Genomic DNA, 56,342 nt, shown 5'->3' with positions numbered 1-56,342 from the left:
GCGATCACACGCTCCCGTGGCACGCCGAGCGCGTCGATCGCGCCCGCAAAACGCTGCGCGTCCTCGACGAACACGAGATGCGGCTTGACGAGCGAAACAGCATCCGTAAGCCGCTTATAGCTGCCGCCCATCAGCGAATACGCGGGCGACACGGGCGCGACGGGCACGCCTGCGTATAGCGCGCCCCACGTCAGCAGCGCCTGGGCCGACGAGTTCTCCGACAGGATCACGAGCGGCGCGCTCTGGCTCGCGCCGTGCGACAGCAGCGCGGTCGCGAGCGCACGCACCGCGTTCCATACCTCGCCGACGCTCCACGACTCCCACGCGCCCTCGCGGTTGCGCTGCACGAGCATCGGAGCAGCGGGACGCACGGCGGCCCAGTGTTCGAGCCAGTCGGTCGTGCATGAGCGCGTCGGCGGCAGCGGCGGGCCGGACCTCATGATCAGCGTCCCGTCGCCGCGTCGTTCGATTTCGACTGACGGCTCGCGAAATCCGGCTTCGCGAAACGGCCGGTCGATTGTCTCCATAACGTTCGATGTCATTGTTCCCTCTGATACGTTTCGCTGCGCAAGTGAATGATCGATCGGATTGCGCCGCCGCGCATCAGATCGCTTCGAGCACGGTCGCAATTCCCTGGCCGCCGCCGATGCACTGCGTCGCGAGCGCGTAGCGTCCGCCCGTGCGCTTGAGCAGCGCAGCCGCCTTGCCGACCAGCCGCGCACCCGTTGCGCCGAGCGGATGGCCGATCGCGAGGCCGCCGCCGTCGAGGTTCACGCGCGCCTCATCCAGCCCGAGTTCGCGGATGCACACGAGCGCCTGGCTCGCGAACGCCTCGTTGATTTCGATCACGTCGAGCGCGCCGGCCTTGATGCCCGCGCGGGACAGCGCCTTGAGCGACGCAGGGATCGGCCCAATGCCCATGAGCTCGGGCGCAACAGGCGCGACAGCCGCCGACCTGATTTTCGCGAGCGGCACGAGCCCCTGCTCGCGCGCGAACGCGGCACTGCAGATGAGCGTCGCGCAAGCGCCGTCCGTGAGCGGCGACGACGTGCCCGCCGTCACACTGCCGTCCTCGCGAAACGAAGGCTTCAGCGCCGCGAGCGCCTGCGCGTTGGTGCCGGGACGGATGCAGCCGTCTTCCGTGACAAGGCCCGCGCTTGTCCGGATCGGCACGATTTCGTCCTTCAGCCGGCCTTCTTCGCGCGCGGCCGCCGCCTTCGCATGCGACACGACGGCAAGCTGCTCCTGCGCCGCGCGGCTGACTTCATAGCGTTGCGCGACGTTTTCGGCGGTGATGCCCATCGGCGTGTAGACCTCTGCATGGCCTTCGAGCAGCGTCGGATTCGGCGACCTGTTGAAGCCGCCCTGCGGCACGCGCGTCATCGATTCGACGCCGCCGCAGATGAATGCATCGCCCATGCCGAGCGCGATCTGCCCGGCCGCGTAATGGATGGCCGACATCGACGAGCCGCAGAAGCGGTTGATCGTCACGCCCGGCACGTGCTCGCCGATGCCCGCGCGAAAGCTCACGATGCGCGCGATGTTGGAGCCCTGCTCCGCCTCCGGATATGAGCAGCCGAGCACGATATCCTCGATCAGTTTCGGATTCACTTTTGTTCGCTCGAGCAGTCCCATCACGACTTGCGCGGCGAGATCGTCGGGACGTGTGTCGATCAGTGCGCCCTTGCGCGACGGATGAAACGGCGAGCGTGCAAAGCCGGCCACTACGACTTCATTCATGCTTCTCTCCTGTGTCGCGACATGCCAACTGCCGTCGCGATGATTGATGCGGGGAAATTCACGGCGTGCCGTCTGCTGGACGGCGCGGAATACTGGTCAGCCCGTAAAGCCGCATCACGACTTCGCCGCGCTGATTGATCAGATCGATGCGCGCTTTCGCGACGCCGCGCCTGGGCTTGTCCGGGATCGTTTGAATCTCGACGAGCTCGCGCTTCACGCGGACCGTATCGCCGGGCCTGACGGGCTGCAGCCAGCGCAGCTCATCCGCGCCGACGCCGACGATGGGCGTCTCGCCGAACAGGCGCGCCTTCACGCACAGCCGCATCGCAAGCGAAGCCAGATGCCAGCCACTCGCGATGAGCCCGCCAAACGGGCTTGCGCGCGCCGCGTCGGGGTCCGTGTGAAACGGCTGTGGATCGAACTTGCGCCCGAAGTCGATCACATCGTCGGCTTCGATGGTCACCGCGTCGCTCGTCCATGTTTCTCCGACGCGCAAATCTTCCAGATAACGCCTTGTCATACGGGCTCCTCGCTGTGATGCTTCCGGGCTGTGCGGCTCATGTGCGCCGTGTCATTCGAAGCTCGCGCCCTGATCGGCCAGCTTCACGAGCAATCGGCTCGGCTGCCACTGCCCGCCCTGATAGCCCTGCTGATACTTGCGGATACGCGCGAGGACTTCGGGGAGGCCGAGCGTGTTCGCGTAGTGCATCGGGCCGCCCTTCGTGACGGGGAAGCCATAGCCCGTCGCATAGACGACGTCGATGTCCGACGCGCGCTGCGCGATCGCTTCATCGAGAATCTGTGCGCCCTCGTTGGCGAGCGCGAGCATCAGCCGGTCGACGATCTCGTCGTCGCCGACCACGCGCTGCGCAACCCCCGTTTCCGCGCGATACGCTGTCAAGATTGCGTCGACCTCCGGGTCGGCCAGGCGCTTGCGATTGCCCGGCTCGTAGCGGTACCAGCCTTTGCCCGTCTTCTGGCCGAGGCGTCCCGCTTCACAGATGCGGTCCGCGATACGCGAATAGATCATCTCCGGCCGCTCGACGTAGCGGCGCTTGCGAATCGACCAGCCGATGTCGAGCCCGCTCAGATCGCCGACGGCAAACGGCCCCATCGCCATGCCGAACTTCTCCATCGCCCCATCGATCTGCGCGATGCTGCAGCCTTCATCGAGCAGGAAGAGCGCCTGCTGCAAATAACGCTGCAGCATCCGGTTGCCGATAAAGCCGTCGCATACGCGCGAGAGCACCGCCGTCTTTTGCAGCTTGCGCGCAAGCTGCATCACCGTGACGAGCACTTCGTCGGAAGTCTTCGCGCAACGCACTACTTCGAGCAGGCGCATCACATGCGCGGGCGAGAAGAAGTGCATGCCGATCACGTCGGCCTCGCGCTGTGTCACGGCGGAAATCTCGTCGATGTCGAGCATCGATGTGTTCGTCGCGAGAATCGCGCCCTTCGGTGCGAGCCGGTCCAGATCGCGGAAAATCTGCTGTTTCAGGTCGAGACGCTCGAATACCGCTTCGACGACGACATCGACGTCGGCGACGGCGACCGCCAGATCGAGCATCGGCGTGATGCGTTGCAAAGCTTCGTCGCGTGCGTGCTGAGTGAGGCGTCCCTTGTCGAGTTGCGCGTCGTAGACGCCGCGAATCGTCGCCATGCCGCGTTCGAGCCCTTCGCTCTGCGCATCGACAAGCGCAACGGGAATGCCCGCATTCGCGAAGCAGATCGCGATGCCCGCGCCCATCGTGCCCGCGCCGATCACGGCCGCCTTGCGAATCTCGCGCGGCCGCGCATCGGGCGATACGTCCGTGATCTTCCCGGCCTGCCGCTCCGCAAAGAAGTTGTAGCGCAGCGCCTTCGATTCCGGCGTCGCCAGCAATTCGAGGAAGCGGACGCGCTCGAATTCACGCCCCGCCTCGAATGGCATCGTGATCGCCGCTTCGCAGCAGTCGACGATATACAACTTGCCCTTGTGTCCCGGCGTGCGCTTGTTGATGTCCGCGCGCAGCGTCGCGAACAACTCCGATGGCGCGCTCGCCATGCGCGCCGGCAGCGCGCTCGTGCGGCGCACGGGCATTCTTGCGGCGATCAGCTTGCGTGCATATGCGAGTGCGTCTTCCAGCAGGTCGCCGTGCGAAAGCTCATCGACGAGCCCGTAATCGAAAGCCTGCTGCGCGCCGAGCGGCGCGCCGCTCAGCATAAGCGCAGCCGCATGCTCCATCGGGACCAGCCGCGGCAGCCGTTGCGTGCCGCCCGCGCCCGGCAAAAAGCCGAACTTGACCTCGGGTAAACCTACTTGTGCATATGCACTCGAAACACGATAATGCATAGCCATTGCAAGTTCGAGACCCGCGCCGAATGCGAAACCGCCGATAGCGGCAATCAGCAGTTTGTCGACCTTGTCCAGCCCTTCAATCAGTTCGGGCATCGTCGGCGATGCCTTCTGCGCCGGCGTATTGAATTCGCGAATCTCGGCGCCGCCGCAAAACGGCCCTGCCCCGCCTGTGACGACGATCGCCCGCACGTCGTCTCGCGCCGCCGCATGCAGAATCTGCTCGCGCAGTTTCTTGCGCTGCACAGCGGACAGGCTGTTGACGGGCGGATTATCGAAACTCACGACGGCAACACCGTCTTTGACCTCGTATGAGGACTCCATGACCATCGCGTCTCCTGATTGCTGATTCGGTTGCGTGCCGCGCCACTCGGCGCTTGCTTATGCCCATGCAGCGATGTGCGGTCCGTCGGTGGGCGTCACACATCGTATGCATCATTCCGGTTAGGTTGAAATTGATTGTGACAGCGTCAAGTTTGAGTGTCAACAAGACATCGCATGCGAATGCGGCGATGCATGCACGTGTCGATCCGCGTCGCGGTTCGCAAGCAGGGAGACGGAAAGAAGAGAAGCGCAATGGCGCGACGTGTCGCGCCATGAACGGGCGGCGCGGCGTGCGTAGAACACGCGCACGAACCGCGCCGCGCTGAGGGATGTTACTTCTTGCGCGAACCGCCGCGCGTAGCGGGCGTTTCTGCCTCGACGTGCGGCAACTTCAGGCCACCCAGCAGCAGATTGGTCACGCCCGTACACACGTCGTCGATCATCTCGTCGGGCACCTGGCACAGGCCGCTTTCGCGATCAGCCAGCAGCGTAGCGAGACCGTGCATGCCCGACCACACGGCGATCGCCGAGAAGCGCGGCGGACGGCCGCTTTCCGAATGATCGGCCATGAATTCGGAAATAGTGTTGCTCAGGAACTGGAACGAACCTGCACTCGCTTCCATCAGTTCCGGATACTTGCGCTTGTCGGCGATGCGCGGGCCGAACATCAGATGGAACAGTTCGGGGCGCTTGAGCGCGAACTCGACGTACACGCGCATGATGACACGCAGCCGCCGCTCTTTCGTCATGCCGTCCTTGAGCGCCGACATCCGGTCGGTCATCAGCGCATGAAAGCCTTCCGTGGCGAGCGCTGCGAGCAAGCCTTCCTTGTCGCCGAAGTGATGGGTCGGCGCTGTTTGCGACACGCCCGCCAGCCGCGCGACTTCGCGCAGCGACAGATCGGAGGCGCCGCGCACCTCCAGCAGCGTGAGGCCGCGCTGCAGCATTTCCTCGCGCAGATTGCCGTGGTGCCACGATACTTTCTTGGTCGGCTCGATGTCAGCCAATTCCGTAGTGGACATGATCTTTTCAGTGAAAAATTTCGCAGTGAACCTGACACTGCATGCGCCGCTGACAGTGTTTGATGCCCAGCCGCATGCGTCCTTCACTCCATTCTACTCCGACGTCTCCCGTGATCGAAAGTACTGCCTTTAGTGATAGGAAAAATGCGCGAGGCTGTCCTGGTGCGGCTGTGCGGCGACCAAGGGAAATCCCCGACTCGAAACCAATTGCCAGTCAGCATGCCGACTTCTATCATTTGACCAACTTGACACTGTAACAATGCAAGTTGCCTTTCGATCGGGACAGCCCTCCAGGATGACGGTGAGGCTGTACATGGTTCAGCGGTAAGTCAGTTGTTCAGGAAGTCAAAATGACAGAGACGCATGCGGGAACCGTCCGTGCGCCGATGCAGGCGCTCAGGCTGGAAGGAGTGAAAAAAAGACATTCGGCGCCACGGAGGTCATACGGGGCGTGGACTGGTCGATCCACCAGGGCGAATGCCATGTGTTGATCGGCCCTAATGGCGCGGGCAAATCGACGCTGTTCCACCTGATCAGCGGCCGCTATCTGGTATCGAGCGGCACGATTCATCTGAACGACATGGACGTCACCCGTTTCGGCGCCAACCGCATCAGCCGCAGCGGGCTCGGCAGGAGTTTCCAGACGGCCAACCTGTTCGGCCGCATGACCGTGTTCGAGAACGCGCGAATCGGCGCGCTGCGCGCAGCAGGCTATGGCCCGTCTTTTCTGCGTAGCTTGGGCCGCGGCGGTCCCGCCGACCTCCGCGCGCTCGAAATCCTCGACGAGGTCGGTTTGCTCGACAAGCGCAATGAGCCCGCCGCGCTGCTTTCGTATGCGGACCAGCGCGCGCTCGAAATCGCGCTCGCTCTCGCAGGCGGCCAGAAAGTGCTGCTCTTCGACGAGCCGACGGCGGGCATGAACAAGCACGAAACGCGCAACGTGATCGAGTTGCTGCAACGGCTTCGCGCGGCCGACAGCTCACGCACGATGGTCATCATCGAGCACGACATGGACGTGGTGTTCGAACTCGCCGACCGGATCTCGGTGCTCGTGTACGGCGAAATCATCGCGTGCGATACGCCCGCGCAAGTGCGTTCGAATCTCGCGGTGCAGGAAGCGTATCTGGGCACGCCAGCGGGGACGAGCCAAGGCGCCGCGCATTCACAGAGGCATTGAATCGATGAACACTCAATCGAGCCCCGCATCGTGCGCGCGATGCGGGCCGTTTTTCAGCGCTTCCGGCATCGTCGCCGGCTATGGCCAAAGCCAGGTGTTGCAGGGCGCGAGCCTGCGCATCGAGGCGGGCGAAACCGTTGGGCTGCTAGGACGCAACGGCTCGGGACGCTCGACGTTCCTCAAGGCCGTGATGAAGCTGCTGCCGTCGCAGGGCGCGATCAGCCTCAATGGCATGCCGCTCGAACGCGCGAAAACGCATGAGGTTTCGCGCGCCGGTATCGGCTATGTGCCCGAAGACCGGGCGATCTTTCCCGATCTGACTGTGCGCGAAAACCTGTCCGTCGGTCTGCCGCAGTCCGGCCGCACGAAAGCGTCAGCACCACTGCGCTCCCAGCCGTGGACAGAAGAGGAATTCTTCGAGCTGTTCCCGAACCTGAAGCGGCGCGCGAACGTCGCGGGCGGCGCATTGTCGGGCGGTGAACAGCAGATGCTGACGATCTGCCGCGCGCTGATGGGCCAGCCCTCGCTTCTGCTCGTCGACGAACCAACGGAAGGTTTGAGCCTCTCGATGGTCGATCAGGTCGCAGAGCTGCTGAAGGAAGTTGCGAGGCGTGGCGTGGCCGTGCTGCTCGTCGAGCAGAAGCTGACCATCGCGCTCGGGCTGTGCGACCGGATCAACGTGATGGGACACGGCAGGATCGTGTTCGACGGCAGCGTGGAAGAGTTCGGCGATAGCCCGGGCGTACGGGCGGAGTGGCTCGAAGTCTGAGCGGGCCGGCAGCCCGGATGAAGACCAAGACAAAGACAACGCATATCAGCAAGTGAGGAACAGAAGATGATGAAGCACACGACGGCGACCGTGACGCACACGCTGCGCGCCAGCCTGTTCGCTGCGGGCGTCGCGCTGCTGGGCGCAGCGCATGCAGCGCCGCCCATCAAGATCATGGTGATCGAGCCGATGTCGGGCCCGCAATCGTCGACCATGGAATCGTCGGCGAAGAATCTGCAGTTCATCGTGAAGCGCGATAACGAAGCGGGTGGCATCCTCGGCTCTAAAGTCGATCTAGAGTTTTGCGATGACAAGTTCAGCCCGAAAGACGGCAAGAACTGTCTCGACCGCGCGATCGGCAACGACGTGCATTTCGTGATGCAGGGCATCGGTGCAAACGTGACGATCACGTTGCTCGATTCCATTGAAAAGTACAACGCGCGCAACCCCGGCAAGGAAATCGTCCTGATCAACTGGGCGGGCCTCGACGAATCGATGACGGGCAAGTACTGCTCGTTCTGGCAGTTCCGCACCGACGGCCACATCGGCATGAAGATGAAGGCTGCCGTGCTGTCGCTCGACCCGAAGGTCAAGCGCGTGTACCTGATCAACATGGATTACTCGATGGGCCAGAGCGCGGACGCTGCGATTCGGCGTCTGCTCAAGCAGTACCGCCCCGATGTACAGATCGTCGGCAGTGAACTGCATCCACCCAACAGGGTGCAGGACTTCACGCCATACGTCGCCAAGATCAAGGCAGCGAATCCAGACGCGATCTTTACAGCGAACATCGGAACCGATCTGAGCCGCCTGATCCGCGCTGGCAACGACGTCGGCCTGAATGTGCCCTGGTACACGGTCTATGCGTCGCAGCACGGCCAGGTGACCAGCATCGGCGAGAAAGGCGTCGGCAAGGTGTATCAGGCGTCGGATTCGATCATGAGCATGAACATCCCCGCTATTGATCAACTGATGGATCAGTCGCGCGCGGGCGGCTATGGCGACTTCGAAAGCATGCGCATCTATCGCGGCTATCTGTTCCTCACCGACGCCATTCGCGACGCAAAGACCACGCAGCCACTCGCGGTGGCCAAGGCGATGGAGAAAACCACCGTGTCGATCGGCGACTACAAGGCGACGATGCGCCCCGCCGATCATCAGGCGCAGTTGCCGTTGAACCTGTCAGTGCTGACGACCGACGCAAAGTACAAGCAGGACGGCACGCCCTGGGGATTCAAGCTGATCAAGACGTTCCCCGCGACGCAGGTCAGCGAGCCCGTTGACGGCTGCAACATGAAACGGCCGCCGGGCGCGTAAGCGCGCGGCAGTTTTGATGAAAGGACTTAAGAGGACGGCAGGCGATGCAATCTCTGGCCTTGGGTTTATTCAACGGCGTCAGCTACGGAATGCTGCTGTTTCTGATGGCGGCGGGACTGACGCTCGTCTTTAGCATGCTCGGTATCCTGAACTTCGCGCACCCCGCGTTTTACATGTTCGGCGCTTATTTTGCGTACACCTTCGCGCAGTTGCTCGGGCTCGGCTACTGGTGGGGACTCGTCGCCGCGCCGCTGTGTTGCGCGTTGCTCGGTGCAATCGTCGAACGATGGCTCGTGCGTCGTGTGATCCGCTTCGGTCTGCTTGGACCACTGTTGCTGACCTTCGGTCTCGAGATCGTGTTCGTCGAGGCCGTCTCGTTGCTGTGGGGCAAGCAGCCAGTGGCGTACGCAGTGCCGAAATCGCTCGATTTTCCGCTGTTTTCGCTGTACGGCATCGACTACTCCGCCTACCGCGCGTTCACGCTCGCGATGACGCTCGCCGTGCTCGCAGGACTCTTTCTGCTTCTCAAGCGCACGCGCATCGGCACGACCGTTCGGGCGTCGCTGTCGCATCCCGAGATCGTCAACGCGCTCGGACACAACCTGCCACAGCTGCGCACCAATGTGTTCGCGCTCGGCGCTGCGCTCGCCGGGCTCGCGGGCGCGCTGTCTGGCAACCTGATCGGCACCGATCCCGGCATGGCCAATCAGCTGGGCACCATCCTGATGATCGTCATCGTGGTGGGCGGCCTCGGTTCGCTGGCGGGCGCCTTTGTGTCGTCGTTGCTGATCGGCGTGCTGCAGACGCTCGTCGTCTCCACACAGATTTCCTGGGCCGACCTGCTCGCCCCGTTGGGTTCGGTGCTGCACGGCATGGCGGGCAGCGATTCGCTCTCGCAGCCGCTGAGCCGTTTTGCACCGCTCGTTCCCTTTGCCATCGTGATCGTCGTGCTGGCCATCCGTCCGCGCGGCCTGATGGGTCAACGTCATTAACGGATTCAGAATGGACTTCCACATGCCGACGATCAGGGGCGCACATCGCCTGAATTCCGTGCCGCGCGAGGCCTCGCCCGCCGGACGGTCATGGGACGCGTACTTGCCGCCACGCCCGAACCGCGCACGCCGCACATTCAATTGGGGCGCCGTGCTCGTCGTAGCCGTCGCGCTGCCGTTTCTGTTCACGGGCCCGTTCGCGATTTCGGTGCTCACGCAGATCTGCATCGCGATCACGTTTGCGCTCGCGTACAACATGCTGCTCGGCGGCACCGGCTTGCTGTCGTTCGGCCACGCGCTGTACTTCGGCATCGGCGCCTATGCGACCGCGCACTTTCTGAACGCATACGGTGCAGCCGTGCCCGTCGTACTCGTGCCCGTTGTCGGCGGTGTAGCCGCGCTCGTCGTCGGTGCGGGCGTCGCGCTTTTCACCGTGCGCAGCGGCAAGGTGATCTTCGCGATGATCTCGCTCGCCGTCGGCCAGCTTGCGTTTTCGGCGGCGACCATCATGACGGGCTTCTCCGGCGGCGACGAAGGCATCCGGATCGACCCGACGCGCGCCGCCGGCTGGGGCATCGATTTCGGATCGCCTTTGAACGTCTATCTGCTCGTTGCCGTGTGGACGTGGTGCGCGGCCCTCGCGATGTACGCTTTGACCTTCACGCCGCTCGGCCGGCTGATGAACGCCACACGCGACAACCCGGAACGGATGGACTTTGTCGGCTTCAATCCCGTCTTCATTCGAGGGCTCGCGTTGACACTGTCGGCCGGCTTTGCAGGCATTGCCGGTTCGCTCTATGCATTGGGCTTTCAGGTCGTCACACTCGATACGCTGAGCCTGACGCAGAGCACGGTCGGGTTGGTGCATGCTTACGTCGGCGGCTATACGTCCTTCTTCGGCCCCGTACTCGGTGCGCTTCTGTTCACGCTCGCCACCGCATACCTGTCCCCGTTGACGGATGCCTGGCCGTTGTACCTCGGCGTGTTCTTCGTCACGGTGACGATCTCGTGGCGCTATGGGCTGACGGGCGGCTTCATGGACCTGATGCGGATCGCTCCCAACGCATGGCGGCAACGCGGCGCCGCTTATGTCGTGCGATGCACGGTTCCCGTCGTGCTGGGCGCATTGGCGACGTGTGCCGGCTTCATCCTGTTGATCGAGATGATCCAGTCGCTCAACGCGAACATGGGCACGCCCCTGCGTCTCGCGTTCCTGCCGGGCTCTTACAGCGCCGATCCGCGCACTGCCATGCCGTGGCTCGTTTCGATCGCGCTGCTCGCAGCGGGGTTCGCCCTGCTCTATCTGAGGCGGCGCGCCGCACGCCAATAGAACGTCGCCGTCGCTCTTTATCGTGGACGGGCACGTGCTCGTTGTCCGTCCACGCCGGTGATTCATGCGCGCAGCCATGATGCACTGATCCTTCGCTGCAAGGCTGGAAGTACTGGTATCCGCTGCTAGAGCACATTCATGGCTACCTTCATTGATACGGATACCTTATCGATTTGTTGCTTGCATTTCGTCGTCAGGTCGTACGAGAGCATTCGCTCCGCTGCTTCGCTTGCCGGCCGCATCCGTCTGCGAAGTCAAACCAAAAATTACAGCATGTGATGGAGACTCTTCAATGAAAAGGTTTTGCTTCGCCGCGTTCGTTCTGGCAGGTGCGATTGCTCCCGCCGCGCGCGCGCAAAGTTCGGTGACGCTCTATGGAATCGTTGACGCGGGCGTTCTGTACAAGACGCATGCCGCGACAGGTGGAGGTTCGGCATGGTCCGTCGCAAGCGGCATCGATTCGACGAGCCGCTGGGGTCTCACGGGACGCGAGGACCTCGGCGGCGGGCTGCAGGCGCTGTTCGAACTCGAAAGCGCGTTCCGCGTCAATACGGGGCAAAACATCAACGGTGGCCAACCGGCGAGCGCGGGCACTGTGCTGTTCGACCGCGGCGCAACGGTCGGTATCGGCAGCAAGACCTATGGCAATGTGCTGCTCGGCAAGAACCGTTCGCCGATACTGCGTATCCAGAGCCGTCTCGACATCGAAGGCTATTCGAACTTCGGCTCGCTGAACAATCTGCTCTATCAGAACCTCTCGGGTTATACGGGCTACCAGTACTCATGGGTCGACAATTCGGTCGAATACATCAGCCCCGAGTTTGCCGGCTTTCAGGGCATGGCGATGTATTCGTTCGGCGGCACGGCGGGGAACTTCAGCAACAAGAGCGTCGTCTCGCTCGGCGCAAGCTACAAGATCGGCGGATTCCTGGCAGGCGCGTCGTACTTCAACGGACGCGACATCACGGGGGCGACTGATTCGACGACAGCACGCGCCTACACGGTCGGGGCGAACTACGGCTGGGACGCGTTCAAGGTCATGCTCGACTTCGCTAACTTCAAGAATCCGGCACGCGGCACCAGCGATAACTTTTATACGGCTGAGTTCTCGTACACGCCTACGCCGTTCTGGACATTATCGGCCACATACATCCGTCAGGACGACCGCGTGACCAACGACCGCGACGCCAGCCTGTATAAGCTAGGCGCGGTCTACTCGCTGTCACGCGCGACCTCGGTCTACTCGTTCATCGGCTATGTGAAGAACAACCGGCTCGCTACCCTCGGCCTGCAGAATTCGACGCCTGCGGGCGTTCCCGGTGGAAATCAGTTCGGCGCCGCGATTGGCATACGTCACTTGTTCTGAGTTCGGGTAGTGTGCAATTCTTTTTGCCCGAAAGGCGGGGTTGCAGCGAGGCCATATTCGGGCAGAGTGAGTTCAAATGGCGAATGAGCGGCAATGCTAACCGCTTTGCGACTCCCTTGTTGATGAAAGCAGGACGACGAGCAACAACACCATGCACTTCTTGAGGAATCTCCCGCAACGACCTCCGGTGCCCGCAGTGGTGGCCGGATTCTGCTCGAGACCTCGAAATACGCGTGAAAAAGGCTGATCGCTTGCGCGTTGCTTGAGCATCGACGATCCGGACGCCCCTTGCGGGCGTTTTTTCATTTCAGGCCTGTTTTTCCGCTGAATTCGAAACGTCGCGCCGCAGCGCCTCGGCGACTTCCTCGTGCAGGCGAGGTCGCGCTTTGCGCAAACCGGCGCCAAGCGGGCATGGAGATCAGGCGTCGACGGGCCAGCTTTTCAACACGGCGGCCACCAGTTGGCGAAGCTGACGACGCGTCGCGCCTCCTCTTGCCTGCACGGCCAGGCCCTGAATGAAGGTGGATATGAAGGCTGCCGCATCGTGAGGGGTCATGCCCTCCGGCAGCCGTCCAGCCCCCTTTACCGATTCGAAGCGCTCGCGCAGGCGCCGCTCGAATTCATTGCGGCTTGCCGACAGTTCCTCGCTGAGCGGGCGCGCATCAGCGCTGCACGCAAGCGCTGACAGTGTCACGAGACAGCCGGACGGCGTGTGTTTTCCCGTATGAAGATCGACGATCCCGTCGAGCAGGGATTCAGCGATCAGCCTCGGCGTCGGCTGCGCCAGGGCGCGCACGCGGAATGCCAGATGATCGCGGTTGTATCGATCGAGAACCCTGCGAAAGAGCCCTTCTTTGCTTTCAAATGCTTTATACAAGCTGGACTTCGTGAGTCCCGTTGCTTCCTGAAGATCCGCTAGCGACGCCGCGTCGTAGCCCTTTTCCCAGAACACGTGTAACGCCTGCTGCAAAACCTCATCTTCGTCGAACTCTCTTGGACGTGCCATTTCCGTTTCCTCGATCAGCCATTATTGTAGACCAAACGGTTTCCAAACGACCTTCAAACCACAGTCAGTCTGGTACGAGGCGGGCGACACCTCGTTCGACGATATCGAACGTCTCCATACGTTCCCTTCGAACGACATTCAAAACCGCTTGGTCCATAATGCCGTCAATCGTCACCGGCTGTGACGTCAACATTGGAGCAGATCATGTCGAAAGGTTTTGAAGGAACCCGTGTCGCCGTCGTCTATCACAGTGGCTATGGGCACACGCGAAAAGTCGCGGATGCCGTAGCCCGAGGTGCGGCAAGCGTCGAAGGCACGGAGAGCCTTCTGATCGGCGTCGAGGATATCGACGGATATTGGGGCATCCTCGAACAGGTGGACGCAATCATTTTCGGTGCGCCCACTTACATGGGAAGCGCATCGGCTGAGTTCAAGAAGTTCATGGATGCGACGTCCCGCCATGTGTTCGCAAAGGGAAGCAAGTGGGCCGACAAGGTCGCAGCCGGATTCACGAATGCGGCTTCACGCTCAGGCGACAAACTGGCCACGCTTCAGCAGATCGCGATCTTCGCTGCGCAGCATCGGATGCACTGGGTCAACCTCGGACTTCCGCCGGGACACAATCATTCGAAGTCGACTGAGGACACGCTGAACCGGCACGGCTTTTTCCTGGGCGCTGCTGCGCAATCGAACGCGGACGAAAGCGCCGACGTCACACCTCCCGATGCCGATCTGCGCACCGCGGAATTTCTCGGCGCCCGCGTCGCGGAAGTGGCCTCGCAACTTGCCGCTGGCCGCACGCTGCTCAACGCTGCCGAGACGACGGTTTAACACTCAAATTCAGGAGCCTGACCATGACTCAAAACATTTCATTCATCGTCCATTTGCCTGGCAAGCCCGAAGCGCGTGAAGAGCTTTATTCGAGCCTCGTGAAGGTGCTCGACGAAATGTCGAACGAACCGGATTTCGTCAACACCTACCTGCACCGCTCCACGGACGACCCCGACACGCTCGTTCTGTATGAGACCTGGGCTTGCAGCGCGCAATACTTCCAGGACTATCACCTGAAGAAAGCCTACCGCGTCGATTACGAAGGCAAACTGAAGAATCTTTTGAAAGCGGAGCGGAGATTCGAATGGCTCGAACCTGTTCGTGGTTACGAGCGCAAAGCCAAGTAAATCGTTATTAAAGGAGCTTCATGATGGAAACACGTCTTTCGCAGAAGGTTGCGTTCGTCACGGGCGGCGCGCGTGGTATCGGGGCCGCGATCGTCCGTCGTCTTGCCAATGAAGGTGCGGCTGTCGCCTTCACCTATCAGAGCTCGGCCGCGGGCGCGACCCAGCTTGTCGCGGAGATTGAAAAAAACGGTGGTCGCGCAATCGCATTTAAGGCGGACGTCGCCGATTCGTCCGCACTCACTGCCGCTATCGACGAAGCGGCACGCGTTCTGGGCAAGATCGATATTCTCGTCAACAACGCCGGCGTACTGCTGATGGGCACGATCGACAGCTACTCGCTTGAGGACTTCGACAAGACTGTTGCCGTGAACGTGCGAGCCGTGTTCGTTGGTGCAAAGGCAGTCTTGCCTCATATGGGTCAGGGCGGACGGATCATCAACATCGGCAGCTGCAACGCAGAGCGTATTCCGTTCCCGGGCGCCAGCGCATACGCGATGAGCAAGTCCGCTCTGCTAGGCCTCGTGCAAGGCCTCGCGCGTGACCTCGGACCGAAGGGCATCACGGTCAACAACGTTCAGCCCGGCCCCGTCAATACCGACATGAACCCGGAGTCGGGCGAGTTCGCAACGGCTCTCCACGGCATCATGGCCATTGGGCGTCATGCGACAGCCGAAGAGATAGCAGGCATGGTCGCCTATGTGGCCAGCCCGGAAGCGGGCTTCGTGACAGGCGCGAGCCTGACCATCGACGGCGGCTTCAACGCGTAACCGTCTAATCCGTTCCCATGTCCGATTGCGGTGGCGACTCACGGCGCAAACGCGCGCCGTTCCTTTTGCGAATGCGTGTCGCCACCGTATGTCGACCTCTTTCCTCCTCATCGATCATTCAGGACCGTGAGGACATTTCCGTAGCCGCATACGCCTAACCCTTCGACAGTGAGTCCGTTTGAGCAGCGGCAGCCACGACTGCCGTCAATCACCAACGCCGAGTCTTCTTTCGGCACTTCTACTCGACAGGAGCGATCATGGAAAAAGTGACAAGCAAGCGGGCCAAGGTAAACGGCGTTACCCTCCACTACATTACGGCCGGAAATCCTTCTGGTCCTGTTGTCATCGCTCTGCACGGCTGGCCCCAGAATCACAGGGAGTTTCTTCCGATCATCGACGGCGCCGGCGACAAATACCGCTTCATCGTCCCCGACCTCCGTGGGTACGCGGACAGCGACAAGCCGTTCTCCGGCTACGAACCCAAAACGATCGCCCAAGACATACTCGAACTGCTGGAAGTAGAAGACGTCGATCGCTTTCACATTCTCAGCCACGATCTCGGCGGCCCGCCGTCGGTAGCGCTGGCGTACATGGCCGGCAACCGCGCGCTGTCCCTGTCCACGATCGAGACACCGTTCTTCGGTCTGGACTTCCCGGGATACGTCGATCCCCGCGTGCAGTATTGGCATCTTGGCATGCATATGAATATGGACATCACGCGCTTTCTTGTCGAAGGGCGAGAAGAGGCCTATTTACGTCACTTCTTTCGCGACTTTGCTTATAACCCCGATGCGATTCCAGAGGATGAAGTACAGCGCTATGTCACGCAGATGAAGCAGCCCGGAAACCTGCGCGCAAGCCTGAACCACTATGGCTACATCCCTCAGATGGCCGAGCAGACGGCAGAGTTGGCCAAAGAAAAGCTGAAAGTACCCATGCTCGCATGGGGCGGAAGCCATTCGTTCGGGTCGCATTGCTTCGATAGCGCGAAAGCGATCTCAGCCGATGCAAGCGGCGGCGTAATCGAAGCATGTGGCCATTGGGTTTTCGAAGAAAAAACGGAATTCATCGTGCAAGAACTGCTGACATTCTGGAAGCGCACTGGCAAGGAGCAAGCATGACTTCGGCAACAGGCGCAGACGGTGTCCGTCCGTTCAGGATAATGCACGTCGATCACACTGGAATAACCGTTTCGTCGCTGGCGGATTCGCTCGATTTCTGGGTCGGCACGCTGGGCTTCCGGCATCTCTACACGTGGGATTTCGAAAACGATGGGTTCATCGAAAATCTCGTCGGAGTTGAAGGTGCATCATTGAGCCTTGCAATGGTCGAAGGCTACGGGCACAAGATCGAGCTGTTGCAATATCACTCGCCAGCGGACCGATCGACCGTCAACGCACGCGCCTCCGACGCAGGCTTCATCCATATTGCGCTGTACGTGGACGACCTCGACGCGCTGCTCGAACGAATCAAGAAAGATGGATGGATTCCCGTTGGGCCGCCACAATGCGTCGAAGGCGGCGAGCGTGACGGGTTGAGGCTCGTCTATGTGCGAGGGCCGGACGGGGTCACACTCGAGTTCCTTCAGCCGCCCGTGCGTTCGTCAATCGACTGACAGCCTCGCAGACAGTGCTCGCGGCATTCGTCGCAAGCACTGTCAAAAGCTGTCTTCCGGCAGCACACTAAGCCTTGACGGCAGACCGGCCGCGTTTCTTCACGTCGGCGGGCTTTTTCTCCACTACCACAACGGGCGACGCGCGCTTGAAATACGGCGAACTCAACGTCGCCGCGCCCATATCCGACGCCGCGCTCAGCAACGACGGCGCCAGTTCCTTCAAACGCGACTCCGGCAGACGGCTCGTCGGCCCGGCGAGACTGACGATACCCACCACTTCTTCCGTCACGGGATTGCGCACAGGCGCCGCAATCGACGTCATGCCCGCCTCGTAGGTTTCGATTGCAACGCCGTAGCCGCGTTGCCGCGCGCCGTTCAGATCTTTGAGGAACTGCTGAATCGTCTTCGGCGCGCGAGGCGCGTTTTGCGACTTCGCCGCAAGCCCGCCCTGTTTCGATACGAGTTCGATCGCTCGTTCATCCGATAGCGTGGAAAGCCACGCCTGCCCGCTCGCCGTGCAATGCAGCGGCGGCTGGCTACCCATGTCGGGATCGTAGCGCAGCCCCGATTTTGCGCCCTGCGCCTTGCCCACGAACGTGATGTGATCGTCCTCGACGACACCCAGCCGCGCAAGTTCGCCCGACGTCTCCGCGAGCCTGTCGAGCACGGGTTGCGAAATATCGAACACGCCGCTCGTCGACAGATAGATCAGCGCCAGCGATACCAGCTTCAGCGCCAGCATGTATTCGCCATGGTCCTCGTCCTGACGCACGAAGCCTTCTTCGATCAGCATCGACAGCAGACGATGCGTGCCGCTGCGCGGAATATCGAGCGTGTCGGCGATCGCCGCAAGCGGCATGCGGCCGCCGTTCTTCGCCAGCAGTTCGAGCACTGCCAGCGCCCGCTCCAGGTTGCCTGCCATGTTGTACTCTCATTCAAACAGTCGTACGCAAATGAGAACACGATTCCACACTGGAATTCAAGCGAATTTGCGCGGCTGCGAAAGCTCGCTCAGCGGTCGTTACGCTCAGCTCGCCCTGCTGACGGAGGACGCCCGCTCGATGACCGCGAGCGTCGCTTCGCGCAAACGTCGAGCACGAACCACTGCGCTCGTCGTCTTTGCCCAGTGCTGCGTGGGCACTTCGATGCTCACGGGCAAATGTTCCGGCAGCGCCCGCAGAATGCCCACGAGATCGAGACCTCCTTCCCCCGGAACCAGCCGTTCGCAGCGCGCCTGGAATAGCAGCGTATCGAGATCGGTGGGCCGTTCGGCGGGTGCATCGCAAAACTGCACATAGCCGAAGTACTCGCGCGGTAGCGCGCGCAACTCGTCCAGCGACGAAGCCGCACGGTCGAAGTGAATCGGATCGATGATGAGCCCCGTATTGCGCTTGCCCGTCGCATTCACGATGCGCGCAGCTTGCGTGATGTTCTTCACATCCGTCCACGGCATCGGTTCGAGCGACGGCGTGAGTCCCAGCGGCGCCGCGATATCGCACAACTGGCCGAGCCGCTCGACCGTGCGCGCTTCGTCGGGGTCGTTGCCCGCCACGAGCACATATTGCGCGCCGAACTCGGCGGCTGTCGCGAGCATCGGCTCGTACGACGCCACATCGGTGTCGGGCCTGAGCCGCAGTATTTCGACATCGAGCACGCGCACGCCCGTGCCCTTCAACGCGGCGAGCGTTTCGCGCTTGAGCGGCGTATCGCCGACGATTTCGTGCCGCACCTCATGGTCCGTTGCCGGCAGCAAGCGCAGGCCGACGAAATCGTAGCCAGCATCGGCCGCGCATTGAACCATCTGCGGCGGCGTGAGTTCGAGCACGGTCAGCGCCGATAGCGACATTGCGCGCGCGTGAGCTTGAGTCATGATTATGTCCTCGTATCCGAATCGTATTCCGCGTTGACGAAACCGCTTAGCGCAGCGGCGAAAACGGCGCGGGCATATAGATCGTCGACTCCATCGTCGTCAGATGCGCGGGTCCGCCCTTCGGCGGCCAGATGCCATCCTTCACGGCTTGCGCGCGAACCCGCGACCGCTCGTCGACGCTCGCATACGGCCAGATGTTCAGAAAGCGCGGCACGTTGCCGTCGAGAGAATACATCGCGCCGACGAGCCGCGAGCGCTTCGTCCGCTCGGGGACGGCTTTTTCCCATGCGTCGATCGTATGCTGAAGGCTCGCGAGCTTCGTGCCATACACGCGCGTTTCATAGATGCCGCCATGCACGGCGGGCTCGATCGGCGGCAAAAACGGAAAGAGCGCGTAGCTTTCCGCTTGCACGTCATCGATAAACTCGCCGCAGCGGAATGGATTGCCCTCCAGCAACAAGCGCTTGCGCTCGTTGACGAGCGCCGCTTCCGATTCGAAGCCGCGCAGCACCATCACTTTGCCGAGCGCGCCGATATCCGAGTACCAGCAGCCGAGCAGCGTCGATCCAGGCTGATTGCCGCTCGCCTGGATGCCCTCGAACACCTGCGCATTCGTGCCGATTTTTACCGTGAGCGTGACCGTGTCATACAGTGTCATTGCATTGTCCCTTGATGTGAATGGAGGAGCCAGCGCGCGTTTCGTCACGCGCTGCGCCGGCGAGAGAAAGTGCCGCGAGGTAGCCGAAGGTCATCGCCGGACCGAGCGTGATGCCGCCGCTCGGATAGCGGCCGCCCATCATGCTGGCGCTGTCGTTGCCGACCGCATAGAGGCCGGGAATCGCATGATCGTTGCCGTCGAGCACGCGCGCGTTCGCGTCGGTGGCGAGACCCGCGAAGGTGCCGAGACTCCCCGGCAACAGTTTGACCGCGTAAAACGGGCCCTTTTCGATTGGCGCGACACATGGATTGGGCGCATGTGTCGCATCGCCCTGCACACGGTTATACGGCGTGGAGCCTTTGTGAAACTGCGGATCGAAGCCGTCTTTCGCATAAGCGTTGTACGCCGAAACCGTGCTGTCGAGCCCTTGCCGATCGATGCCGCATGCCGCCGCGAGATCGGCGAGCGTCGCGCCCTGCTTGAGGTAGCCGGAACGAACGTACGCCGAAACGGGAAACGGAAACGGCTTTGAAAACCCGAGTCCATAGCGGCGCTGAAAACGGTGATCGCAGATCAGCCACGCGCAGACTTCTTCGCCCGCCGGCGTCGTGCCGAGCAATGCGGAAATGAAGTCGTGATACGACGACGCTTCGTTGACGAAGCGCTGTCCGGCGCGCGTCACCGCAATCACACCGGGCTTTGCGCGTTCGATCAGATGCGGAAATGCAATGTCGCCGTCGCGTCGCGGCACGAGCGACACGGGCGCCCACGCAGCGGGGGCATCGAGTGTGTCGTTGAAATGCGCGCCAACCGATTCGCCGAGCCGGATGCCGTCGCCCGTATTCGCGCGCGGCGCGGCGGACCAGTGCTCGCGGCCCGAAGGCGTATAGGCGAAGGTGCTCGCGCGCCGCCCGACATCATGCGGAAAGCCGCCGCACGCGAGCACGACGCCGCGCGATGCGCGTATCTCGTGCAATGCGCCCTCTATCTCCACGCGCGCGCCCGTCACCCGCGTTTCATCGCGCAACAGCGCAATCGCCTTCGCTCGCGTGCGCAGATCGACACCGCGATCCGCTGCCGACTTCAACAGCCGCGCAACGAGCGCGTTGCCGTTGACAAGATGCATCGAGCGGCCATGACGCAGCTTGTGCCATCCGAATGCAGCAAGCCGCCGCGTGACATACAACGCGGACTTCAGCGAACGCGTCGCGCGATAGAAGTGCGCGAGGTCCTGGCCCGACGCGAGCGCCATTCCGTTGATGGTCAGGACCGACAGCGGCTCGCGCAGCTTGTGGATCAGCGGGCCGAGCTCGCGTCCGTCGAACGGCATCGCGCACACCGAGCGGCCGCCCACGGCCGCGCCAGGCGTGGTGTGAAAATCAGGAATGCGGTTGCCGTCGATGAATCGCACCGCCGTGTGCTGCTCGAAAAATTCGAGCATTTCCGGCCCGCGTTCGAGCAGCGCGTCGGCCTTGTCCGCGTCGAACCGCGCGCCAAGTTCGCTCTGCAGATACGTGCGTGGCATGTCGATGTCTTCGCGGATGCCGGCGCGCGCCGCCAGCGGATTGCGCGGAATCCACATCCAGCCGCCCGACCACGCGGTCGTGCCACCCAACTCCGCCTCCTTCTCCGCGACGATCACGCGCAAGCCCTGCGCCGCCGCTGTGACCGCCGCCGACAGCCCTCCCGCGCCGGAACCCAGCACCAGCACATCGCATTCGATTATCGCTTCACGTTTCATCCCGGTTCCTGCGAGGTTTTCCATAATGGCTGGAATTAGCTTGCGATGTGGAATACTATTCCACAATTGACGATCATGCAAAGAATTTTGACGACGAGGAGGAATGGCATGCGGGTACTGGTGACAGGTGGCAGCGGTTTTCTCGGGGCGTGGATCATGCGGCGCTTGCTCGCGCGCGGCATCGATTGCGTCGCGTTCGATCTGCGGGCGAAGCCGCACCTGCTGGAGGCGCTCGCGCCTGAACGGGCTGCGACGGTGCAATGGCGCACGGGCGACATCGCGCAGCGCGCCGACGTCGCACGCGCGCTGGAAGGCTGCGACGCGGTCATTCATCTTGCGGGCATCCTCACGCCCGATTGCGCGGCGAACCCCGTGCGCGGCGCGCAGATCAACCTGATCGGCACGTTGAACGTGTTCGACGCGGCGCGCGCCGCGGGACTCGCACGCGTGCTCTACGCGAGCAGCGCGGGCGTCTTTGGACCCGACGATGGAGCAACGCCGCATCCGCAAACGCACTACGGCGCATTCAAGCTCGCCTGCGAAGGCTCGGCGCGTGCGTACTGGAACGATCATGGCATCGCGAGCGTCGGGTTTCGCCCCCTCGTCGTCTACGGCGCGGGCCGCGAGACGGGGTCCAGCGCGGGCCCGAGCCTCGCGTGCCGCGCGGCGGCGCGCAACGAGCGCTATACGATGCCGTTCACGGGATCGACAGGCTTCGTGTTCGCGGACGACGTCGCGGCCGCTTACGAAGCCGCGCTGTTGCGCGACATCGAAGGGGCGCATGCATTCACGCTCGCTGGAGAACTCGCGTCGGTGAAGACGGTGATCGACACGATCGCGACGATCGCGCCTGGCGCGCGCATCGATGCCGCCGGCTCGCCGCTGCCAATCGCCACGGCGTTTCCGCACGATAGCGCACTGGAGCGTCTGTTGCCCGGCCTGCCGCGCACTTCCGTCGAAGCAGGTCTGCGGCAGACGGTGGACTTCTATCGCTGCGAGCGAGAAGCGGAATAGCGCAGCACTTTTCGTTAATTGTTGAATAGCATTCCATTTTGAACTACAGTTCCCAACATCGCTTTATCCTCGAGGTGAAAACAGCATGACCCGAACGACTGCAACGGACGTCGCCGTATCACTCGACGAAGGACTCAGCGGCGCGACGCGCGTGTACTTCATCGTCGGCGATCCCATCGCGCAGGTGCGCTCGCCCAGCGGCGTGACAGCCGCGCTGCGCGAGGCGGGACGCGATGCGCTCGTCGTCCCCGCGCATGTCGCGCCCGCCGACCTCGCCGCCTTCTTCGCGGGCGTCGCATCGATGCGCAATGTCGACGGCGTGATCATCACCGTGCCGCACAAGTTCAGCGCAGCCGCCTTCTGCGCGAGTCTTTCCGACGAAGCGGCCTTTCTCGGCGCGGTCAATACGTTGCGACGCGCCCCCGAAGGCGGCTGGCACGGCGGCATGTTCGATGGCACCGGCTTTGTCGCCGCGCTCGCGGACGCCGGCTGCGAGCTTCGGGGCAAGCGCGCGTTGCTGATCGGCGCGGGCGGCGCGGGCTCGGCGATCGGCCATGCGCTCATCAATGCGGGTGTCGCGTCGCTCGACGTGCACGACAACGACACGGCGCGCACGGCATCGCTCGTCACACGGCTCGCCGCATTGCAATGCGGCGGCGCGCGCACGGCACCTGCGGATCTCGCGCCCGAATCGTTTGATGTGGTCGTGAATGCATCGCCCATGGGCATGTGCGCCGACGATCCGTTGCCCATCGATGTATCGCGTCTGCCTGCAGCGACGTTCGTCGGCGACGTCGTCACGAAGCCGCCGCTCACGCCGTTCATCGAAGCCGCACGTGCGCGGGGCTGCAAGACAGTGACGGGCACGCAGATGTTCGCGCGCGTGTGCGACCGCATGGTCGAGTTTCTGCTGGACGCGCATGGTTGAACGCCGCGCGGTGAACGGCCATCGTCACGGACGCGCGGCGTATCGGGCGCGCCATGACATTCACCACTCGATCACGGAACGCAAGAGACATACGCATGCAATCAAACCATGACGGCCATTGGGACGAAGAAGTCGATCTGCTCATTTTCGGCGCGGGCGCAGCGGGAATGACCACCGCGCTGATCGCCCATCATGAAGGATTGAAAGTCCTCGTATGCGAGAAAACCGATGCCGTCGGCGGCATTACGTCGACGTCGGGCGGTACGACCTGGGTGCCAGGCACGCGGCTGAGCGTCGATGCCGGCGTGCCCGATAGCGTCGACGATGCGCGGCGCTTTCTGCAATCGGTGGTAAGCGAGCGTGGCGGCGATGAAGCGCGCGAAGCGTTTTTGCAAAGCGGCCCGCTCGCCATCGATGAATTGCAGCGCATCAGCGATGTCAAGTTCATCGCGGCGGCCGCGCACCCCGACTACGTCACTGGCCCCGGCGCGGCGTTCGGCGGCCGCGCGCTCGCGCCCATGCCGTTCGACGCCCGCGTGCTCGGCAAGGACTTCTCGCGCGTCAGGCCGCCGCGCAAGGAGTTCATGGGTCTTGGCGGGATGATGGTCAATCGCAGCGATCTTGGCGCGTTGCTGTCGCCGTTCGCATCCGCCCGTCATTTCACGCGGACGGCCGCCGTCGTGGGCCGCTGTCTGATCGACCGCTTGCGCTATCCGCGCGGCACGCAACTGGTGATGGGCAATGCGCTCGCCGCCCGGCTCTTTCATAGCCTGCGCAAACGCGGCGTCGACGTGCGCTTCGAAGCACCGCTGATCGAACTGATACGCGAGGACGGCAGAGTGACGGGCGCGGTGACGGGCTCGACAGACGGCTCACGCAAGCGCATCGGCGCGCGCGTTGGTGTCGTGCTCGCAACGGGTGGGATCACACGTCATCCGGAATTGCGCAAGCAACTGTTCCCCGCCGCCGCGCAACGGCTTTCACTATCGCCCGATACACACACGGGTGACGGCGTGAGCAGCGCACTGCAGATCGATGCGCGGCTCGATAACGGCGGCGATAGCCCCGGGCTCTGGATGCCCTGCTCGATTCGCCGTTCGCGTGACGGCAGCGACAGCGTATGGCCGCACATCATTCTCGATCGCGCGAAGCCCGGGCTGATCGCCGTCAACAGCCGGGGGCAGCGCTTCGTCAACGAGTCGAACTCGTACCACGACTTCGTGATGGGCATGTTGCACGACGCAGGCGATGGGCCCAGCGTGCCCGCTCACCTGATCGTCGATGCGGCGTTCATCCGCGACTATGGATTGGGTCTGCTGATGCCCGGCCGCAGCAGCGCGCGCATTGCCGGGTTCGAACGGTCCGGCTATCTGGTCAAGGGCGCAACGTTGGCCGAACTGGCGATGAAACTGGGCGTCGATGCAGACGGTCTTGCGCGCACGGTCGAAACCTATAACCGTCATGCCGTATCGAGCGAAGATCCTTTATTCGGGCGGGGCGCGAGTCCCATGAGCCGCTTCAACGGCGATGCCGCGCAACAGCCCAATCCGTGCGTGCGCCCGCTTGGCGACGGGCCCTATTACGCCGTCACGGTATGGCCCGCCGATCTCGCGTGCAGCGCCGGGCTTGCGGGCACCGCCAACGGCGAAGTGCTCGATGCGAATGGTGCGGTGATTCCCGGGCTCTTCGCGTGCGGCAACGATCTGGCGTCGATCTTTCGCGGCACCTATCCGGGACCGGGCACGACACTCGGCCCCGCCATCGTATTCGGATGGCGAATCGCCAAATTCGTCGCTGGCAAATCTTCTGATCGCGATGCCGTTGGCCGCACGCGTGCGAATGCCTGTTTGCACGAACTGCCTTAAGCGCTGCATCGCCCGCTCAGGCAGCCGCGACACGCGCTTCGCTCAACCCTGAAGCCCTTCGCACACCGACACGCGAGCGGGCTTCAGCGGCGGCCCGAGAAAATCGACGCCCCATCTCGCGCTAAATACGTTTCGCGCCTCCACATTCAGCTCGCCGTCTTTCATGACGCCGCCAAGCTCCATGAAAAAGGCCATTGCGTCGAGGCCCGGCTCCAGCAGCACCAGTTGCTTCGATGGTTGCGTATCGATGTTCACGAAACCGTGTGGCACATTGCCCGGCACCATCACCGTGTCGCCCGCTTCCACTTCGAAGCGCGCGTGATTCACCTCGTACAGATATCGCCCGTTCAGCACATAAAAGTATTCCGCTTCACGATGCCGGTGCAACGGCGGTCCATAGCCTGGCGCGTGGGTCGTCTCGATCAGTGTGAAACGGCCGCCCGTCGCCTTTGGCGAAATACGCACCTTCATTTCAAGTCCGATCGCGGGTATGACGACAGAACCATTCGCCGATCGAACGCCACAAGATACTCCACAAGACACTCCATTCATGATGCCACTCCTTTCCGATGACGTGCGACGGAGTATGCGACGTCAGTATTAGCGGAGAGTGAGCCAGCAACGGCAGCATGCGGGCGCGACCGCGCTCTGCCAATGTCGGAGCCAGTCGTGCAAATTCGAAGCATCGGTGCAGCGCGAGCAAATTCCATTGTGTCGAACACGTTACGCTTGCTTCCACGTTCGGCCAAAGGAGTGAGTGCATGTCGCGTTGCGCAAATGCCGCTTTGTTGCAAGACCACGCCATGCCGGATGGAAACACGCGAGATTGCTCCTGCGTGAAAGCTGAAAATCACGCGGCGGAACATGACGATCCCCTCGGGCGACAAAATTTCTTGATCGCGTTACTCTCCCATGCGGCGAGCTTTCGCCTTTGTCGCCACCAGCAACGGTTTCAACAGGACGTGATCCGATGCCCAACGACACTCCAGAACCCCAGGCCGTCTACAGTCCCATCACCCGCAGCGCGATCTTCATCGTCGCGACGCTCGACACCGGCGAGGACTCGGCCGGCACTGTGCGCGCATGGTGTGCGGACGTCGCCGCCCTCGTGCGCTCGGTCGGCAAGCGCGTGCCTTCCGGCAACCTGTCGTGCGTGTGCGGCTTCGGCTCCGACGCGTGGGACACGCTGTTCGGCGCCCCGCGCCCCGCGCTGCTTCATCCGTTTCGCGAATTCGGTCCGCCCGGACGCCGCGCGATCGCGACGCCGGGCGATGTGCTGCTGCATATCCGCGCCGATCAGATGGACCTCTGCTTCGAGCTCGCCACGCAGTTGCTGCGCCGGCTCGGCGACGCCATCACCGTCGTCGACGAGGTGCACGGCTTTCGCTACTTCGACTTGCGCAGCATGGTCGGTTTCGTCGACGGCACCGAGAACCCGACGGGCCGCGAGGCCGTCGACTTCACGATGATCGGCGACGAAGACCCCGGGTTCGCAGCGGGCAGCTATGTGCTCGTGCAAAAGTACCTGCACGATATGGACGGCTGGAACGCGCTGTCCGTCGAGACGCAGGAGCGCATCATCGGCCGCACGAAGCTGTCCGATATCGAGCTCGACGATGCCGTCAAGCCGACGTCGTCGCACAGTTCGCTGACGACGCTCGTCGAAAACGGCCAGGAAGTGAAGATCCTGCGCGACAACATGCCGTTCGGCCGCCCCGGTTCCGGCGAGTTCGGAACCTACTTCATCGGCTACGCCCGCTCGCCCGAGCCGCTCGAAAAGATGCTCGAAAACATGTTCATCGGACGGCCACCGGGCAATTACGACCGGCTGCTCGACTACAGCCGCGCCGTCACGGGAGGCCTGTTCTTCGTGCCATCAGCCGGTTTGCTCGAAGCACTCGCGGACCGCGATCCGCAGCAGGCCGCCGCCGATGACGACGCCGGCGCGCCGCCCGAACCACCCGTTTCCATCGAGCCGCGCCACGATGGCTCGCTGAATATCGGATCTCTGAAAGGAACCTCGCAATATGAATAACCTGCATCGTGAGCTTGCCCCGATCTCCAGTGCCGCGTGGGCGCAAATCGAAGAGGAAGTGGCGCGCACCTTCAAGCGCAGCGTCGCCGGACGTCGCGTGGTCGACGTCAAAGGTCCGGGCGGCACCGATCTGTCCGCCGTGGGCACGGGGCACCAGCTTGCGATCACGGCGCCGCATCACGGTGTCGCCGCAAAGCTGTCCGACGTGCGGGCGCTCGTTCAGCTGACCGTGCCGTTCGAACTGCAACGCGACGCGATCGACGCCGTCGAACGCGGCGCGAACGACTCCGACTGGCAGCCCGCAAAGGACGCCGCGAAGGAGCTCGCCTACGCCGAGGACCGCGCGATCTTCGACGGCTATAAGGCGGCGGGCATCATCGGCGTTCGCGAAGGGTCGTCGAACCCGCCACTCGCGCTGCCCGCCGACGTCGCCGACTATCCGAACGCGATCGGCAACGCACTCGAACAGTTGCGCCTCGCCGGCGTGGACGGCCCCTATTCCGTGCTGCTCGGCGCCGACGCGTACACGGCGCTCGGCGAAGCACGCGACCAGGGCTATCCCGTCATCGAGCACATCAAGCGGATCGTCAACGGCGACATCATCTGGGCGCCCGCGATCGAGGGCGGGAGCGTGCTGTCGATGCGCGGCGGCGACTACGAATTGCATCTCGGCCAGGATGTGTCGATCGGCTATCAGAGTCATACGGACACAACCGTGCGCCTCTATCTGCGCGAGACGCTGACATTCCTGATGCTGACGAGCGAAGCATCGGTGCCGGTGACGAAGACGGAATAGGCGTCGCGCATGAGGCCCCGCCGCGCGCCGCGTCGGTGCAAACCGCATTTCCTCTACGCGTCCTGGCATGCGGATTACGTGCTACGTTGAGTGAGCGAGCGACGTGCTGGCCAGGCGCACGCTCGCCCCTTCAAATCGGCGACACCGGCCTTGCAACGGCTGCGTCCCGTCCTGTCGATCTGCCCGGATGCGCCCATCGCAAAGAAGAAAAAAACCACCGATGCGCGAAGTGCGCCGGGCCGCGCTGGGTAACGGCCAGCGCATCGCAAGGCCGCATGAGCGACGACGCGATCGGGCCTTAAGCGTGCCCTGTCACGAACTTCTTCGTCGCGTGATAGCCATGCTTCGCCGTATCGGCGACGGCGTGGCCGGCCGTTTTCGCACCATGTCCGACCGCATGCGCGGCGTCGCGCGCCGCGTGCCCTGTCTTCCTGCCCGCGGTCTTCACATCGTTCTTGAACTGATGCGCGCCCGTGGCGAGGCTCGCATGAGCGAGCGGGCTGAACGCGGCCAGCGCGAGCACCATGATCGAAATTTTCGTCGTCTTCATCTGGCTGATTTTTCCATGTGCGATCGCGCTTTGATTGCTATCGCGCGCGAGCGTTCCCATTTGACATTTCGCCGATGCCTGGCCGGATTGACAACATCATTTCCGGCTCAAATAATGAGCCCACTCTATTTATTGCCGAAGGGCCGGAAATGAATCCCAAGGTCGACGCTTATTTAGGCAAGGTCAAAAAATGGCGAGAAGAGCTTGAGAAACTGAGAGCGATTGTTCTCGACTGCGATTTGACCGAGGAATTGAAATGGGGTGTTCCCTGCTACACGCTCGATGATAAAAACGTCGTCATAATACATGCGTTCAACGAGTATTGCGCGCTTCTGTTCGTCAAGGGTGCGTTGATGAAAGATCCCAGGGGCATTTTGATCCAGCAGACGGAGAATGTTCAGTCGGCCCGTCAGATAAGGTTCACGGGTCTCCTGGAGATAACCAGGATGGAATCCGTCCTGAAATCGTATGTCCGCGAAGCGATCAAGGTTGAAAAATCTGGCCTGAAGGTAACTTTTAAAAAGACCGATGAATTCAACATGCCGGAAGAATTCAAAACTAAGCTGGATGAAATGCCGGCCCTGAAAACCGCGTTTGAATCGTTAACCCCGGGACGTCAACGAGCGTATATCCTGCATTTTTCCGCGGCAAAACAATCCAAGACGCGGGAATCGAGAATCGAAAAATGCACGCCGCACATTCTCGACGGGAAGGGATTAAACGATCAATAGACCGGGACGAGCAAAAAACAGCGCCGCGCGACGCGCACTGCCACCAGATGTGGCGTGCCCGCCGCGCGGCTCATCAAAGGGACCGCTTATTCGGTATCGCCCTTGATCTGCGGCAGCGCCGATGCCTCGCCCGACGCCAGCAGCCCAACTTGCGAGTAGATGCGCAGTTTGTCGCGTGTATCGGTGATGTCGAGGTTGCGCATCGTCAACTGGCCGATGCGGTCGCGCGGCGAGAACGTCGAGGCAACCTTCTCCATCGACAGGCGCTCGGGCTGGTACGTCAGGTTCGGCGACTTCGTGCTGAGAATCGAGTAGTCGTTGCCGCGGCGCAGCTCGATTGTCACTTCGCCGGTGATCGCACGCGCCACCCAGCGCTGCGCCGTTTCACGCAGCATGATCGCCTGCGGATCGAACCAGCGGCCCTGGTACAGCAGGCGGCCGAGGCGGCGGCCGTTCTCGCGGTACTGCTCGATCGTATCTTCGTTGTGGATGCCCGTGACGAGCCGCTCATACGCGATGTAGAGCAGCGCGAGGCCCGGGGCTTCGTAGATGCCGCGGCTCTTCGCCTCGATGATGCGGTTTTCGATCTGATCGCTCATGCCGAGGCCGTGGCGGCCGCCGATGCGATTCGCTTCGAGCACCAGTTCGACAGCATTCGGGAAGGTCTTGCCGTTCAGCGCGACGGGCTGGCCCTCTTCGAAACGGATCGTCACTTCTTCCTTCGCGATCTGCACGTCGTCGCGCCAGAAGGCGACACCCATGATCGGGTTGACGATCTTGATGCCGCTTTCGAGGCTTTCGAGGTCCTTCGCTTCGTGCGTCGCGCCGAGCAGGTTCGAGTCGGTCGAATAGGCTTTCTCGGCCGACATCTTGTATTCGAAGCCCGACTGGCGCATGAACTCCGACATTTCGGCGCGGCCGCCGAGTTCGTCGATGAACTGCTGGTCGAGCCACGGCTTGTAGATCTTCAGGTCCGGGTTCACCAGCAGGCCGTAGCGGTAGAAACGCTCGATGTCGTTGCCCTTGTATGTGCTGCCGTCGCCCCAGATGTTGACGCCGTCTTCCTTCATCGCGGCGACGAGCATCGTGCCCGTCACGGCGCGGCCGATCGGCGTCGTGTTGAAGTACGTGACGCCCGCCGTCGAAATGTGGAACGCGCCGCACTGCAGGGCCGCAAGGCCTTCCGCGACCAGTTGCGCGCGGCAGTCGATCAGGCGCGCGCCTTCGGCGCCATATTCCGTTGCGCGGCGCGGGATCGAATCGTAGTCGTCCTCGTCAGGCTGTCCGAGATTGGCCGTGTACGCATACGGCACGGCGCCCTTCAGGCGCATCCAGTGCAGCGCGGCGCTAGTGTCGAGGCCGCCGGAGAATGCAATACCGACCTTTTGGCCAGCCGGAAGACTTTCAAGAATTGTGCTCATATGCAAAACGTTAAGTCGACGAGAGGGAGGAATACGGTGCAACTTTCCAGTATCGGGCATGCCCGCCCATCTGACAAGTTTGGGGACAGAACATAACCCGAACGGACGTTCGGTTCGCCATCGGACGAAGCTGGCCGCAGGCTGGCGGAGCGCGCCTTTATCCCTGCCACTTCCACTCGCGAATTTCGTCGCAGTCGATGCCTTCCGTATGCGCGTATTGGAGGTGCTCGATCCGCTGATCGCGCATGCTCTCCTTCACATGGTCGCCTACGCCGCGCAGACGCGGCACGCGGTCGATCACATCGATCGCGAGCGTGAACCGGTCGATGCCGTTGATGATCGCCAGTTCGAGCGGCGTATTGATGTTGCCCTTCTCCGCATAGCCGTGGACATGAATGTTCTCGTGGTTGGTGCGCCGGTAAGTGAGCTTGTGAACCAGCGAAGCGTACGAATGAAAATTGAAGATCACTGGTTTGCTGGTCGTGAACAGCGAATCGAAATCACGCGCTGACAACCCGTGTGGATGATCCGATGCCGGCATCAGCCGGAACAGATCGACGACATTCACGAAGCGGATTTTCAGATCCGGAAACTTTGCCTTGAGGATTTCCACTGCCGCGAGCGCTTCCATGGTCGGAATATCGCCGGCGCTTGCGATGACGACATCCGGCTCGTGGCCTTGATCGGTGGACGCCCAATCCCAGATGCCGATGCCTTTCGTGCAATGCGTGACGGCCGCCTTCATGTCCAGATACTGCAAATGCGGCTGCTTGTCGGCGACGATCACATTGACGTAGTCGCGCGAACGCAGGCAATGGTCGGCGACACTCAACAGGCAGTTCGCGTCCGGCGGCAGGTAGATGCGCACCACATCCGGGCTCTTGTTCGTCACGACGTCGAGAAAACCGGGGTCCTGGTGCGTGAAGCCATTATGGTCCTGACGCCAGACAAGCGATGTAATCAGCAGGTTCAGCGACGGCACGGGCTGTCGCCACCGCAGTTCGCGCTTGGCCTTCTCCAGCCACTTCGCGTGCTGGTTGAACATCGAATCGATCACGTGCACGAAGGCCTCGTACGTCGCGAGCAGACCGTGCCGCCCCGTGAGCGTATAGCCTTCGAGCCAGCCTTCCAGCGTGTGCTCACTGAGCATCTCCATCACGCGGCCATCGACGGACAGGTCGCCGCCGTCGCGGTCCGTTTCCAGCATCTGCGCGAGCCATGTCTTCTGTGACGCTTCATAGATTGCGGTGAGCTTGTTGCTGGCCGTTTCGTCAGGACCGAATACGCGAAAGGTCTCCATGTTCCGGCGCATCACGTCACGCAGAAACTTGCCGAGTACTTCCGTCGGCGAAAGATAGTCGGCCCCGGGCTTTTTCACTTCGACGGCGTACTCTTCGAACTGCGGCAGGTCGAGCGCCTTGCACAGCTCGCCGCCATTCGCATGGGGATTCGCGCTGATACGCCGTGGCCCAACGGGCGCGAGCGCGCGCAGTTCTTCGACGAGACGCCCCGATTCGTCGAACAGTTCTTCGGGGTTGTAGCTTCGCAGCCATTCCTCGACGAGCGCGAGGCTCTTGCTATTGCTCGCGGGATCGGCGACGGGGACCTGGTGCGCGCGCCACGATCCTTCTATTTTGTGGCCGCCGAACTCGCGCGGCCCCGTCCATCCTTTCGGGGTTCGGAGCACGATCATCGGCCAGCGTGGCCGCTGCATGTCGCCGTTCTCTCTCGCGTGCTGCTGGATCGCTTGAATCTCATCGACGCAGCGGTCGAGCGTGGCCGCCATCTGCTGGTGCATCGTCGGCGGATCGTCGCCTTCGACGAACCATGGCTTGTATCCATAGCCCGTCAGAAGCGCTTCGAGTTCGTCGTGCGGAATGCGCGCGAGGATCGTCGGATTGGCGATCTTGTAGCCGTTCAGATGCAGAACGGGCAGCACCGCGCCATCGCGCGCGGGATTGAGGAACTTGTTCGAATGCCAGGAGGTGGCAAGCGGTCCCGTCTCCGCCTCGCCGTCGCCGATCATCGCGGCGACGATCAGATCGGGATTGTCGAAGGCCGCGCCATAAGCGTGCGAAAGACTGTAGCCAAGCTCGCCGCCCTCATGGATCGAGCCCGGCGTTTCGGGCGTGCAGTGCGAGCCGATGCCGCCCGGAAACGAAAACAGCCTGAAAAGACGCTCCATGCCTTCTACCGTCTCGGCCCGATCCGGATAGATCTCCGAGTAGCGCCCTTCGAGATAGCTATGCGCGAGCGTCGCCGGCGCGCCGTGGCCCGGTCCGGAGATGAATATGACATTCAGGTTTCGCTGCTTGATGACCCTGTTCAGATGCACCAGCAAAAAGCTCTGCCCCGGATCCGAGCCCCAGTGACCCAGCAGCCGCCTCTTGATGTGCCCGGCGGTGAGCGGTTCGCGCAACAGCGGATTGGCGCGCAGGTAAATCATTCCCGCCGACAGGTAGTTGCATGCCTGCCAGTAGCGGTCCATCTTGCGCAGTTCATCGGCAGGCAGTGGCGTCGATTGCAAGGGAGTGTCCATTTCAAGCGTCTCCGTACACGATGTTCGCGTCGCGTAGCTCCTGCTGTCCGATCGGTGACAGATTCATGTCGAAACCGTCGATGCCCGCGGCCGCACCAGAGCTTCCTATCATAGGAGGTGCCGCGCGTATTTCCATCGCATTCGCTGGTCGGGTGCGCGCCCGTCACGCATTACGCACATCATGAGCCGACGCGTTTCTCGAACTGCACTCGCATTCTTGTTGGCTTTGCAACGAAACCGGCAAAGCCGTCGTCAACCACCGTTCAGCAGCTTTTGATGGCGATGCAATTCGCGCCGCGAGCGCGCATAGCGACAGGCAACGGAAATAAGCTAGTGTTCGAGTCGCGCCTGTTGCGATCGAACTCAAGGGATCGGTGCATCCGCCGCGCCATTCGTCTTGAGGAAATCGACGAACGCGCGCAACGGCGCAGGCAGATGACGCCGCCCCGGATAGTAGAGAAACGGCCCTGAAAAGCGCTGCCACCACGGCTCGAGAATCGGCTCCAACGCGCCGCTGTCGAGATAGGGCCGCAGCCAGCCCTCGAACAGATGGATGACGCCCACGCCCGCCAGCGCCATGCTGATCGCAAGATCGATTGCAGCACCGGGCCTGACGACGAGCGGCCCCGTCGGGTCGAGCCGCACGACCTCACCATCGCGCTCGAAATCCCACGTCGGCATCGCGCCGCCCGCGAACTGGCCGCGCAGGCACGCATGCGCGAGCAGGTCGCGCGGATGCTCGGGCCGCCCGCGTGCATCGAGATAGCCGGGTGTCGCGGCCGTCGCGAAACGCTGCACGCGCGGCCCGATGGGCACGGCGATCATGTCCTGCTCCAGCCGCTCGTCGTAACGAATGCCTGCGTCGCAGCCGATCGACAGCACATCGACGAACCCGTCCTCGACGACGACTTCGACGCGGATGTCGGGATACGCAATGAGAAACGGCGCGATCACGGACGGCAAGACGACGCGCGCCGCGCTCGATGGCACGTTGAGCTTGAGCGTGCCGCTCGGCTTGTCGCGAAAGACGTTCAGCACGTCGAGCGCGGCTTCTATTTCGCTGAAAAGCGGCGTCAGCTTGTCGATCAGCCGCTGTCCTGCTTCCGTCGGCGCGACGCTGCGCGTGGTCCGGTTGAGCAGCCGCATGCCGAGCTTCGATTCGAGCCGGCGCACGGCGATGCTGAGGCTCGATGCCGAGACGCCGCTGATGCGCGCTGCGTCGCGAAAGCCGCCCGCGCGGGCGACCGAGACGAAGGCGGCGAGATCGTTGAGTTCCATGGCCATTGTTCGGGATTTTCAACAGCCCGTACACTTTAGGTCGCTTTATTCAACAGCGCAATCCGGCCAAACTGACGGCATCGTTTATCGAGGAGAGCGCAATGCCGAAGTCCGATTTCACCGACACCTTTGAACTGGCTGGCCGCCGCGTGCGCCGCATGGGCTATGGCGCGATGCAACTCGCGGGGCCCGGCGTGTTCGGGCCGCCGAAAGACCGCGGCGCATGCATCGCGATTCTGCGCGAAGCAGTTGCGGCGGGCGTCAATCACATCGATACGAGCGATTTCTATGGCCCGCACATCACCAATCAGCTGATTCGCGAGGCACTGCACCCTTATCCGGACAATCTCGTGATCGTCACCAAGGTCGGCGCGGTTCGCGGCGACGACGGCGCGTGGCTGCCGGCGCTGGAGCCGGAAGACTTGAAGCGCGGCGTGCACGACAATCTGCGCAACCTCGGTGTCGATGCGCTCGATGTCGTGAACGTGCGCATCATGGGCAACGTCCATAGCCCTGCGGAAGGATCGATCGAAAAGCAGGTGGTGGCGCTCGCCGGGCTTCAGCGCGAAGGGCTCGTGCGCCATATCGGCCTGAGCAACGTGACGCCCGCGCAGATCGAAGAAGCACAGCGCATCGCAGAGATCGTCTGCGTGCAGAATCACTACAACATCGTGCAGCGCGAAGACGATGCACTCGTCGACGCGCTCGCCGCGAAGGGAATCGCGTATGTGCCGTTCTTCCCCCTCGGCGGATTCACGCCGATTCAATCGTCGGCGCTGTCGGACGTCGCGCTGCGGATCGGCGCAACGCCGATGCAGGTGGCGCTCGCGTGGCTGCTGCATCGCGCGCCGAATATTCTCTTGATTCCCGGCACGTCGGCCCTTGCACACTTACGCGAGAATCTGAGCGCTGGGCAGTTGCGCCTGGACGACGCGGTGCTCGCGGAACTGGATGCGATCGCCGACAGGGCCGATAAATAATGCGGGCTCACAACAGCTGTTGAAAGAGGTTCGCTCGCTCTGGCAAGCCAGCGCGCGACAAGTTTGACTGCACAGTCAAACTTGACAATCGTGACAATAATAAACCCTGTTGCAGGATCGATGGCGGTGCATCGATTGGCAAAGCCGCGATCTGAAGCAACGCTTTGACTGGGTGAGAAAGGCAGCTTCGTCATATTCGAACGAAGCGAAGCTGCCTTGAGCGCGGCACCGGATGTCGAATACGTTCAGTGATGATCGCGTCGGCCTGTTCAAAGCTGGCCAGCCAAACGCGGCGAGCCCATCATCAGATTTTCAGGCGCGAAACCTTGGTGCCCGACAGCGACACGTCACCCATCAGGCCGGCATTGGTCAGCACGATCGCTTCGACGGGCGCGGTCGCCGTCGTCGTATCGATCTCGCCGTTCGCGCCGACCTTCAGCAGCGCAACCGACCCTTCGCCACCGACCGACCAGCCTTTGGAATTGCGAAACTTGGTGAGCGCATCTTGTGTCATGAACAGGAAGATGACAGCCTTCGATTGCGCGCCTGCCTGCAAACCGAAAGAGCCCGCCACCGTGCTGTAGTAGCCAGCCGTTTTCCCGCCTACGTGCAACGCGCCTTCGCCATATTCGCCGCCGGCGACGAAGCCGACCTTCAGCACAGATGGGAACACGAGAACGCCATTCGCCTTGGCGACGAGTTCCTTCGAACCTTTGACTGTCGAGTACAGCCGCGTTAAGGTCCCGCGGACCTTCGCATCGATTTCCTCCCGCTTCGCTGCATTGGACTCGGTGGCAAAAGCATCACCCACCGTCAGCGGGGAAACTGCCACCGTTAGGCCCGTGACGGCGAGTGCGGCGGTGCCCATCTGTATGAAGCTTCGTCTGCGCATGGTTGCCTCCATCGTGGTTCACGGGCGAACCGTGTTGCTGCAATGGTTGTAAGGACGTATTCCACCGACAATTACACGACGCGTTACTGCCGTCACACTCACAGCAGAATGACGGCGCACCTACAGAAATGCGCAAAATTTGGCTGAAGTTTAGTTGATTGGGGGCGGCACACGAGCCATCTTTTCCTGCCGTCAAGCGTGTTCGTCGAGCGCAAAACGTACGGTCGATCACAGGCCTGAACCTCTGATCATGGACAGACGATGCATCAATTCGAATCCGCCTCTTCGACGAACGCGGCGCGTCCGCTATATTCATTCGGGCACGCCGCGCGAAGACATGAAGTTGGTCCGTCATTTGTTCTCTTGGCGTGACGGACCCACCCGGCTTGTGCGCCTGTTCCCCGCCTGCCTCGACGGTCCAATGTCTTTTTGTTGCTAGCGCTGACTTTCCTTGAGGACCTTGAGAAGATCCAGCGCGCCGGCTCTGGACGAAGCAGGATTCTGCCCTGTCACCAGACGCCCATCGATGATCGACAGGCTTTGCCAGTCGTCGACTTTTTCGAACTGTGCGCCAAGGCGTTTCAGTTCGTCTTCGACGAGAAACGGCACGACGTTTGTGAGTTGCACCGCCTCTTCTTCGGAATTCGTGAATCCTGTCACGCGCTTGCCTTTGACGAGCGGCTCGCCGTTCACCTTCACGTGACGCAATACACCTGGCGCATGACAGACAAAAGCCACCGCTTTCCCCAGGTTATAGAAATTCTCGATTAGCGCGATGGATTTCGGATCTTCCGCGAGATCCCACAAGGGGCCGTGCCCACCCGGATAAAACACGGCATCGTAGTCGTCGGCTTTGACGGTTTCGAGCTTGACCGTATTGGCGAGCACCTTCTGCGCCGCAGGGTCTTGCTTGAATCGCTCCGTCAACTCCGTCTTCCCTTCCGGCGTATCGCTCTTCGGATCGAGCGGAGGTTGTCCGCCCTTGGGCGAGGCTACGGTTATGTCCACGCCAGCATCCAGAAACGTGAAATACGGGGCCGCAAACTCTTCGAGCCAGAAGCCTGTCTTCTTCCCGGTATTACCGAGTTGATCATGTGAAGTCAGCACCATCAGGATCTTCATCGTCGCACTCTCATCATCAAAGGACTATGTAGTCGTCCATTCAACAGGACGATCCAACTGCAGTGGCAAGTGCAATATAGTCGCTGTGAAAGGCGTCGACAAACGCTCGGACATCGTTCCCAATATGCCGCCTCGGAGCAGCGCGTCGAGCAACGGCTTCGGGTGCGGATCGGGTGCGGATCGGCGGTGCGGTATCTACGACAATCGTGCTCACTTGTTGATTTCCCGAACGCCCATCGACATTTTCCCGTCGAACGCATTCCGCAGGAACTCGCCCAGAAAGTCGACGAACGTGCGCAGCTTGGCAGACAGTCTGTTGCGCTCCAGATAGATCGCGTGAATGTCCGCGTTCGGCAGCGCCCATTCGGCGAGCAGCGGCACCAGCTCTTCGCGTTCGATGTGATCGCTTATCTCCCACTGCGAGCGCACGACGATGCCGCGTCCATCGAGCGCCCACTGCAGCACGGTGCTGCCGTCATTACTCGACAACGCGCCGTCGACTTTCACCGTCTCAACACGCTTGCCCCGTGAGAAATGCCATGTGCCGTAAGCGGAGTCGTTCTCGCGCAGCACGATACATGCGTGACGCGTCAGGTCGTGTGGCGCGGATGGCTTGCCGTGCCGCTTCAGATACGCGGGCGATGCGCACACGATGCGCCGGTTCTTCAGCAGCAGACGTGCATTGATGCGCGCATCGGGGACCTCGCCAAACCGGATGCCGAGATCGAAGCCTTCTTCCTGAAGACTGAGCGGCCGCTCTGTCAGTTGCAATTGAATTTTCATCGACGGGAAACGCTCGATGAACGCCGATACGGCGGGTGCAACATGCGCCCGCCCGAAACCGAACGACGCGTTCACGCGTAGCAGGCCAGTCGGTTCGCCACGGCTGCGGGTGACGAGTTGCTCCAGCTCCGACAGGTCGTCGAGGATGCGCGAGCCGTTCGCGAGATAGAGCTCGCCTTCCGGCGTCAGAGACAGACGCCGCGTCGTGCGGTTCACGAGCCGCACGCCAAGGCGCTGCTCCAGTTGCGCGAGCCGCTTGCTGACGGCGGGCGGTGTCACGCCAAGCTCGCGCGCCGCAGCCGCCAGGTTGCGATTGCGCGCGACCAGCGCGAACAGATTCAGGTCGTAAAAGCCATCCATTTCGCCCCCCGTGATTCGTTCCATAAAGTTACGACCGGATTGCTTTTCTGGAATCCCAATCGCTCGTGGCATCAATTAGACTGCAAAACAGCTCTAGGAGACAACGATGTTCGAAGGTTTCGCGGATGCGTCCGCATTCATCGACGGCGTTCGGATTCACGCAGTCAAAGGCGGACGCGGCCCGGCGCTGCTGCTCCTGCACGGCCATCCGCAAACGCATGCGATCTGGCACAAGGTCGCGCCCACGCTCGCCGCATATTTCACGGTGATCGTCGCCGATCTGCGCGGCTATGGAGACAGCGACAAACCGCAGGGCGCCGCCGACCACTCCAATTACTCGAAGCGCCGGATGGCGCTCGACCAGGTCGAACTCATGCGCAGCCACGGCTTCACGTCGTTCGCGGTCGTCGGTCATGACCGGGGCGGACGCGTCGCCGCACGCATGGCGCTCGATCATCCGGATGCCGTGACGCAACTCGTGACCCTCGACGTCGCACCGACCGTCGAGATGTACGAACAGACTTCATTCGAGTTTGCGCGTGCTTACTGGCACTGGTTCTTTCTCGTGCGACCGGCGCCGTTCCCGGAAACGCTGATTCGCGCCGATCCCGATCTGTATCTGAAGCAGACCATCGGCGCACGCAGCGCCGGGCTGAAGCCGTTTGCGCCCGACGCTTACGCGCAATATCTGCGTTGCCTGTCGAACCCGGCGACGGCACACGGAATCTGCGAAGACTATCGTGCGTCGATCACCATCGATCTCGAGGACGACCGCGCGGATTTCACGGCGGGCAAGCGCATTGTCTGTCCGTTCCTCGCGCTATGGGGCGCCGACGGCGTGGTCGGCCAGTGCTTCGATCCGCTGGCGCAATGGCGTCGCTGGAGCGCCGGTGTAAGCGGCGAGCCATTGCCGTGCGGCCACTACATTCCGGAAGAAGCGCCCGAGTTGCTCCTCGAACGCGTGATGTCGTTTCTTCCGCACTGATCCTTTCCCTTGATCCTTCCTGGCTGGCCCTCACCATGTCCTCACAAACGCTTTACAGGAAACTGGTCGGTTCGCATACGGTATCGACCATCGATGCAGAGCATGTCCTGCTCTATGCCGATCTGCACATCATGAACGAGTACACCAGCCCGCAGGCATTCGCGGGGCTGAGCGACAAAGGCCTGCGCGTGCGGCGTCCGCGCCAGCAGATGGGCGTCGTCGATCACGTGATTCCGACGCGGCCCGTGCCCGTTCGGGCGCGCACGATCGAGATCGTCGATGCCGCGAAACAGGCCGCGAACTTCAGGCGCAACTGCTCGGAACATGGCATTCATCTGTTCGACATCGACGACCCCGTGCAAGGCATCGAACACGTCGTCGCGCCCGAGATCGGGCTGATCCGCCCCGGCATGGTCGTGCTGTGCGGCGACAGCCATACGACCACGTACGGCGCACTCGGCGCGCTCGGGTTCGGCATCGGCACGTCGGAGGTCGAACACGTGCTCGCAACGCAGACGCTCGTGTACCGCGTCGCGAAGGACATGCGGATCGTCGTGGACGGCGCGTTGCCGCCGGGAACGACGTCGAAGGATCTCGTGCTGCACATCATTGCGCGGATCGGTGCGCAAGGCGCGCGCGGATACGCGGTCGAATATGCGGGCGACGCGATTGCCGCGCTGTCCGCCGAGGCCCGCATGACTCTGTGCAACATGACGGTGGAAGCAGGCGCTCGCGCCGCGCTGATCGCGCCCGACCGCACGACGCTGGACTACGTGCGCGGCAAGGTGCGGGACCTCGATGCGAAGACGCTCGACGCCGCGTGCCGCGCGTGGTCGCAATTGCGCTCGGACGCCGACGCGAATTTCGACGTCGAGCATCGCTTTGATGCGAGGCACGTCGCCCCGTACGTCACGTGGGGCACGAGCCCGGAACAGGCGATACCCGTTGACGGCCGCATCCCCTCTACGGCGGACGGCTCCCGTCTCGACATCACGACGATGCACAAGGCGCTCGATTACATCGGGCTGCCGGCGGGCGCGCCGATCGAGGGCACACCGATCGACCGCGTGTTCATCGGCTCGTGTACGAATGCGCGCATCGAGGATCTGCGCGCGGCCGCTCAGATCGTGCGCGGCCGCAAGGTCGCGTCGACCGTGCGCGCGATGGTCGTGCCGGGCTCGGGCATGGTGCGCGATCAGGCGGAACGCGAGGGCATCGCGCAGGTGCTGATCGACGCGGGATTCGAATGGCGGCAGCCGGGCTGCTCGATGTGCCTCGCGATGAACGACGACGTGCTCGCGCCGGGCGAGCGCTGCGCATCGACGACGAACCGCAATTTCGAAGGGCGCCAGGGGCGCGACAGCAAAACTCATTTGATGAGCCCCGCGATGGCCGCAGCCGCCGCGATTGCGGGCCGCATCGTCGACGTTCGCAAGGAGCTTATGCATGGCTGAGCCATTCGTGATCGAGGGCGTCGCCGCGCCGCTGCTGATCAACAATCTCGACACCGACCAGATCATGCCGAAGCAGTTTCTGCTCGGCATCGACAAATCAGGGCTTGCGCGAGGACTGCTGTACGACTTGCGCTTCGATGCAAGCGGCCGCGCCCGCGAGCAGTTCGTGCTGAACCGCCCCGAATATCGTCGCGCGAAGATCTTGCTCGGCGGCTCGAATTTCGGCTGCGGATCGAGCCGCGAACATGCGGTGTGGGGCTTGCAGCAGGCCGGCTTCGAGGCGGTGATCGCGCCGAGCTATGGCGAGATCTTTTACTTCAACTCGGCGAACAACCAGCTGTTGCTCGTCACGCTGCAGCCTGAGCAGATCGAGGCGCTGCACGCCGAGCTTGCGAACGGCAGCGACAAGCAACTGTCGATCGACGTCGAAAACGAAGTCGTGCTCACGCCGTCGGGCAAAAGCTATCCGTTCTCGCTGCCGCCGCGCCAGAAGCAGATGCTGGTGGAAGGGCTCGACATGATCGGCATGACACTGCGCGACGAGGCCGCGATCGACACCTTCGAGGCGCGCCACTGGGCGACGCAGCCGTGGTGCCGTATCGATCTGCCTGCCCAGCAGAGGCGCGCTTAGGCAGGAAGGCCGCCCGAACCCTTTCTCACAGCCCCGGACGCACAGCCGCGCGCGCTTCGCGGCCACGCATTCACAACCAGACCGTTCGTGCTGCGCACGCAACGGCAGCCTTGCATGCGATAGCGCCGAGCGCCAACGCGAAAGCGCGATCGACAGGAGACACACATGAGCACAGCCACAGTCCTTGCGCGGGACGAAGCCGCACTGGAAACCCGCGTCGTCCGGAAGATCTCGCGGCGTATCACGCCGTTCATCATCGTGCTGTACTTCCTGAGCTTTCTGAATCGTGTGAACGTCGGCTTCGCGGGCCTCACGATGAATCACGACATCGGACTCACGCAGGCGATGTTCGGCATCGGCGCAGGGATCTTCTTCGTCGGCTATATCGCGGCCGGGATGCCGTCGAACCTCGTGCTGCAACGCGTCGGCGCGCGCCGCTGGATCGCGCTCCTGATGGTCGTGTGGGGGCTGTTGTCGGCAGCCACTGCGTTCGCCAGCGGTCCGTATAGCTTCTACACGCTGCGCTTCGTGCTCGGTCTCGCTGAGGCGGGGTTCTTTCCCGGCATCATCCTGTACCTGAGCTACTGGTTTCCGGCGCGCCATCGCGCATTCGTCACCGCGATGTTCATGACAGCCGCGCCGCTGTCGAACATGATCGGCTCACCGATCTCCGGCGCGTTGATGAACCTGGACGGCGTCGCGCATCTGCACGGCTGGCAGTGGCTATTTCTCGTCGAGGGGGCGCCGACCGTGCTGCTCGGTTTCGTGTCGTACTTCTTTTTGACCGACCGGCCGGAGGACGCGCACTGGCTCGCGTCCGACGAACGGCAGTGGCTAAGCGGCGAGATGCAGCGCGAGCGCGAAATGAAGGCTGCACAAAGCAGGTCGAGCGTCTGGGGCGCGGTCAAAGACCCGCGCGTGCTGCTGCTCGCGCTTGTCTATGCGGGGACATCGACCGGGTTGTACGCGATCGGCATCTGGGCGCCGATGATCATTCACCGGTTCGGGTTCAGCTATTTCGAGCTGGGCCTCGTGAACGCGATTCCCAATCTGTTCGCGGTCGTCACGATGGTGCTGTGGGCGCGCAATTCGGATCGCACTGACGAACGCCGCCTGCACGTCGCGATTGCGTGTCTCGCGGCGGGTATCGGAATGCTGATGTCGGGACATGCGACCCACGCAGCCGTATTGATCGTCGGACTGTCGATCGCGAACTTCGGCATCAACGCGGCGAAGCCACCGCTGTGGAGCATGCCGACGCAGTTCCTGTCCGGCTCCGCCGCCGCTGCGGGCATTGCGCTGATCAACGCGATGGGCAGCCTGATCGGCGGCACGATCGGCCCGATGGTGATCGGCAGGCTGCGCGACATCAGCGGCGACTACTCGCTGGGGCTCTATTTCGTCAGCGCGACACTGCTCGTTTCAGCGGTGCTCTCATACTCGTTCGGTCTGCGTGGCGTTCTTCGGCGTGCTCGGCGGACATAGTGCCAAAGGCGATGGCCGGCATGCTCCGCGCACCTGCGTATGGCTGCGCGTGGCTGTCCGTCCATGCGCCGCGCGCATCGATCTTCTTGCCGTGCGAACCGGCGGCAGCATCAGTCATAGGGGTGTACGGCCCTAGCGGCGTATCGCGATGCGCCGCGCAGGGCTTGCCATCAGCAGCACGATCGTGATCACACAGAACGCCGCGCCCGCATAGAACGTCGCCGCCGCGCCGAGCCGGTCCCACAGCGCGCCCGCGATCACGCTGGAGGCCAACGTCACCAGCCCGCTCGACAGATTGAACATGCCGAACGCGGTGCCGCGCAGATGCGCGGGCGCGGCGTGCGACACCATCGTTGCGAGCAGTCCTTGCGTCATCCCCATATGCAGGCCCCACAGCGCGACGCCTGCAAGCAGCACGCTCCAGTGAACGGCATGCGCGAGCACGATGTCCGATGCACACAGGATCGCGAGCCCGATGACCAGCAGCCGGATGTGGCTCGCCGTATCGGCGAGTTTGCCGAGCGGATACGCCGAGATCGAATACACGACGTTCATCGCGACCATCACGAGCGGCACCAGCGCAACGGGCACGCCGCTGCCCATCGCGCGCAGCACGAGAAACGCCTCGCTGAAACGCGCAAGCGCGAACACGGCGCCCACCGCGACCACCCACCAATAGTCCGCACCGAGTTGACGGATGCTTTCCCGGCGAATCGGATTGACGCGCTTCGCGCCGGGCTGTCGCGCCGGTTCGTCGATGCCGAGCGCGAGCAGCACGACAGCCAGCGCGCCCGGAATGACGGCCAGCCAGAACGCGAGACGGAAATCGTCTGCCCACGCCAGCATGATGACGACAGCCAGCAGCGGCCCGAGAAACGCGCCCACCGTGTCGAGCGATTGCCGCAGCCCGAACGCCGCGCCGCGCAGATGAGGCGGCGTGACGTCGGCGACGAGCGCATCGCGTGGCGCGCCACGAACGCCCTTGCCCACCCGGTCCATCACGCGGGCCGTCGCGACGATGCCGATCGTCGGCGCGATGGCGAACAGCGGCTTGCTCAGTGCGCCGAGCCCATATCCCGCGACGGCGAGCCATTTGCGATTGCCCAGGTAGTCGCTGAGCGCGCCCGAAAACACCTTGACGATGAGCGCCGTCGCTTCGGCGATGCCCTCGATCAGGCCTATCGCCGCCGCGCTCGCGCCGAGGCTCGCCATCATGAACATCGGCAGCAGGCTATGGATGATCTCCGACGACACATCCATCAACAGGCTGACACAGCCCAATACCCAGACGCTGCGGGGTATCTGTCGAAGCGTGCTGGCGCGTGAGGGCGTTTGCATCGGCGTGAATGTCCTCCTTCTCGGGAGCACGACGGCCCCATACAGGAAAGCCGGCGATCAGGGCCAATGGCGCCCGATCACGAGACCATTGAAAAGCCCGTGGGTGGAAACCGCCGCGAGATACGCAAAACCCGCTCGTCGGGACTCGATCGCGAATACGGCGGCGAGCGCTACGGATGTGACGATCAGACTGAACGCGCGCCAGTCCGTCAAGCCATGGCCCAGCCGGAAGAGGATCGTCGATGCGGTCCCGGCGAACAGCGACGAACGACGCAACGGCCCGTGCAGCAACTTCATGATCGCCCATTGGAAGATCAGTGTCTCGTACAACGGCGCGAGCACGATGGTGAACAGCAGTTCGATCCAGAGCGGACGCCCACCAAACGGATTCGGAGCCGGCGACAGATGCCCGAAGATAGGGACCATGCAGGCTGCAATCAGAAATTGACCGGCGAGGCTCGCAAGCGCGCCTGTATCACCAGTTGCCACGTTGACCAGTTCGCAATCGTCGAAACCGCCCAGCGTCGAAACGATGTGTCCAACATGAAGTCGCGGTCTCCCGGTTCGTTCGCATCAAAGGCGGCCCGGCCGGCATGCAGCGTCGCCGCCAATCTTCATGCAAGTTTATTGCAAGCAAACTGTTTGCACGCTGACGGTTGGCGCAGAACGAACACTTTCGCCCCGCCACACCGTCGAAACCGGCGCCGAGCCCCGCCGTACAAGCGCCCGGACATGATGGCACGGTCGATGCAGATGTATGCGCCACAGCTTAGCAACCTTGGAGCATGCGATGACCCCCTATGCCGCCTTCTTCGTGTACCTGGTGAACAATCTCGTGCGTGGCCTGTTGGATCGCGCGGAGCATGAGCGCCGCGACCGGTACCTCGCATCATCTGTCGATCTCGGCGAACTCGAGCGCCGCATGCGACTCGCCGACAACGACTGAGCCGCTGAGCCGCGCGTGCATCACAGCAGCCCGACAAAATTGGCGAGCGCCGCGGACGCGTCGCCAGTGCGCCATCCCAGCGCAAGACGCGCCCGCAGCTTCGCCCCTTGCACGTCCACGTAGCGCACGCCCTTCACCTGAACCTGCGCGATCGCGGCGGGCACGATGGACACCCCGAGTCCGGCCGCCGCCAGATTCACCACTGACGACACCTGCGGCGCCGGCTGCGCGAGCCGCGGACTGAAGCCCGCCTCGCCGCACGCGCGCATGATTTCATCGTGCAGCGTGACGCCTGCAGGCCCGGGCACCAGCACGAACGGTTCTTGCGCAAGCGCAGTCAGCGGCAAGCGCTTTTTGGCCGCCAGCCGATGCGTGGACGGCAGCACGATTTTCATCGCTTCATCGGCGAAGCAATGCATCTGCACGTCCTGCGGCGCAATGGCTCGCTCGCGCTATCGCTCTCGACAGGCTTTCTCGCGTTTTCGATTCTGTGCGCGGGCGCGCTGTCGGAACGGTTCGGAAGACGCGTGCTGATTTTCGCGTCGATGACGCTCGCCGCGCTCTTGAACATCTGCGCCGCGCTCGAAGCGGACTGGCAGAGCATGCTCGTCGCCCGCGCGCTCGAAGATCTCGCGCTTGGCGGCGTGCCCGCCGTTGCGATGGCTTATCTGGCGGAAGAAATCGACCCGCGCGGCCTGGGACTCGCGATGGGCCTGTACGTTTGCGTTTCGCTTCGGCAATCAGAAGGAGTATCCGCTTGCGCTCGAATTCGCGGGCAAGACGAGTCAGGGCAATGAGTATCTGGCGGACATTCCCGTTCATATCACCGACATCAAAGGCGCAACCGTGCTGAAAGCGACGGCGCACGGGCCGTTCATGCTCGCGTCGCTTCCAGACGGACGCTACAAGGTCACGGCCACCTACGATGGCAAGACCCAGCAGCGCATCGTCGAAGTGACGCCGTCCACGCATATCCGGACGCTGTCCGTGTGGCCCACGCAACGCGATAGCAGCACGACATGAGTGCCGCGGTCATCGCGCATCGCTAGCGGTCCCGTCGCGCCCCTGTTCGTCGCTCGCATACACACGCCGCTGTACACTGCCGGGCAACGTCGCCCCGCCGACGATTCCTGAGCGATGCATCATGGACCGGATTGACGCAATGAAAGTGTTCGTCGCGACGCTGGACGAAGGAAGCCTCGCCGGTGCAAGCCGCCGGCTCGGCCGTTCTCCCGCCGCGGTGAGCCGCGCGATCGCCTTTCTCGAAGAACACGTCGGGTCCCCGCTCCTGCACCGCACGACGCGAACCATCAAGCTCAGCGAAGCCGGTGAGCGTTATGCGGCCGCGTGCCGGCGCATCCTGACCGACCTGGAGGAAGCCGACCTGCTGGTCGCGGGCGAACGCTCGGCGCCGCGCGGCCTGCTGACCGTCACGGCGCCCGTGGCCGCCGGCCAGGACATGCTGCGGCCGATCCTCGACGACTTCATCGACCAGTACCCCGCCGTCTCCGTGCGCCTGCATATGCTCGACCGGCCTGTCAGCCTGATCGACGAGGGCATCGACGTCGCGTTGCGCATTGCCCACCTGCCCGATTCGACGCTCATCGCGATCCCCGTCGGCGAGGTGCGGCGCGTCGTGGCCGCGTCGCCGCGCTATCTCGCGAAGCACCCGCAGATCCGCGAGCCAGCGGACCTCGAACAGCATCAGATCATCTCGATGACGCACTTCGGCCTCGACTCGTGGAGCTTTCCGCCGACAGAAGGATCGAGCGTCCCGCAAGTGGTCAACTTCTCGCCGCGCCTGATCGTCAACAGCATCGACGCAGCCGTGTCGTCCGCCGTCGAAGGGCGCGGCGTCACCCGGATGTTTTCGTATCACGTCGCGCAGCAGGTGAAAGACGGCGACCTGCGCATCGTGCTGCGCGACAGCGAGCATGCGCCGTTGCCCGTCCATCTGCTGACGCCGCACGGCCGCCTTTCGGTGCCCAAGGTGCGCGCCTTCGTCGATTTCGCCACGCCGCGCCTGCGCCGCCATTTCAAGCAGCTTCAGCGGATCACGAACGATCATTGAACCGCTTCGCGGAAGAATGTCTATCGCGCCGCGTGGATTCTCTCTCCGGTCGGCTCAATCTAGACTTGCTCCATCTACATCGGGTCCGCCGGGCCCAGTAGTTCAAGGAGCAGGCCATGGGTGCCGAACAGAAAGTGGTGATCGTCACGGGCGCGTCGCAAGGCATTGGCGCGGGGCTGGTGAATGCGTATCGCGACCGCAATTTCCGCGTGGTGGCGACGTCGCGCGCAATCCGGCCCAGCGACGACCCCGATGTCGCCACCGTGCAAGGCGACATCGCCGACCCGCAGACCGCGCAAAACGTGATCTCGGTCGCGCTCGAACGCTTCGGCAGGCTCGACACGCTCGTCAACAACGCGGGGATTTTCATCGCGAAGCCGTTCGAGGAATACACCGCGCAAGACTACGAGACCGTCATGTCGATCAACGTGCACGGCTTCTTTCATATCACGCAGCGCGCACTGGCCGAAATGAGCAGGCGACGCAGCGGCCATGTCGTGAACATCACCGCGAGCCTCGTCGACCGGCCGCTCTCCGTGCGGCCCGCCGCGATGGCCGCGCTGACCAAGGGCGGCCTGAACGCCGTCACGCGCTCGCTCGCGATCGAGTATGCATCGCGCGGCGTCCGCATCAACGCGGTCGCGCCGGGCATCATCAAGACGCCGATGCATCCGCGCGAAAGGCACGAAGCGCTCGCCCGCATCCATCCGCTAGGCCATCTAGGCGAAGTGGCCGACATTGCCGAGGCCGTGCTGTATCTGGAATCGGCGGCCTTCGTGACGGGCGAGATCCTGCACGTCGACGGCGGCAGCAACGTCGGCGGCTGACGGATCGATCCCCGTCGCGCGTCCACCAGGTCGCCCGCTACGCACGCCGACTCTTCCCCAACACGGAGCAGTCCATGCAGGACGCAGTTCTTGATGCAACGCCTGATGCAACGCCGTTTGTCCCGCTCATCCCGCTCATCCCGCTCATCCCGCTCATCCCGCTCACGCAAGGAAGTTCAGCATGAACCAGCCGTCGAACTCGTTTGCGTTGCGCGCCGCGCCGGATGTCTCGCCCATCGGCTATTCGGAGCGCAATCAAAAGTACTGGATGCGCAATCTGTTCGTCTGCGTATTCGGCTCTTTCACGACGCTGGTCAGCCTCAGCATGCTGCTGCCGTTCCTGCCCCTCTATGTGAAGCAGCTTGGCGTCGAATCGCAGGCCGACGTGATCCAGTGGTCGGGCGTCGCGTTCGGCGCGACGTTTCTCGGCACGGCCGTCACCGCGCCGCTGTGGGGACGCCTTGCCGACCGTTACGGGCGCAAGCCGATGCTGATCCGCGCGGCCGTCGGCATGGCCGTCGTGATGTCGCTGATCGGCGTCGCGCACAATGTCTATGAACTCGTCGGGCTGCGTCTGATAGCCGGTCTTGTCGGTGGATATGCATCGGCGTCGACGGTGATGGTCGGCACCCAGGCGCCGCGCGAGCGCGCCGGATGGGCGCTCGGCCTGCTGTCGACGGGCGCGCTCGCGGGCAACCTGGTGGGACCGTTGATCGGCGGTCTGTTGCCGGGCTGGATCGGCATTCGCGGCACGTTCTTCGCGGGCGGCGCAGTGATCGCCGTGGCCGCGCTGTTGACGATCTTCGTCGTCAAGGAAGACTTCCAGCCCGCCACCGATGCGAAGCACAAAGCGGCCGCCGCGTCCGCAACGGGCGCGCCGCGCACCAACCATGCCGTGGTCGGCGCGTTGCTCGCGACAGCGATGATGGTTCTGCTGGCCAACATGTCGATCGAACCGGTGATCACGGTCTATGTCGGCAGCCTCGGCGTGAAGCCCGACCAGTTGGCGCGCATCGCGGGCGTCGTGATGGCTTGCTCCGCGTTCGGCAGCATGTTCACGGCGGCGCGGCTGGGCGCGCTGGCGGATCGTATCGGCGGCTGGAACGTGATCATCGGCTGCCTCGTCGTGACAGGCCTCGTGATGATTCCGCAAGCGTTCGTGCATCAATGGTGGCAACTGGCCGGCCTGCGCGCGCTGATGGGCATGTCGCTCGCAGGGCTTCTGCCCGCAATCGCGAAGCTCGCCCGACATGCCGTCGACGAAAGCAAGACGGGCCAGATGCTCGGCTACCTGCAATCCGCCCAATTCAGCGGACAGGTGCTCGGCCCCATGATCGGCGGACAGATTGCCGTCCATCTCGGACTTCATTCCGTGTTCTTCGCCACGGGCTCGCTGCTGGTTGCGTGCGCCGGCTTCGCGCAGTGGGCGCGCAGCCGGTAACGCGAGCATCGCCGATACGGCGCGCGCTCCTCAGATCTTCTGCGTATACTGCCTCCGAAGGCTTCCGGTGCCGCCGTGCCGGAAGCTGTCCGATTCGCTGAACATCGCAGTCATCCAGGAGCAAGAGTCATGTTCATTGCAATGAACCGGTTCAAGGTGGCGTTGGGTTCGGAAAGCGCGTTCGAAGAAGTGTGGACCACGCGGGACACGCACCTGAAAGATGTCCCCGGCTTTATCGAGTTTCATCTTCTGAAGGGTCCGCAACGCGACGATCACGTGCTGTATTCGAGCCATACCATCTGGGCGGATCGCGCGGCATTCGACGCGTGGACCCAGTCAGAGGCGTTTCGCGCCGCGCATCGGAACGCGGGCCACCAGTCGCGCCCGCTTTACCTCGGGCATCCGGAATTCGAAGGGTTCGAGGTGCTTCAGACCGTGAAGTAATTCACGCGTCGTTCGGCCTTCCCGTCATTCGACCGATAAGGCATTCCATGCACGCGAGCGACGCTCCATCTGAACAACCAGGCGCCCCCGTCTTGCAGGTGACCGGCGATCGATACGTGTTCGGCAATTCGGCCATTGCGTTGAGCTGGAAGATTGCCGGGCGTTGTCTGGCCGATTTTGTCATCGTCGACCGCGTGCATGGCCGAAGTCTATCGGTGAGCGCGCCGTATGCGCTCACCTTCGCTGACGGCCTCACGCGAGGCGCAGCTGAATTGCAACTGATCGAGCCGCCACGCGAAGAAGCACTGCCTGCACGCGGCAATGCGCTACGGCAAGCCGAGCGCCGCGCCGGCAAACGGGTGCGCGCCGTACTTGGCGACACCGATAATCGTTTGCGCGTCGAGTGGTGCGTGGAGCAGCGCGAGGACGCGCGTTATCTTCGCCAGCATCTGTTCATCACCGCGCTGCTGTGCGACGAGCCCATCGCGTCCGTGTCGCTCTTTCAGACCGCCGCGCGTGACGCGCAAAAAGCGGGCGAACTGAAAGCGGTGCCCGTTATCGACGGCAATATCTATCTGGGCTTCGAACTGCCGATGGCGGAAAGCAGGGTGAGCGACGGCACGGCCAGCCTGACAGTGACACGCGACCTGCCGCTCGAAAAACTCAAGACGCTCGCTTATTCGGCGGTCGCCGGTGTGTTTGATCACGGCCAGTTGCGCCGCGATTTTGCTGCGTACCTCGAACTGGAACGGGCGCGTCCGTATCGTCCTTTTCTGCATTACAACTCCTGGTACGACATCGGCTTCCTCACGGCATACACGCAGGAACAAGCGATCGAGCGCATTCATGCAGTGGGTCGCGAGTTGCATGAAAAGCGCGCCGTGCAACTCGACTCCTTCGTCTTCGACGACGGCTGGGACGACTACAGCGGCAACTGGACATTCAACGACGCATTTCCCGACGGTTTCGTGCCCTTGAAGGAAGCCGCCGCGCGCTATGGCGCGGCGCCAGGCGTGTGGCTGTCGCCGTGGGGCGGCTATGGTCCGCCCCGAACGGAGCGCGTGACGCGTGGCCGCGCCGCCGGCTACGAGACCGTCGGCGACGGATTCGCACTCTCAGGCCCGACGTATTACCGGCGCTTCCACGAAGCCGCGACGGATCTGCTCGACACACATGGCGTCAATCACTTCAAGCTGGACGGCACGGGCAACGCGAGCACCGTCGTTGCCGGCAGCCGCTTCAACAGCGATTGGGACGCGGCAGTCGAACTGATCGAAGATCTGCGCCGCGCGAAGCACGATCTCTTCGTCAATCTCTCGACGGGCACACTCGCGTCGCCGTTCTGGCTCAGGTATGTCGATTCGATCTGGCGCGACGGCGCCGATTATGGTTTCGCCGGCGTGGGCAGCGATCGCGAACGCTGGATCACCTATCGCGATACGCAGACCTATCGCAACGTCGTATGCCGGAGTCCACTTTTTCCGCTCAATTCGCTGATGCTTCACGGCATCATCTTTGCGCGCGAAAACGACGGGCTCAACAGCGATCCCGCACAGGCTTTCCCGCATGAAGTGCGCTCGTACTTCGGCAGCGGAACGCAATTGCAGGAGCTTTACATCACGCCGCCGTTGCTGCAGACGCGCGATTGGGACGTGCTCGCCGAAGCCGCCCGCTGGGCGCGCGCAAACGCTGACGTGCTGCGCGATTGTCACTGGATAGGCGGTGCGCCCGATGAACTCGATGTCTACGGCTGGGCCGCATGGACGCCGTCGAAAGCGATCGTCACGCTGCGCAATCCGCACGAACGCGCGAACGATTTCCGGCTCGATCTGAGAGCGCATCTCGAACTGCCTGTGCGCGTTGCGGGGCGTTTCAGCGCGCATCGTCCATTTGCGGATTCGAACCTGAACGTTCCATCCGTCTGGGACGCGGACAGCCCACAGACGATTCACCTCGATCCATTTCAGGTGCTGACGCTCGAACTAACGCCTGTTGGCGGTGTGCGTGCGTAAGCATCTACGGCGTGCTATGACAGCGTCGACGCCAGTTCGATCGGCTTCGCTACCGTCTGGTGCAGATCGAAAATCGTGACCGCGTTATCTCCGCGCCTGAGCCAGGGCGCGGGACAATAGAGCCGCGTTTGCGGGCCGATATTCCAGTATCGGCCAAGATTGTGTCCATTGACCCAGACCACGCCTTTCGTCCATTCGCTCATGTCCAGATAGAGGTCGCACGCGGCATCGAGCGACAACGTCGCGCGGAAGAACAGTCCCGCCTTGTCCGGATTGGAGCAGACAGGACGCAAGTTCTCGATGAACGCAGTGCTCATCGGCAGCAGCACGACTTCCCAGCCGGTCAGCACGTCACTCGATTCCGGCGAATCGCTCAACCTGACGCAATCGACGATGCCCTTGCGGTCGATCATCGCGTGCCCGTAATTCACGCGCCCCATGCCTTCGACAAGGATGTCCAGCACCGCAGCATGCTCTTGCGTTGACGACGGCATTGGCAGCGCGAGCGGCTCGCGACGCACGACATTCAGCGGCAACGCGCGGTCTTCCGGCATGCGCGCGCGAGAGACGCTGCCCACATAGGCGTCGCCGACAAAGACGGACGCATAGTCGTGAACGTCGCCGATGTCGAGCAGGCCGCCTCGATAATGAGCGAGCGTCTTCCGGTATAGCGCGAAGCCGTACGCCTGGCCGTACATGTCGAACGGCTGCGGGTTCACGGTGTGAGAGAGGGGTAGCGCCGACGGCAGGTTGTCCCAGAGTGACGCGTAAGGTTGCGGCATCAGTGGGCGATTCGCGTTCGAACTCATCGTGCCGATTGTCGGGATCGCGGCAGGCACTTCCGGCAAAGGCGTCGAAAGATAGCGCGCGATGATGCCGCGGTACGTCATGTACCGGGCCGTCGCCACGCCTTGCTCGCTAATGGGCGCCGCATAGTCATAGCTCGTGATGTCGGGTTGATAAACGCCCGCGTCGTCGACATTCGCACCCGCATAAAAACCGAAGCTCGTCCCGCCGTGAATCACATACAGGTTGAACGACAGGTTCTTTCGCATCAGTTCTTCGAGCGTGGACGAGAGATCGACATTCGTGCCTTGCAGCACATCGTCGCCCCAGTGCGTGAGCCAGCCCGGATAGACTTCGCCCGCCATCGCAGGCACGCGCGGAAATGCGCTGCGCACCGCTTCGATCTGCGCCGCGTCGCCGTTGCTCAACGCGATTGCGCCATCGACGATAGTGCTCCCGTTCTGCTGAAGTTGAACGAGACCGTCTTCCGTATAGAACGGCCCGTGGATGCCCGCGCGAATCCAAAGCTGCCTGAGCTCTTCGAGGTACGCAGGATTGCTGTCGAACGATCCGAATTCGTTCTCGATCTGGATCATCAGGATCGGGCCGCCGTTTGCCGCCATCAATGGCCGCACGTGCGCAATGAGCGCGTCGAAGTATCGCCCGACGGCCTGCATATAACGCGGATCAGTCGCGGAATCCGTGCGCAACTGGATATCCGGGTAGCGCAACAGCCACGACGCAATGCCGCCGAGATCCCATTCGGCGCACACGTAAGGGCCCGGCCTGAGCAATACCCACATGCCCTCTTCGTGACACAGCCGAATGAATTTCCCGATGTCGCGGTTGCCTGTATGAAAATCGAAGACGCCTTCGCTTGTCTCGTGATAATTCCACATCACGTACAAGGCGATGGTGTTCATCCCCATCGCCTTCGCCATCTGGATGCGATGCCGCCAGTATTCGGCAGGAATCCGCGCGGGGTGCATTTCTCCGCTGCGGATCTGAAACGGCTTGCTGTCCAGCAGGAAACCATCGCCGTTTCTGGCGAAGGCAAACGCATGCGCGCGATTCGCGTGTTGAGCGGCCGACATGTTCGCCGAACTCACCGCGCCTGCCCGTTTCGCATGAATCGCAGCACGAAGCGCACGAGCTTCGGCATCGTCTGCGGCCGCAACAGGCGTGCGTCATAACCCGAGAACCGTCGATCGTTCTCCTGCAGGCACAACATCATCAGTTCACGCACGTCGACCTCCGCACGGGACACCGCCTGCGCGCCGTTCACCGTGAAGTTGTTGTCCTGCTTCTGTTCGTTGCCGTCCGCGTCGATCGAGCGCGCGAGTCCGATCCGCTCCCAGCCGAGAAATGCCCACACCGCAACGACCTTCAGTTCGAAGCAAATCCGCCGCCACCACGACAGGCTTGCGCGATGCCACGCGAGCCAGTTCGCAAACAGCAGGATATGCCGGCACTCTTCCTGCATCACCGGCTCGAACGTGTCGATCAGTTCAGGAGGAAACAGCCCCGAGCGATGCGCTACCTTGAACAGGCCGAACGCGAAAAAGCTGTCGATGCACTCGCTATAGCCCGTCACCAGATAGGCCCATTCGACGTCTTTCGGATACTCATACGGCGCTTCGTTCACCAACGCGATGCCATACGCGGCGACCATGCGCGACAACACTTCCTTATGGCGATTTTCTTCCCACGCATTCAGCGCGAGCGCGTAGCGCATCTCGGGCTCGTCGATGCTGGCGGCATAGGCGGCCATGCGCAGTCTCGCCTTGCCTTCCGTCTGCACGGCGATGTCCCAGATCGGCAGCGCTACGATGCGAGCCAGCGCATCCGGCTCGAGCGTCGGCCAGTGGAGCACCGATGGGCGATAGGGATTGAACGTCTCGCGAAACATCCGGCAGGTCTCGCGCAAATGGACTTCGGACCCCGGCTTGAACGGCCCCGCGACGCGGCTCGTCCACTGCCGCGAGTTGACCTCGGCGGCGTCGATCGTTTCGCGCTCGGGACTGACTTGCGTCATCGCGGGCGCGGTGAAATCCGGGATCAACTGTTCGACTTCGAATGTATCAAGCGTCTGCTCACTCATGTCGGCGTCCACCCCTAACACTAGCGTGACAGCTTACGGCAGGATTCGATCTGCTCGCAGCGAACGGGACGCGGCGTGTCCCGTGCATCACGGCATACGCCGCAACAGCAGCCGGTGCCGCTAGTCCGCTGCGCCCGCCCGGCGCGCGGCTTCCTGCACACCCCGAACGGCTGCTGCGACGATCAACCCGGTGAACACCAACCCGATCAGGCCGAGCAAGACCGCATCGATCCGGCCGAGCGTCGAGGTCGGCACGACGTCGCCGTACCCGATGGTCAGTGCCGTGATCGCGCAGAAATACACGGTTTCGCTCATCGGCGAAGGCGTCCGGTTGGCTGTCTCGACGGGACTGCCGTAGTAGTACATGCCGATCGTCAACAGGACATACAGCACCAGAAGGCCAGCCAGGATCGCCCGCAGGTACCAGAGGGTCCGGCCCATTTCCAGCAGGATCTCGGCTGCCCGCAGGCGGAGCACATCGTCGCTCGCAGCATTTCGCATTGCCTTTACCTCCGGAGGTGCTGGACCGCTTTCGGCATATCCGTGCGTGTCATCGCACCGCGCGCCGGCGCTCGAAAATCAAAAGCATCAGGCACGCGTAGACCGTGACAGCGAGAAAGAGCCCCATGCGCACGGCAAATGCGGTGTAGACATCCTTGCCCGCTACGCTGTCCTGCACCGACTGGCCGAGCAGGATGATCATCGTGACGAGGCTGTTCAGCCAGAAGCCCGGCGAGTAACGCGACGGTTTGATCCGATAAAGCTTGCGTCCCACCAGCAGGCCGAACAGCAGCATCCACAGAAAGAACATCCACAGATGCACGAAGAGCCTGAGTGCAAACCAGAACGCGATCGCAAGCAGGCCGCCCAGCAGCGTCGAGCCGATCAGATCGCGCGCCGCACTGCGTCCCGTCGTGAGGCAACTCTGTCTGCCCAGGCTGACGGACTTCATGATGATGGGCATGTAGCTCGCCGGATCGGACATCGCGAGCAGGTATGCCGGCATCACCACGAGCACGGCGCGCAGCGCAATGCGCGCTGCCTGACGTTTCGGCATCGCCGGCGCGGCAGGCTGTGGCCGTGCGCTCATCGGCTCGGGAAAGAGGCGGTGAGTCACGGCCGAAACCAGCACGGCAAGCAGAAGCCCTTTCACCAGCGCGCCGACGACGGTCACGGCCAACTGGAAGTCAGCCGTCCCCGCTGCTGAGATCATCGTCAGTCCGGCCACGAGGAAGGTTCCGACCAGATTGTTCCCGCCGCTCAGTCCGTAGCGAAAGGCGAGAAAGAGCATGAGCCCGGTGATCAACACGCCAGCGAATG

At 62.8% G+C, this 56,342-nt stretch carries 54 protein-coding genes and 1 pseudogene (2 of these 55 cut by a window edge); 30 read left to right on the top strand and 25 right to left on the bottom strand.

The annotated features are described in order from the left end of the window. The 5 genes from J8I87_RS21615 to J8I87_RS21595 all read right to left on the bottom strand — a co-directional run. A protein-coding gene (locus J8I87_RS21615) for an AMP-binding protein (protein ID WP_209933894.1) crosses the window boundary here: on the bottom strand, positions 1–542 show its 5' portion. Its footprint begins 1,330 nt before the window's first position; only the first 542 of its 1,872 coding nucleotides appear in the window; the start codon lies at positions 540–542; the stop codon falls past the left edge of the window. 61 nt (positions 543–603) lie between these two features. After that, on the bottom strand, positions 604–1,740 hold the full coding sequence (locus tag J8I87_RS21610; RefSeq protein WP_209933893.1) for a thiolase family protein: 1,137 nt from the start codon (positions 1,738–1,740) through the stop codon (positions 604–606). A gap of 58 nt (positions 1,741–1,798) precedes the next feature. Beyond that, on the bottom strand, positions 1,799–2,260 hold the full coding sequence (locus J8I87_RS21605; protein ID WP_209933892.1) for a MaoC family dehydratase: 462 nt from the start codon (positions 2,258–2,260) through the stop codon (positions 1,799–1,801). A 51-nt stretch (positions 2,261–2,311) separates the two neighbouring features. Continuing rightward, positions 2,312–4,399, bottom strand: coding sequence for a 3-hydroxyacyl-CoA dehydrogenase NAD-binding domain-containing protein (locus J8I87_RS21600; RefSeq protein WP_209933890.1), 2,088 nt, complete (start codon positions 4,397–4,399; stop codon positions 2,312–2,314). A gap of 332 nt (positions 4,400–4,731) precedes the next feature. Further along, positions 4,732–5,421 carry a TetR/AcrR family transcriptional regulator gene (locus tag J8I87_RS21595; RefSeq protein WP_209933889.1) on the bottom strand — a complete coding sequence of 230 codons (690 nt, stop codon included), beginning with the start codon at positions 5,419–5,421 and terminating at the stop codon, positions 4,732–4,734. Positions 5,422–5,872: 451 nt separating this feature from the next. Here J8I87_RS21595 and J8I87_RS21590 point away from each other — a divergent pair, with 451 nt between their 5' ends. From J8I87_RS21590 to J8I87_RS21565, 6 genes are all read left to right on the top strand, one after another. After that, the gene (locus J8I87_RS21590) at positions 5,873–6,598 is read left to right on the top strand and encodes an ABC transporter ATP-binding protein (RefSeq protein ID WP_313065386.1); all 726 of its coding nucleotides are present in this window, start codon (positions 5,873–5,875) and stop codon (positions 6,596–6,598) included. A gap of 4 nt (positions 6,599–6,602) precedes the next feature. Next, positions 6,603–7,367: an ABC transporter ATP-binding protein gene (locus J8I87_RS21585; protein ID WP_209933888.1), complete on the top strand. Its 765-nt coding sequence runs from the start codon at positions 6,603–6,605 to the stop codon at positions 7,365–7,367. Positions 7,368–7,433: 66 nt separating this feature from the next. Next, positions 7,434–8,684, top strand: a complete 1,251-nt coding sequence (locus tag J8I87_RS21580) for a branched-chain amino acid ABC transporter substrate-binding protein (RefSeq protein ID WP_209933887.1) — start codon at positions 7,434–7,436, stop codon at positions 8,682–8,684. A gap of 44 nt (positions 8,685–8,728) precedes the next feature. Then, positions 8,729–9,676, top strand: coding sequence for a branched-chain amino acid ABC transporter permease (locus J8I87_RS21575; protein WP_209933886.1), 948 nt, complete (start codon positions 8,729–8,731; stop codon positions 9,674–9,676). A 22-nt stretch (positions 9,677–9,698) separates the two neighbouring features. Further along, complete coding sequence (locus J8I87_RS21570) at positions 9,699–11,006, top strand: branched-chain amino acid ABC transporter permease (RefSeq protein ID WP_209933884.1); 1,308 nt, start codon at positions 9,699–9,701, stop codon at positions 11,004–11,006. Between the two features lie 292 nt (positions 11,007–11,298). Continuing rightward, positions 11,299–12,372: a porin gene (locus J8I87_RS21565; protein WP_209933883.1), complete on the top strand. Its 1,074-nt coding sequence runs from the start codon at positions 11,299–11,301 to the stop codon at positions 12,370–12,372. 418 nt (positions 12,373–12,790) lie between these two features. Here the strand turns inward: J8I87_RS21565 and J8I87_RS21560 are convergent, their stop codons facing one another. Then, the gene (locus J8I87_RS21560; RefSeq protein ID WP_209933882.1) at positions 12,791–13,378 is read right to left on the bottom strand and encodes a TetR/AcrR family transcriptional regulator; all 588 of its coding nucleotides are present in this window, start codon (positions 13,376–13,378) and stop codon (positions 12,791–12,793) included. Positions 13,379–13,582: 204 nt separating this feature from the next. Between J8I87_RS21560 and J8I87_RS21555 the strand changes: the two genes are divergently transcribed. The 5 genes from J8I87_RS21555 (at position 13,583) to J8I87_RS21535 (ending at position 16,938) form a co-directional block, all read left to right on the top strand. Then, on the top strand, positions 13,583–14,209 hold the full coding sequence (locus J8I87_RS21555) for a flavodoxin family protein (RefSeq protein WP_209933881.1): 627 nt from the start codon (positions 13,583–13,585) through the stop codon (positions 14,207–14,209). 23 nt (positions 14,210–14,232) lie between these two features. Next, on the top strand, positions 14,233–14,556 hold the full coding sequence (locus tag J8I87_RS21550; RefSeq protein WP_209933880.1) for a putative quinol monooxygenase: 324 nt from the start codon (positions 14,233–14,235) through the stop codon (positions 14,554–14,556). A 23-nt stretch (positions 14,557–14,579) separates the two neighbouring features. Then, positions 14,580–15,323 (top strand): SDR family oxidoreductase, encoded by a 744-nt coding sequence (locus J8I87_RS21545; protein WP_209933909.1) that lies wholly within the window; start codon positions 14,580–14,582, stop codon positions 15,321–15,323. A 257-nt stretch (positions 15,324–15,580) separates the two neighbouring features. After that, positions 15,581–16,444, top strand: coding sequence for an alpha/beta fold hydrolase (locus tag J8I87_RS21540; RefSeq protein WP_209933879.1), 864 nt, complete (start codon positions 15,581–15,583; stop codon positions 16,442–16,444). Next, positions 16,441–16,938: a VOC family protein gene (locus J8I87_RS21535; RefSeq protein WP_209933877.1), complete on the top strand. Its 498-nt coding sequence runs from the start codon at positions 16,441–16,443 to the stop codon at positions 16,936–16,938. Before J8I87_RS21540 ends, J8I87_RS21535 begins: the two co-directional genes overlap by 4 nt. Positions 16,939–17,005: 67 nt before the next feature. On the opposite strand, the gene J8I87_RS21530 is transcribed toward J8I87_RS21535, so the two are convergent. From J8I87_RS21530 to J8I87_RS21515, 4 genes are all read right to left on the bottom strand, one after another. Next, positions 17,006–17,860 (bottom strand): IclR family transcriptional regulator, encoded by an 855-nt coding sequence (locus J8I87_RS21530; protein ID WP_209933876.1) that lies wholly within the window; start codon positions 17,858–17,860, stop codon positions 17,006–17,008. A 105-nt stretch (positions 17,861–17,965) separates the two neighbouring features. Continuing rightward, positions 17,966–18,808 carry a sugar phosphate isomerase/epimerase family protein gene (locus tag J8I87_RS21525; RefSeq protein ID WP_209933875.1) on the bottom strand — a complete coding sequence of 281 codons (843 nt, stop codon included), beginning with the start codon at positions 18,806–18,808 and terminating at the stop codon, positions 17,966–17,968. A 46-nt stretch (positions 18,809–18,854) separates the two neighbouring features. Next, positions 18,855–19,466, bottom strand: a complete 612-nt coding sequence (locus J8I87_RS21520; RefSeq protein WP_209933874.1) for an NIPSNAP family protein — start codon at positions 19,464–19,466, stop codon at positions 18,855–18,857. Next, entirely contained in the window at positions 19,453–21,207 is a 1,755-nt protein-coding gene (locus J8I87_RS21515; RefSeq protein WP_209933873.1) for an FAD-dependent oxidoreductase, read from the bottom strand. The genes J8I87_RS21520 and J8I87_RS21515 overlap by 14 nt, the downstream gene beginning before the upstream one ends. Before the next feature lie 108 nt (positions 21,208–21,315). Here J8I87_RS21515 and J8I87_RS21510 point away from each other — a divergent pair, with 108 nt between their 5' ends. The 3 genes from J8I87_RS21510 to J8I87_RS21500 all read left to right on the top strand — a co-directional run bounded on the left by J8I87_RS21510 (position 21,316) and on the right by J8I87_RS21500 (position 25,014). After that, positions 21,316–22,221, top strand: a complete 906-nt coding sequence (locus tag J8I87_RS21510; protein WP_209933871.1) for an NAD-dependent epimerase/dehydratase family protein — start codon at positions 21,316–21,318, stop codon at positions 22,219–22,221. Between the two features lie 85 nt (positions 22,222–22,306). Further along, entirely contained in the window at positions 22,307–23,149 is an 843-nt protein-coding gene (locus J8I87_RS21505; RefSeq protein ID WP_209933870.1) for a shikimate dehydrogenase, read from the top strand. Between the two features lie 95 nt (positions 23,150–23,244). Beyond that, positions 23,245–25,014, top strand: a complete 1,770-nt coding sequence (locus J8I87_RS21500; RefSeq protein WP_209933869.1) for an FAD-dependent oxidoreductase — start codon at positions 23,245–23,247, stop codon at positions 25,012–25,014. Between the two features lie 42 nt (positions 25,015–25,056). On the opposite strand, the gene J8I87_RS21495 is transcribed toward J8I87_RS21500, so the two are convergent. Then, positions 25,057–25,485, bottom strand: coding sequence for a cupin domain-containing protein (locus J8I87_RS21495; protein WP_245254061.1), 429 nt, complete (start codon positions 25,483–25,485; stop codon positions 25,057–25,059). Between the two features lie 499 nt (positions 25,486–25,984). Here J8I87_RS21495 and J8I87_RS21490 point away from each other — a divergent pair, with 499 nt between their 5' ends. After that, on the top strand, positions 25,985–27,049 hold the full coding sequence (locus J8I87_RS21490; protein WP_209933867.1) for a Dyp-type peroxidase: 1,065 nt from the start codon (positions 25,985–25,987) through the stop codon (positions 27,047–27,049). After that, positions 27,042–27,845 carry a family 1 encapsulin nanocompartment shell protein gene (locus J8I87_RS21485; RefSeq protein ID WP_209933866.1) on the top strand — a complete coding sequence of 268 codons (804 nt, stop codon included), beginning with the start codon at positions 27,042–27,044 and terminating at the stop codon, positions 27,843–27,845. The genes J8I87_RS21490 and J8I87_RS21485 overlap by 8 nt, the downstream gene beginning before the upstream one ends. A gap of 298 nt (positions 27,846–28,143) precedes the next feature. Here J8I87_RS21485 and J8I87_RS21480 read toward each other — a convergent pair whose 3' ends face one another. After that, a complete protein-coding gene (locus tag J8I87_RS21480; RefSeq protein ID WP_209933864.1) occupies positions 28,144–28,395 on the bottom strand; it encodes a hypothetical protein in 252 nt (83 codons plus the stop codon). Positions 28,396–28,544: 149 nt separating this feature from the next. On the opposite strand from J8I87_RS21480, the gene J8I87_RS21475 reads away from it, so the two are divergent. Next, positions 28,545–29,126: a YdeI/OmpD-associated family protein gene (locus J8I87_RS21475; protein ID WP_209933863.1), complete on the top strand. Its 582-nt coding sequence runs from the start codon at positions 28,545–28,547 to the stop codon at positions 29,124–29,126. Between the two features lie 86 nt (positions 29,127–29,212). Here J8I87_RS21475 and argG read toward each other — a convergent pair whose 3' ends face one another. The 3 genes from argG to J8I87_RS21460 form a co-directional block, all read right to left on the bottom strand. Continuing rightward, positions 29,213–30,547: an argininosuccinate synthase gene (gene argG / locus J8I87_RS21470; protein ID WP_209933862.1), complete on the bottom strand. Its 1,335-nt coding sequence runs from the start codon at positions 30,545–30,547 to the stop codon at positions 29,213–29,215. Positions 30,548–30,704: 157 nt separating this feature from the next. Further along, positions 30,705–33,086, bottom strand: coding sequence for a phosphoketolase (locus J8I87_RS21465; RefSeq protein ID WP_209933861.1), 2,382 nt, complete (start codon positions 33,084–33,086; stop codon positions 30,705–30,707). A gap of 363 nt (positions 33,087–33,449) precedes the next feature. Beyond that, a complete protein-coding gene (locus tag J8I87_RS21460; RefSeq protein ID WP_209933860.1) occupies positions 33,450–34,364 on the bottom strand; it encodes a LysR family transcriptional regulator in 915 nt (304 codons plus the stop codon). A gap of 101 nt (positions 34,365–34,465) precedes the next feature. Here J8I87_RS21460 and J8I87_RS21455 point away from each other — a divergent pair, with 101 nt between their 5' ends. Further along, positions 34,466–35,344 carry an aldo/keto reductase family oxidoreductase gene (locus J8I87_RS21455; protein WP_209933859.1) on the top strand — a complete coding sequence of 293 codons (879 nt, stop codon included), beginning with the start codon at positions 34,466–34,468 and terminating at the stop codon, positions 35,342–35,344. Positions 35,345–35,648: 304 nt separating this feature from the next. Here the strand turns inward: J8I87_RS21455 and J8I87_RS21450 are convergent, their stop codons facing one another. The 3 genes from J8I87_RS21450 to J8I87_RS21440 form a co-directional block, all read right to left on the bottom strand. Further along, entirely contained in the window at positions 35,649–36,236 is a 588-nt protein-coding gene (locus tag J8I87_RS21450) for a YSC84-related protein (RefSeq protein ID WP_209933857.1), read from the bottom strand. A 435-nt stretch (positions 36,237–36,671) separates the two neighbouring features. Next, positions 36,672–37,358, bottom strand: a complete 687-nt coding sequence (locus J8I87_RS21445) for a type 1 glutamine amidotransferase domain-containing protein (protein WP_209933856.1) — start codon at positions 37,356–37,358, stop codon at positions 36,672–36,674. A 210-nt stretch (positions 37,359–37,568) separates the two neighbouring features. Then, entirely contained in the window at positions 37,569–38,501 is a 933-nt protein-coding gene (locus J8I87_RS21440) for a LysR family transcriptional regulator (RefSeq protein ID WP_209933908.1), read from the bottom strand. A gap of 106 nt (positions 38,502–38,607) precedes the next feature. Here J8I87_RS21440 and J8I87_RS21435 point away from each other — a divergent pair, with 106 nt between their 5' ends. The 4 genes from J8I87_RS21435 to J8I87_RS21420 all read left to right on the top strand — a co-directional run bounded on the left by J8I87_RS21435 (position 38,608) and on the right by J8I87_RS21420 (position 43,056). After that, entirely contained in the window at positions 38,608–39,486 is an 879-nt protein-coding gene (locus J8I87_RS21435; RefSeq protein ID WP_209933855.1) for an alpha/beta fold hydrolase, read from the top strand. Positions 39,487–39,521: 35 nt separating this feature from the next. Then, positions 39,522–40,940, top strand: a complete 1,419-nt coding sequence (gene leuC / locus J8I87_RS21430; RefSeq protein ID WP_209933854.1) for a 3-isopropylmalate dehydratase large subunit — start codon at positions 39,522–39,524, stop codon at positions 40,938–40,940. Then, positions 40,933–41,571, top strand: a complete 639-nt coding sequence (gene leuD / locus J8I87_RS21425) for a 3-isopropylmalate dehydratase small subunit (RefSeq protein WP_209933853.1) — start codon at positions 40,933–40,935, stop codon at positions 41,569–41,571. Before leuC ends, leuD begins: the two co-directional genes overlap by 8 nt. A gap of 165 nt (positions 41,572–41,736) precedes the next feature. Beyond that, positions 41,737–43,056: an MFS transporter gene (locus J8I87_RS21420; protein WP_209933852.1), complete on the top strand. Its 1,320-nt coding sequence runs from the start codon at positions 41,737–41,739 to the stop codon at positions 43,054–43,056. A gap of 132 nt (positions 43,057–43,188) precedes the next feature. Here J8I87_RS21420 and J8I87_RS21415 read toward each other — a convergent pair whose 3' ends face one another. Both J8I87_RS21415 and J8I87_RS21410 read right to left on the bottom strand, forming a co-directional pair. Then, the gene (locus J8I87_RS21415) at positions 43,189–44,394 is read right to left on the bottom strand and encodes an MFS transporter (RefSeq protein WP_209933850.1); all 1,206 of its coding nucleotides are present in this window, start codon (positions 44,392–44,394) and stop codon (positions 43,189–43,191) included. A 57-nt stretch (positions 44,395–44,451) separates the two neighbouring features. After that, a complete protein-coding gene (locus tag J8I87_RS21410) occupies positions 44,452–44,820 on the bottom strand; it encodes a type II CAAX prenyl endopeptidase Rce1 family protein (protein ID WP_209933849.1) in 369 nt (122 codons plus the stop codon). Positions 44,821–45,184: 364 nt separating this feature from the next. On the opposite strand from J8I87_RS21410, the gene J8I87_RS21405 reads away from it, so the two are divergent. Beyond that, complete coding sequence (locus tag J8I87_RS21405; RefSeq protein WP_209933848.1) at positions 45,185–45,340, top strand: DUF3563 family protein; 156 nt, start codon at positions 45,185–45,187, stop codon at positions 45,338–45,340. 20 nt (positions 45,341–45,360) lie between these two features. Here J8I87_RS21405 and J8I87_RS21400 read toward each other — a convergent pair whose 3' ends face one another. Further along, positions 45,361–45,759 (bottom strand): LysR substrate-binding domain-containing protein, encoded by a 399-nt coding sequence (locus tag J8I87_RS21400; protein WP_245254060.1) that lies wholly within the window; start codon positions 45,757–45,759, stop codon positions 45,361–45,363. 24 nt (positions 45,760–45,783) lie between these two features. Here J8I87_RS21400 and J8I87_RS21395 point away from each other — a divergent pair. The 7 genes and pseudogenes from J8I87_RS21395 to J8I87_RS21365 form a co-directional block, all read left to right on the top strand. Continuing rightward, positions 45,784–46,062: pseudogene (locus J8I87_RS21395) on the top strand (MFS transporter); the annotation flags it as partial. Positions 46,063–46,186: 124 nt separating this feature from the next. After that, on the top strand, positions 46,187–46,363 hold the full coding sequence (locus J8I87_RS21390; RefSeq protein WP_209933847.1) for a hypothetical protein: 177 nt from the start codon (positions 46,187–46,189) through the stop codon (positions 46,361–46,363). 121 nt (positions 46,364–46,484) lie between these two features. Continuing rightward, positions 46,485–47,411 (top strand): LysR family transcriptional regulator, encoded by a 927-nt coding sequence (locus tag J8I87_RS21385; RefSeq protein WP_209933846.1) that lies wholly within the window; start codon positions 46,485–46,487, stop codon positions 47,409–47,411. Positions 47,412–47,527: 116 nt separating this feature from the next. Then, positions 47,528–48,238, top strand: a complete 711-nt coding sequence (locus tag J8I87_RS21380) for an SDR family NAD(P)-dependent oxidoreductase (RefSeq protein WP_209933845.1) — start codon at positions 47,528–47,530, stop codon at positions 48,236–48,238. 181 nt (positions 48,239–48,419) lie between these two features. Further along, entirely contained in the window at positions 48,420–49,679 is a 1,260-nt protein-coding gene (locus J8I87_RS21375; RefSeq protein ID WP_209933843.1) for an MFS transporter, read from the top strand. A gap of 129 nt (positions 49,680–49,808) precedes the next feature. After that, positions 49,809–50,123: an antibiotic biosynthesis monooxygenase gene (locus J8I87_RS21370; RefSeq protein WP_209933842.1), complete on the top strand. Its 315-nt coding sequence runs from the start codon at positions 49,809–49,811 to the stop codon at positions 50,121–50,123. Positions 50,124–50,170: 47 nt separating this feature from the next. Then, positions 50,171–52,135, top strand: coding sequence for an enterotoxin (locus J8I87_RS21365; RefSeq protein WP_209933841.1), 1,965 nt, complete (start codon positions 50,171–50,173; stop codon positions 52,133–52,135). 14 nt (positions 52,136–52,149) lie between these two features. On the opposite strand, the gene J8I87_RS21360 is transcribed toward J8I87_RS21365, so the two are convergent. The 4 genes from J8I87_RS21360 to J8I87_RS21345 form a co-directional block, all read right to left on the bottom strand. After that, positions 52,150–54,015, bottom strand: coding sequence for a beta-galactosidase (locus J8I87_RS21360; protein ID WP_209933840.1), 1,866 nt, complete (start codon positions 54,013–54,015; stop codon positions 52,150–52,152). An 11-nt stretch (positions 54,016–54,026) separates the two neighbouring features. Next, positions 54,027–55,022 (bottom strand): ferritin-like domain-containing protein, encoded by a 996-nt coding sequence (locus tag J8I87_RS21355; RefSeq protein ID WP_209933839.1) that lies wholly within the window; start codon positions 55,020–55,022, stop codon positions 54,027–54,029. Positions 55,023–55,142: 120 nt separating this feature from the next. Then, a complete protein-coding gene (locus J8I87_RS21350) occupies positions 55,143–55,523 on the bottom strand; it encodes a potassium channel family protein (RefSeq protein WP_209933838.1) in 381 nt (126 codons plus the stop codon). A gap of 49 nt (positions 55,524–55,572) precedes the next feature. Next, positions 55,573–56,342 carry the 3' portion of a DUF2955 domain-containing protein gene (locus J8I87_RS21345; protein ID WP_209933837.1) on the bottom strand. 244 nt of this gene lie beyond the right edge of the window, so only the last 770 of its 1,014 coding nucleotides appear in the window; its start codon lies off the right edge, out of view — the gene reads right to left on this strand; the stop codon is at positions 55,573–55,575.

The sequence above is a fragment of the Paraburkholderia sp. LEh10 genome, assembly GCF_017814945.1.
Classification (GTDB): domain Bacteria; phylum Pseudomonadota; class Gammaproteobacteria; order Burkholderiales; family Burkholderiaceae; genus Paraburkholderia.
Note: the sequence above shows the minus strand (reverse complement) of the source record. Positions and strands in the feature narration are given on the sequence as shown.

Excerpts from the sequence above, each read along its gene's own strand:
- J8I87_RS21455 (WP_209933859.1), top strand. The coding sequence starts at position 34,466 with ATGCCGAAGTCCGATTTCACCGACACCTTTGAACTGGCTGGCCGCCGC.
- J8I87_RS21450 (WP_209933857.1), bottom strand. The coding sequence starts at position 36,236 with ATGCGCAGACGAAGCTTCATACAGATGGGCACCGCCGCACTCGCCGTC.
- J8I87_RS21355 (WP_209933839.1), bottom strand. The coding sequence starts at position 55,022 with ATGAGTGAGCAGACGCTTGATACATTCGAAGTCGAACAGTTGATCCCG.
- leuC (WP_209933854.1), top strand. The coding sequence starts at position 39,522 with ATGTCCTCACAAACGCTTTACAGGAAACTGGTCGGTTCGCATACGGTA.
- J8I87_RS21520 (WP_209933874.1), bottom strand. The coding sequence starts at position 19,466 with ATGACACTGTATGACACGGTCACGCTCACGGTAAAAATCGGCACGAAT.
- J8I87_RS21585 (WP_209933888.1), top strand. The coding sequence starts at position 6,603 with ATGAACACTCAATCGAGCCCCGCATCGTGCGCGCGATGCGGGCCGTTT.
- J8I87_RS21500 (WP_209933869.1), top strand. The coding sequence starts at position 23,245 with ATGCAATCAAACCATGACGGCCATTGGGACGAAGAAGTCGATCTGCTC.
- J8I87_RS21515 (WP_209933873.1), bottom strand. The coding sequence starts at position 21,207 with ATGAAACGTGAAGCGATAATCGAATGCGATGTGCTGGTGCTGGGTTCC.
- J8I87_RS21610 (WP_209933893.1), bottom strand. The coding sequence starts at position 1,740 with ATGAATGAAGTCGTAGTGGCCGGCTTTGCACGCTCGCCGTTTCATCCG.
- J8I87_RS21480 (WP_209933864.1), bottom strand. The coding sequence starts at position 28,395 with ATGAAGACGACGAAAATTTCGATCATGGTGCTCGCGCTGGCCGCGTTC.
- J8I87_RS21560 (WP_209933882.1), bottom strand. The coding sequence starts at position 13,378 with ATGGCACGTCCAAGAGAGTTCGACGAAGATGAGGTTTTGCAGCAGGCG.
- J8I87_RS21535 (WP_209933877.1), top strand. The coding sequence starts at position 16,441 with ATGACTTCGGCAACAGGCGCAGACGGTGTCCGTCCGTTCAGGATAATG.
- J8I87_RS21540 (WP_209933879.1), top strand. The coding sequence starts at position 15,581 with ATGGAAAAAGTGACAAGCAAGCGGGCCAAGGTAAACGGCGTTACCCTC.
- J8I87_RS21550 (WP_209933880.1), top strand. The coding sequence starts at position 14,233 with ATGACTCAAAACATTTCATTCATCGTCCATTTGCCTGGCAAGCCCGAA.
- J8I87_RS21350 (WP_209933838.1), bottom strand. The coding sequence starts at position 55,523 with ATGCGAAATGCTGCGAGCGACGATGTGCTCCGCCTGCGGGCAGCCGAG.
- J8I87_RS21600 (WP_209933890.1), bottom strand. The coding sequence starts at position 4,399 with ATGGAGTCCTCATACGAGGTCAAAGACGGTGTTGCCGTCGTGAGTTTC.
- J8I87_RS21380 (WP_209933845.1), top strand. The coding sequence starts at position 47,528 with ATGGGTGCCGAACAGAAAGTGGTGATCGTCACGGGCGCGTCGCAAGGC.
- argG (WP_209933862.1), bottom strand. The coding sequence starts at position 30,547 with ATGAGCACAATTCTTGAAAGTCTTCCGGCTGGCCAAAAGGTCGGTATT.
- J8I87_RS21415 (WP_209933850.1), bottom strand. The coding sequence starts at position 44,394 with ATGCAAACGCCCTCACGCGCCAGCACGCTTCGACAGATACCCCGCAGC.
- J8I87_RS21565 (WP_209933883.1), top strand. The coding sequence starts at position 11,299 with ATGAAAAGGTTTTGCTTCGCCGCGTTCGTTCTGGCAGGTGCGATTGCT.
- J8I87_RS21525 (WP_209933875.1), bottom strand. The coding sequence starts at position 18,808 with ATGACTCAAGCTCACGCGCGCGCAATGTCGCTATCGGCGCTGACCGTG.
- J8I87_RS21570 (WP_209933884.1), top strand. The coding sequence starts at position 9,699 with ATGCCGACGATCAGGGGCGCACATCGCCTGAATTCCGTGCCGCGCGAG.
- J8I87_RS21420 (WP_209933852.1), top strand. The coding sequence starts at position 41,737 with ATGAGCACAGCCACAGTCCTTGCGCGGGACGAAGCCGCACTGGAAACC.
- J8I87_RS21465 (WP_209933861.1), bottom strand. The coding sequence starts at position 33,086 with ATGGACACTCCCTTGCAATCGACGCCACTGCCTGCCGATGAACTGCGC.
- J8I87_RS21375 (WP_209933843.1), top strand. The coding sequence starts at position 48,420 with ATGAACCAGCCGTCGAACTCGTTTGCGTTGCGCGCCGCGCCGGATGTC.
- J8I87_RS21445 (WP_209933856.1), bottom strand. The coding sequence starts at position 37,358 with ATGAAGATCCTGATGGTGCTGACTTCACATGATCAACTCGGTAATACC.
- J8I87_RS21365 (WP_209933841.1), top strand. The coding sequence starts at position 50,171 with ATGCACGCGAGCGACGCTCCATCTGAACAACCAGGCGCCCCCGTCTTG.
- J8I87_RS21545 (WP_209933909.1), top strand. The coding sequence starts at position 14,580 with ATGGAAACACGTCTTTCGCAGAAGGTTGCGTTCGTCACGGGCGGCGCG.
- J8I87_RS21460 (WP_209933860.1), bottom strand. The coding sequence starts at position 34,364 with ATGGAACTCAACGATCTCGCCGCCTTCGTCTCGGTCGCCCGCGCGGGC.
- J8I87_RS21530 (WP_209933876.1), bottom strand. The coding sequence starts at position 17,860 with ATGGCAGGCAACCTGGAGCGGGCGCTGGCAGTGCTCGAACTGCTGGCG.
- J8I87_RS21360 (WP_209933840.1), bottom strand. The coding sequence starts at position 54,015 with ATGTCGGCCGCTCAACACGCGAATCGCGCGCATGCGTTTGCCTTCGCC.
- J8I87_RS21575 (WP_209933886.1), top strand. The coding sequence starts at position 8,729 with ATGCAATCTCTGGCCTTGGGTTTATTCAACGGCGTCAGCTACGGAATG.
- J8I87_RS21510 (WP_209933871.1), top strand. The coding sequence starts at position 21,316 with ATGCGGGTACTGGTGACAGGTGGCAGCGGTTTTCTCGGGGCGTGGATC.
- leuD (WP_209933853.1), top strand. The coding sequence starts at position 40,933 with ATGGCTGAGCCATTCGTGATCGAGGGCGTCGCCGCGCCGCTGCTGATC.
- J8I87_RS21485 (WP_209933866.1), top strand. The coding sequence starts at position 27,042 with ATGAATAACCTGCATCGTGAGCTTGCCCCGATCTCCAGTGCCGCGTGG.
- J8I87_RS21370 (WP_209933842.1), top strand. The coding sequence starts at position 49,809 with ATGTTCATTGCAATGAACCGGTTCAAGGTGGCGTTGGGTTCGGAAAGC.
- J8I87_RS21555 (WP_209933881.1), top strand. The coding sequence starts at position 13,583 with ATGTCGAAAGGTTTTGAAGGAACCCGTGTCGCCGTCGTCTATCACAGT.
- J8I87_RS21475 (WP_209933863.1), top strand. The coding sequence starts at position 28,545 with ATGAATCCCAAGGTCGACGCTTATTTAGGCAAGGTCAAAAAATGGCGA.
- J8I87_RS21495 (WP_245254061.1), bottom strand. The coding sequence starts at position 25,485 with ATGAAGGTGCGTATTTCGCCAAAGGCGACGGGCGGCCGTTTCACACTG.
- J8I87_RS21505 (WP_209933870.1), top strand. The coding sequence starts at position 22,307 with ATGACCCGAACGACTGCAACGGACGTCGCCGTATCACTCGACGAAGGA.
- J8I87_RS21400 (WP_245254060.1), bottom strand. The coding sequence starts at position 45,759 with ATGCATTGCTTCGCCGATGAAGCGATGAAAATCGTGCTGCCGTCCACG.
- J8I87_RS21385 (WP_209933846.1), top strand. The coding sequence starts at position 46,485 with ATGGACCGGATTGACGCAATGAAAGTGTTCGTCGCGACGCTGGACGAA.
- J8I87_RS21595 (WP_209933889.1), bottom strand. The coding sequence starts at position 5,421 with ATGTCCACTACGGAATTGGCTGACATCGAGCCGACCAAGAAAGTATCG.
- J8I87_RS21405 (WP_209933848.1), top strand. The coding sequence starts at position 45,185 with ATGACCCCCTATGCCGCCTTCTTCGTGTACCTGGTGAACAATCTCGTG.
- J8I87_RS21580 (WP_209933887.1), top strand. The coding sequence starts at position 7,434 with ATGATGAAGCACACGACGGCGACCGTGACGCACACGCTGCGCGCCAGC.
- J8I87_RS21410 (WP_209933849.1), bottom strand. The coding sequence starts at position 44,820 with ATGGTCCCTATCTTCGGGCATCTGTCGCCGGCTCCGAATCCGTTTGGT.
- J8I87_RS21490 (WP_209933867.1), top strand. The coding sequence starts at position 25,985 with ATGCCCAACGACACTCCAGAACCCCAGGCCGTCTACAGTCCCATCACC.
- J8I87_RS21440 (WP_209933908.1), bottom strand. The coding sequence starts at position 38,501 with ATGGATGGCTTTTACGACCTGAATCTGTTCGCGCTGGTCGCGCGCAAT.
- J8I87_RS21605 (WP_209933892.1), bottom strand. The coding sequence starts at position 2,260 with ATGACAAGGCGTTATCTGGAAGATTTGCGCGTCGGAGAAACATGGACG.
- J8I87_RS21435 (WP_209933855.1), top strand. The coding sequence starts at position 38,608 with ATGTTCGAAGGTTTCGCGGATGCGTCCGCATTCATCGACGGCGTTCGG.